The organism is Nocardia brevicatena NBRC 12119, assembly GCF_000308495.1.
Taxonomy (GTDB): Bacteria; Actinomycetota; Actinomycetes; order Mycobacteriales; family Mycobacteriaceae; genus Nocardia; species Nocardia brevicatena.
The window spans coordinates 1-57,671 of sequence record NZ_BAFU01000070.1 but is presented as its reverse complement, the minus strand read 5'-3'; the positions used below and the strand labels follow the sequence as shown (position 1 = coordinate 57,671).

Annotated in this window: 52 protein-coding genes and 2 pseudogenes (1 of these 54 running past the window's edge); 20 read left to right on the top strand and 34 right to left on the bottom strand. The window is 65.0% G+C overall.

The window, feature by feature from the left end:
• Positions 1–957, bottom strand: the 5' portion of a protein-coding gene (gene casG / locus ON20_RS19335) for a steroid-24-oyl-CoA synthetase (protein ID WP_040837417.1). Its footprint begins 675 nt before the window's first position; only the first 957 of its 1,632 coding nucleotides appear in the window; its start codon is at positions 955–957; its stop codon lies off the left edge, out of view.
• 170 nt (positions 958–1,127) lie between these two features.
• Here casG and ON20_RS19330 point away from each other — a divergent pair, with 170 nt between their 5' ends.
• The gene (locus tag ON20_RS19330) at positions 1,128–1,877 is read left to right on the top strand and encodes a DUF6319 family protein (RefSeq protein ID WP_040837416.1); all 750 of its coding nucleotides are present in this window, start codon (positions 1,128–1,130) and stop codon (positions 1,875–1,877) included.
• Between the two features lie 64 nt (positions 1,878–1,941).
• Here the strand turns inward: ON20_RS19330 and ON20_RS19325 are convergent, their stop codons facing one another.
• Entirely contained in the window at positions 1,942–3,399 is a 1,458-nt protein-coding gene (locus tag ON20_RS19325) for a GGDEF domain-containing protein (protein WP_245547327.1), read from the bottom strand.
• Positions 3,400–3,918: 519 nt separating this feature from the next.
• Between ON20_RS19325 and galK the strand changes: the two genes are divergently transcribed.
• Positions 3,919–5,082 carry a galactokinase gene (gene galK / locus ON20_RS19320; protein WP_245547326.1) on the top strand — a complete coding sequence of 388 codons (1,164 nt, stop codon included), beginning with the start codon at positions 3,919–3,921 and terminating at the stop codon, positions 5,080–5,082.
• A 180-nt stretch (positions 5,083–5,262) separates the two neighbouring features.
• On the opposite strand, the pseudogene ON20_RS41260 reads toward galK, so the two are convergent.
• The 7 genes and pseudogenes from ON20_RS41260 to ON20_RS19285 all read right to left on the bottom strand — a co-directional run.
• Positions 5,263–5,319: pseudogene (locus ON20_RS41260) on the bottom strand (hypothetical protein); the annotation flags it as partial.
• 199 nt (positions 5,320–5,518) lie between these two features.
• Positions 5,519–6,967 carry a PepSY-associated TM helix domain-containing protein gene (locus ON20_RS19310; protein ID WP_040837411.1) on the bottom strand — a complete coding sequence of 483 codons (1,449 nt, stop codon included), beginning with the start codon at positions 6,965–6,967 and terminating at the stop codon, positions 5,519–5,521.
• Between the two features lie 191 nt (positions 6,968–7,158).
• The gene (locus ON20_RS19305; protein WP_051162857.1) at positions 7,159–7,722 is read right to left on the bottom strand and encodes a hypothetical protein; all 564 of its coding nucleotides are present in this window, start codon (positions 7,720–7,722) and stop codon (positions 7,159–7,161) included.
• A gap of 61 nt (positions 7,723–7,783) precedes the next feature.
• Complete coding sequence (locus ON20_RS19300; RefSeq protein WP_040837409.1) at positions 7,784–9,430, bottom strand: acyl-CoA synthetase; 1,647 nt, start codon at positions 9,428–9,430, stop codon at positions 7,784–7,786.
• A gap of 189 nt (positions 9,431–9,619) precedes the next feature.
• A complete protein-coding gene (locus ON20_RS19295; RefSeq protein ID WP_245547341.1) occupies positions 9,620–11,248 on the bottom strand; it encodes an acyl-CoA synthetase in 1,629 nt (542 codons plus the stop codon).
• A gap of 182 nt (positions 11,249–11,430) precedes the next feature.
• A complete protein-coding gene (locus tag ON20_RS19290; protein WP_040837407.1) occupies positions 11,431–12,066 on the bottom strand; it encodes a hypothetical protein in 636 nt (211 codons plus the stop codon).
• 357 nt (positions 12,067–12,423) lie between these two features.
• Positions 12,424–12,942, bottom strand: a complete 519-nt coding sequence (locus ON20_RS19285; RefSeq protein ID WP_040837406.1) for a hypothetical protein — start codon at positions 12,940–12,942, stop codon at positions 12,424–12,426.
• A gap of 308 nt (positions 12,943–13,250) precedes the next feature.
• Between ON20_RS19285 and ON20_RS36545 the strand changes: the two genes are divergently transcribed.
• Complete coding sequence (locus tag ON20_RS36545; RefSeq protein WP_218002567.1) at positions 13,251–13,421, top strand: hypothetical protein; 171 nt, start codon at positions 13,251–13,253, stop codon at positions 13,419–13,421.
• A gap of 93 nt (positions 13,422–13,514) precedes the next feature.
• Here ON20_RS36545 and ON20_RS19280 read toward each other — a convergent pair whose 3' ends face one another.
• The 8 genes from ON20_RS19280 to ON20_RS19250 all read right to left on the bottom strand — a co-directional run bounded on the left by ON20_RS19280 (position 13,515) and on the right by ON20_RS19250 (position 21,161).
• Positions 13,515–14,744, bottom strand: coding sequence for an acyl-CoA dehydrogenase family protein (locus ON20_RS19280; RefSeq protein ID WP_040837404.1), 1,230 nt, complete (start codon positions 14,742–14,744; stop codon positions 13,515–13,517).
• Positions 14,745–14,777: 33 nt separating this feature from the next.
• Positions 14,778–16,187: an acyl-CoA dehydrogenase family protein gene (locus ON20_RS19275; protein ID WP_083865065.1), complete on the bottom strand. Its 1,410-nt coding sequence runs from the start codon at positions 16,185–16,187 to the stop codon at positions 14,778–14,780.
• A 261-nt stretch (positions 16,188–16,448) separates the two neighbouring features.
• Positions 16,449–17,354, bottom strand: coding sequence for a permease-like cell division protein FtsX (ftsX, locus tag ON20_RS19270; RefSeq protein ID WP_040837401.1), 906 nt, complete (start codon positions 17,352–17,354; stop codon positions 16,449–16,451).
• Positions 17,354–18,043 (bottom strand): cell division ATP-binding protein FtsE, encoded by a 690-nt coding sequence (ftsE, locus tag ON20_RS19265; protein WP_040837399.1) that lies wholly within the window; start codon positions 18,041–18,043, stop codon positions 17,354–17,356. The genes ftsX and ftsE overlap by 1 nt, the downstream gene beginning before the upstream one ends.
• Positions 18,044–18,103: 60 nt before the next feature.
• On the bottom strand, positions 18,104–18,253 hold the full coding sequence (locus tag ON20_RS36540) for an Rv3103c transmembrane domain-containing protein (RefSeq protein WP_157228908.1): 150 nt from the start codon (positions 18,251–18,253) through the stop codon (positions 18,104–18,106).
• Positions 18,240–19,115 (bottom strand): mechanosensitive ion channel family protein, encoded by an 876-nt coding sequence (locus ON20_RS19260; protein ID WP_051162852.1) that lies wholly within the window; start codon positions 19,113–19,115, stop codon positions 18,240–18,242. Before ON20_RS19260 ends, ON20_RS36540 begins: the two co-directional genes overlap by 14 nt.
• Positions 19,115–20,230 (bottom strand): peptide chain release factor 2, encoded by a 1,116-nt coding sequence (gene prfB / locus ON20_RS19255; protein ID WP_040837728.1) that lies wholly within the window; start codon positions 20,228–20,230, stop codon positions 19,115–19,117. Before prfB ends, ON20_RS19260 begins: the two co-directional genes overlap by 1 nt.
• An 82-nt stretch (positions 20,231–20,312) precedes the next feature.
• Positions 20,313–21,161 carry a helix-turn-helix domain-containing protein gene (locus ON20_RS19250; protein WP_040837398.1) on the bottom strand — a complete coding sequence of 283 codons (849 nt, stop codon included), beginning with the start codon at positions 21,159–21,161 and terminating at the stop codon, positions 20,313–20,315.
• Between the two features lie 130 nt (positions 21,162–21,291).
• Here ON20_RS19250 and ON20_RS19245 point away from each other — a divergent pair, with 130 nt between their 5' ends.
• Together ON20_RS19245 and hisN are read left to right on the top strand one after the other, a co-directional pair.
• A complete protein-coding gene (locus ON20_RS19245; RefSeq protein ID WP_218002571.1) occupies positions 21,292–21,894 on the top strand; it encodes an NADPH-dependent FMN reductase in 603 nt (200 codons plus the stop codon).
• Positions 21,895–21,920: 26 nt separating this feature from the next.
• A complete protein-coding gene (gene hisN, locus ON20_RS19240; protein WP_040837396.1) occupies positions 21,921–22,706 on the top strand; it encodes a histidinol-phosphatase in 786 nt (261 codons plus the stop codon).
• Positions 22,707–22,851: 145 nt separating this feature from the next.
• Here hisN and ON20_RS19235 read toward each other — a convergent pair whose 3' ends face one another.
• Complete coding sequence (locus ON20_RS19235; RefSeq protein ID WP_040837395.1) at positions 22,852–23,403, bottom strand: DinB family protein; 552 nt, start codon at positions 23,401–23,403, stop codon at positions 22,852–22,854.
• Positions 23,404–23,509: 106 nt separating this feature from the next.
• On the opposite strand from ON20_RS19235, the gene ON20_RS19230 reads away from it, so the two are divergent.
• The gene (locus ON20_RS19230; RefSeq protein WP_040837394.1) at positions 23,510–24,463 is read left to right on the top strand and encodes a helix-turn-helix transcriptional regulator; all 954 of its coding nucleotides are present in this window, start codon (positions 23,510–23,512) and stop codon (positions 24,461–24,463) included.
• Here the strand turns inward: ON20_RS19230 and ON20_RS19225 are convergent.
• Positions 24,450–25,046: a TetR/AcrR family transcriptional regulator gene (locus ON20_RS19225; RefSeq protein ID WP_040837393.1), complete on the bottom strand. Its 597-nt coding sequence runs from the start codon at positions 25,044–25,046 to the stop codon at positions 24,450–24,452. The two genes, ON20_RS19230 and ON20_RS19225, sit on opposite strands and share 14 nt — an antisense overlap.
• Positions 25,047–25,140: 94 nt before the next feature.
• On the opposite strand from ON20_RS19225, the gene ON20_RS19220 reads away from it, so the two are divergent.
• Both ON20_RS19220 and ON20_RS36535 read left to right on the top strand, forming a co-directional pair.
• Positions 25,141–25,872, top strand: coding sequence for an SDR family NAD(P)-dependent oxidoreductase (locus tag ON20_RS19220; RefSeq protein WP_245547340.1), 732 nt, complete (start codon positions 25,141–25,143; stop codon positions 25,870–25,872).
• 32 nt (positions 25,873–25,904) lie between these two features.
• Entirely contained in the window at positions 25,905–26,045 is a 141-nt protein-coding gene (locus tag ON20_RS36535; protein ID WP_157228907.1) for a hypothetical protein, read from the top strand.
• Between the two features lie 281 nt (positions 26,046–26,326).
• Here the strand turns inward: ON20_RS36535 and ON20_RS19215 are convergent, their stop codons facing one another.
• Together ON20_RS19215 and ON20_RS39950 are read right to left on the bottom strand one after the other, a co-directional pair.
• Positions 26,327–26,665, bottom strand: coding sequence for a hypothetical protein (locus ON20_RS19215; protein WP_040837390.1), 339 nt, complete (start codon positions 26,663–26,665; stop codon positions 26,327–26,329).
• A gap of 48 nt (positions 26,666–26,713) precedes the next feature.
• The gene (locus ON20_RS39950) at positions 26,714–26,842 is read right to left on the bottom strand and encodes a hypothetical protein (protein WP_281032892.1); all 129 of its coding nucleotides are present in this window, start codon (positions 26,840–26,842) and stop codon (positions 26,714–26,716) included.
• A 204-nt stretch (positions 26,843–27,046) separates the two neighbouring features.
• On the opposite strand from ON20_RS39950, the gene ON20_RS19210 reads away from it, so the two are divergent.
• From ON20_RS19210 to ON20_RS19200, 3 genes are all read left to right on the top strand, one after another.
• The gene (locus tag ON20_RS19210; RefSeq protein WP_040837388.1) at positions 27,047–28,207 is read left to right on the top strand and encodes a helix-turn-helix domain-containing protein; all 1,161 of its coding nucleotides are present in this window, start codon (positions 27,047–27,049) and stop codon (positions 28,205–28,207) included.
• A gap of 476 nt (positions 28,208–28,683) precedes the next feature.
• Positions 28,684–29,040, top strand: a complete 357-nt coding sequence (locus ON20_RS34640) for a helix-turn-helix domain-containing protein (RefSeq protein ID WP_086009024.1) — start codon at positions 28,684–28,686, stop codon at positions 29,038–29,040.
• Positions 29,041–29,599: 559 nt separating this feature from the next.
• Entirely contained in the window at positions 29,600–30,157 is a 558-nt protein-coding gene (locus tag ON20_RS19200) for a hypothetical protein (RefSeq protein ID WP_040837386.1), read from the top strand.
• A gap of 87 nt (positions 30,158–30,244) precedes the next feature.
• On the opposite strand, the gene ON20_RS19195 is transcribed toward ON20_RS19200, so the two are convergent.
• From ON20_RS19195 to ON20_RS19185, 3 genes are all read right to left on the bottom strand, one after another.
• Positions 30,245–30,478, bottom strand: coding sequence for a hypothetical protein (locus ON20_RS19195; RefSeq protein ID WP_040837384.1), 234 nt, complete (start codon positions 30,476–30,478; stop codon positions 30,245–30,247).
• A gap of 210 nt (positions 30,479–30,688) precedes the next feature.
• Positions 30,689–31,954 (bottom strand): helix-turn-helix domain-containing protein, encoded by a 1,266-nt coding sequence (locus ON20_RS19190; RefSeq protein WP_083865063.1) that lies wholly within the window; start codon positions 31,952–31,954, stop codon positions 30,689–30,691.
• A complete protein-coding gene (locus ON20_RS19185) occupies positions 31,947–32,771 on the bottom strand; it encodes a hypothetical protein (RefSeq protein WP_040837383.1) in 825 nt (274 codons plus the stop codon). Before ON20_RS19185 ends, ON20_RS19190 begins: the two co-directional genes overlap by 8 nt.
• Before the next feature lie 624 nt (positions 32,772–33,395).
• Between ON20_RS19185 and ON20_RS40635 the strand changes: the two are divergent.
• The 5 genes and pseudogenes from ON20_RS40635 to ON20_RS37420 all read left to right on the top strand — a co-directional run.
• Positions 33,396–33,626 (top strand): annotated as a pseudogene (locus ON20_RS40635) (helix-turn-helix domain-containing protein); the annotation flags it as partial.
• 363 nt (positions 33,627–33,989) lie between these two features.
• Positions 33,990–34,703, top strand: coding sequence for a hypothetical protein (locus ON20_RS39090; RefSeq protein WP_245547325.1), 714 nt, complete (start codon positions 33,990–33,992; stop codon positions 34,701–34,703).
• Between the two features lie 63 nt (positions 34,704–34,766).
• Entirely contained in the window at positions 34,767–36,005 is a 1,239-nt protein-coding gene (locus ON20_RS19175) for a restriction endonuclease-related protein (protein ID WP_040837722.1), read from the top strand.
• On the top strand, positions 36,002–39,349 hold the full coding sequence (locus ON20_RS19170) for a DEAD/DEAH box helicase family protein (RefSeq protein WP_218002566.1): 3,348 nt from the start codon (positions 36,002–36,004) through the stop codon (positions 39,347–39,349). Before ON20_RS19175 ends, ON20_RS19170 begins: the two co-directional genes overlap by 4 nt.
• Positions 39,346–42,147, top strand: coding sequence for an RNaseH domain-containing protein (locus tag ON20_RS37420; RefSeq protein ID WP_169332357.1), 2,802 nt, complete (start codon positions 39,346–39,348; stop codon positions 42,145–42,147). The genes ON20_RS19170 and ON20_RS37420 overlap by 4 nt, the downstream gene beginning before the upstream one ends.
• An 86-nt stretch (positions 42,148–42,233) precedes the next feature.
• Here the strand turns inward: ON20_RS37420 and ON20_RS19160 are convergent, their stop codons facing one another.
• The 5 genes from ON20_RS19160 to ON20_RS19140 form a co-directional block, all read right to left on the bottom strand.
• Positions 42,234–42,584, bottom strand: coding sequence for a M48 metallopeptidase family protein (locus ON20_RS19160; protein ID WP_218002565.1), 351 nt, complete (start codon positions 42,582–42,584; stop codon positions 42,234–42,236).
• Positions 42,584–45,526: a type I restriction endonuclease subunit R gene (locus ON20_RS19155; RefSeq protein WP_040837376.1), complete on the bottom strand. Its 2,943-nt coding sequence runs from the start codon at positions 45,524–45,526 to the stop codon at positions 42,584–42,586. The genes ON20_RS19160 and ON20_RS19155 overlap by 1 nt, the downstream gene beginning before the upstream one ends.
• Positions 45,523–46,806: a restriction endonuclease subunit S gene (locus ON20_RS19150; protein ID WP_040837374.1), complete on the bottom strand. Its 1,284-nt coding sequence runs from the start codon at positions 46,804–46,806 to the stop codon at positions 45,523–45,525. Before ON20_RS19150 ends, ON20_RS19155 begins: the two co-directional genes overlap by 4 nt.
• Positions 46,803–48,620 (bottom strand): N-6 DNA methylase, encoded by a 1,818-nt coding sequence (locus tag ON20_RS19145; protein ID WP_040837372.1) that lies wholly within the window; start codon positions 48,618–48,620, stop codon positions 46,803–46,805. Before ON20_RS19145 ends, ON20_RS19150 begins: the two co-directional genes overlap by 4 nt.
• A 638-nt stretch (positions 48,621–49,258) precedes the next feature.
• The gene (locus tag ON20_RS19140; RefSeq protein WP_040837370.1) at positions 49,259–50,047 is read right to left on the bottom strand and encodes a hypothetical protein; all 789 of its coding nucleotides are present in this window, start codon (positions 50,045–50,047) and stop codon (positions 49,259–49,261) included.
• A gap of 395 nt (positions 50,048–50,442) precedes the next feature.
• Between ON20_RS19140 and ON20_RS19135 the strand changes: the two genes are divergently transcribed.
• The 3 genes from ON20_RS19135 (at position 50,443) to ON20_RS19125 (ending at position 53,431) form a co-directional block, all read left to right on the top strand.
• Complete coding sequence (locus ON20_RS19135; protein ID WP_157228904.1) at positions 50,443–51,345, top strand: hypothetical protein; 903 nt, start codon at positions 50,443–50,445, stop codon at positions 51,343–51,345.
• A gap of 165 nt (positions 51,346–51,510) precedes the next feature.
• The gene (locus ON20_RS37650; RefSeq protein ID WP_051162845.1) at positions 51,511–52,488 is read left to right on the top strand and encodes a P-loop NTPase family protein; all 978 of its coding nucleotides are present in this window, start codon (positions 51,511–51,513) and stop codon (positions 52,486–52,488) included.
• A gap of 4 nt (positions 52,489–52,492) precedes the next feature.
• Positions 52,493–53,431, top strand: coding sequence for an aminoglycoside phosphotransferase family protein (locus ON20_RS19125; protein WP_040837367.1), 939 nt, complete (start codon positions 52,493–52,495; stop codon positions 53,429–53,431).
• 172 nt (positions 53,432–53,603) lie between these two features.
• Here the strand turns inward: ON20_RS19125 and ON20_RS40630 are convergent, their stop codons facing one another.
• The 5 genes from ON20_RS40630 to ON20_RS19095 form a co-directional block, all read right to left on the bottom strand.
• Positions 53,604–53,915: a DUF397 domain-containing protein gene (locus ON20_RS40630; RefSeq protein ID WP_083865091.1), complete on the bottom strand. Its 312-nt coding sequence runs from the start codon at positions 53,913–53,915 to the stop codon at positions 53,604–53,606.
• A 181-nt stretch (positions 53,916–54,096) separates the two neighbouring features.
• Complete coding sequence (locus tag ON20_RS33270) at positions 54,097–54,738, bottom strand: histidine phosphatase family protein (protein WP_051162839.1); 642 nt, start codon at positions 54,736–54,738, stop codon at positions 54,097–54,099.
• An 89-nt stretch (positions 54,739–54,827) separates the two neighbouring features.
• On the bottom strand, positions 54,828–55,283 hold the full coding sequence (locus ON20_RS36525; RefSeq protein WP_051162837.1) for a hypothetical protein: 456 nt from the start codon (positions 55,281–55,283) through the stop codon (positions 54,828–54,830).
• A complete protein-coding gene (locus ON20_RS19100; protein WP_157228903.1) occupies positions 55,280–55,843 on the bottom strand; it encodes a hypothetical protein in 564 nt (187 codons plus the stop codon). The genes ON20_RS36525 and ON20_RS19100 overlap by 4 nt, the downstream gene beginning before the upstream one ends.
• 5 nt (positions 55,844–55,848) lie before the next feature.
• Positions 55,849–56,721 carry a hypothetical protein gene (locus ON20_RS19095; RefSeq protein WP_040837361.1) on the bottom strand — a complete coding sequence of 291 codons (873 nt, stop codon included), beginning with the start codon at positions 56,719–56,721 and terminating at the stop codon, positions 55,849–55,851.
• 250 nt (positions 56,722–56,971) lie between these two features.
• On the opposite strand from ON20_RS19095, the gene ON20_RS19090 reads away from it, so the two are divergent.
• Positions 56,972–57,671 (top strand): helix-turn-helix domain-containing protein (locus tag ON20_RS19090; protein WP_040837359.1); only part of this gene is annotated, 700 nt, incomplete at its 3' end.

Below are 57,671 nucleotides of genomic sequence, written 5' to 3'. Positions count from 1 at the left end.
GAGTGACAGGGCGCGCAGCGCCGACAGGTCGTAGCGGGTGAGGTCCTGTTCGAGCAGGCGGACGGCCATGGTGGGCATGGCGCCCCAGTTGGTGATCCGCTCGCGTTCCATCAGTCGCAGGACCCGGTCCGCGTCGAACGACCCCTGATGGATCACGGCCGTATCGCCGGTGACCAGCCGGGCCACCACCAGATTGTGCAGGCTCGCGATGTGGAACAGCGGGGAGGTCAGCAGGAACCGTCGGGACGTGTCGGGCGTGCCGGTGCGGGCCGCGGATAGCGCATCGTTGTATCGGTGGTAGTCGGTGACCGCGATGAGGTTGCGGTGTGAATGGGTGACGCCCTTGGGGCGGCCGGTGGTGCCGCTGGTGTAGAGGATCACCGCCGGATCGTCCTCGTCCACCGGTGCCGTTTCCGGTGTGGCGCCCCGGAATTCGGCGAGGAGCGCGGGGATATCCCGCTCCATGGTGAGGACGGGCGGGTCGAGGCGGTCGGAAAGCGGTTGGGCCCGTTTCTCGTCGGCGATCACGACGGTGGGCCGGGTGTGTCCGATGCCGTACTCGACCTCGGGCGCGGCCCACCATGCGTTGTAGCCCACGGCGATGGCTCCGAGCCGCTGGGCCGCCCAGAAGGCCTGCACCCATTCCGGCGTGTTGGCGGCGAGGATGCCGACACGGTCACCCTTGCCCACGCCGAAACGCTCGCGCAGGGCCTGGGCCAGGGCGGCCGAGGCGGCGGCGTGTTCGGTGAACGAGATCCGTTGCCGGTCGGTGACCAGGTATTCGCGGTCGCCCCAGCGGGTCGATGCGTCGAGGACCTCCCCGAGTGTCCGGTACCGGTGTCGAAGCACCGGTAGGGCGACGCCCAGGACGTTCTCGGTCACCGTTTCGAACGGGCCGCCCGGGCCGGTGAGATCGGCCGGAGAGGGTGCGGCGGTTGTTCCACCGGTATCGCTCATCGCATCTGTCCTACCTGTGTTGCTCGGCCACCAGAATTGAATTAGAACACGTTACATTTTTCGCCGTATCGGGGGCACTTGTCGGCCCAGGTGCGAACTTGTCGGTGCGGTGCGGCATCATCTGTGCACGCAGATATTGGAGAACAGCGAGAATTGCTCGGAGTGCCACCATGCCGTCGCCACGTACCAAACCGAAACCCCTGTCCGATACCGAGATACAACATATCGCCGACGAGGTCTCGGCCGGTCGGCCGCCGATGGTGTGGTTCACCGCCGCCGCGGTGGGGGTGGACGAGGGTCGGTCGGGCAAGGTGGTGGCGCTGGGCGACCCGGCCGACGGTGATTATCTGCAGGTCCGGCCCACCGGCTCCAAGGATGTACTCTCCTTCTCGCCCACCGAGGTAACCCTGACCAAACCGTCGCGTGACCGTGCGGCGGGGCCCCAGAGCTCGTCCAGGAAGGAACCCGCAGTGACCCAAGCGCCGCCCGCGCCGCGCACCGATCCCCAGCCCGCGAAGCCCGCCACGCCCGCGAAGCCCGCCACGCCCGCGAAGCCCGCCACGGCGGCCCCCGCCACGGATACGAACGGTGCCGCGAAAACCACCGCTCCCACGGCCAGACCCGCGAAAACCGCCGGTGGTGCCCGGAAAACGAAGGCGCCGGAGGTGACGGTGACCCTCAGCGGCAGCGCCGACGGCACCTGGACCGTCGATGTGGCCGGCGGTAAGAAACGCACGGTGCGAGGGTTGCCGGTCTCCAGTGGGGCGGTGGCGCAGGCCGCCAAACTTCTGCACCCGGAGGTAGCCGAGGTGGTGGCCGGGGTGGTGGAGGCGGCACGCGATGCCCAGCAGGAGAAGGTGCAGCAGTTACAGGCCGAGTTGGAGCAGGCCAGGCGGTTGCTCGAGGAGCTGTCCGACTGAGCCACCCCGTCCGGCTGTGCTCCGGTTATCGCCGATTCTCGGTGGTGGCCCACGTTGCGCAGGGTCAGACCGCGGTTTCGCGGCGCCGCCCGGGGTGGCGGATCGACTTCGCGTCCGCGCCCCGCGCACCCCGGATATCGTCGTGGAACATATAGCCGAGACCGCGCTCCTTGGCCCGGTACATGGCCGTGTCCGCGTTCTGGATCAGGTCGTAGATGGTGGTGCCGGGACTTCGGAGCGTGCCGCATGCCAGCCCGATACTGGCGGTGATGGGGATATCACCCGCGCTGAGCCGGAACGGCGTCAGGAACGCACGTAGGAGCCGCTCGGCCAGTGCGGCCGCATCCTGCCGTTCCAGCGGAGCGAGTACCACGAACTCGTCACCGCCGTAGCGGGCGACGATATCGTCGTGCCGGACGGCCCGGCGGATTCGGGTTCCGGCATTGGCGATCAGCTCGTCGCCGACGGCGTGGCCGTAACTGTCGTTGATGGTCTTGAAACCGTCCAGGTCGATGAACAGCAGGCACAGTGCCCGGCCGTCCCAGTGCTCGCGGTTGCGGTGCGGCGTGCCGAGCAGGGCCGACCGGTTCAACAGGCCGGTCAGCATATCGTGGTCGGCCTGGTACTGCGCTCGCTGTTCACTGCGGGCGCTGCGTACGATGGCGCGCTCGCTACGCGCCAGCACCCCGATGAGCAGCAGCGCAAGCAGCGACGACACCACTACCCGGTCCAGTACCCCGAGCCGCGAACCGACCACCGGAACCAGCGACGCCACGATCAGCGCCACCGCGATGAGGCTGGCTCGCTGGCGGGAATGATGCGGGTGGATCGGGCGCGGTTCGCCGAGCATCGTCATGGTCGGATGCAGGGCGGCGGCTCCCATGGCCAGCAACGACACCAGCAGGGGAACCAGCGACAACTCCCGGTCGGCGAGGGGAGTCCCGGCTGCGGCCAGGCTGTGGCCGAGGTTGCCGAGCAACACTGTCAACAGTCCGATGTGCAGGAGTCGCTGCGCGGGCACGGTACGGATCGTGGTGGCGACCGAATGCGCGATCAGGGTCAGCAACAGGGCGTCGAGGAGCGGGCAGATCGCCGCGGTGACCGTCAAAAGCGAATCGCTGTGGGTGCGCAGGATCGGCGAGATGAGGAAGGTCCAGGACGCGAGGAGTGCACCCAGGCCGATGAGGCCGGAGTCGAGGAGGGTGTCCACATCGGCGCGCTCACGGTGCGGCCGGAGCCACAACAGGGCCGCCAGGCCGATACCGAGGTAGCCGACACAGATGAGGACATGATCGATCGGGGTGTCGTTCGAATCGCGTAATACGATGCCGGCCGTGAACAGGACGGCCGAGACCGAGAGCACGGACCAGGGCAGGGGATGTGCCGGTCGGTGTCGGCGTACCCCGATACCGATCATGACCAGGGTGCCCGTGAGCACGGCGGTCACCGTCAGCAGGATCGACAGCCGCGTCCCGAAGACCAGATGCAAGGCGAACGGACTCGTGCCCGCGACCAGAACCACTGCGTAACAACGTATTCGGCAGTGTAAGCAGCGTGCTGCCCACCGTCCTCCGCTGAGCTTGAACTCCATCAGCCCCCCTAACGCTCCATCCGGGTGAATCGAGCCGTGTATTAGGTCTGGGAATCCTCGACTGCTATATCGGCTCGGTCCACACCTGCGCTTCGTGTGGATGTCGCCTGGCGCACCACACAAATACCGCTGACGAGCGAGGGCCGAGCGTTGTGGTACGAGCAGATGTCCCGGCCGACTACAACTCCTTCGGCCACCGATCTGGACAACTATTTCGATCATGACACGAAACGCCGCGCTTGTCGCTGTCTTGGCATAACGAATGCCGAAATTCGGGGGGTGCGTTGTCCCGACACGGCATGACGGAGTGGCATGGAGCGGAATATCGGTGGGCCGATGGTCGGACGGATGTCGGGGCTTTTCCGCTGCATCGGCTGTGCGGCAAGGCTTTCCGGATCCGCGACCGAGTCGCGGGCTGTGCCCGTGCGGCATATCCCGTACGGTGATGCGGTGACCGTTGGCGACGAGCCGAACCCGCCCGTCCCGGCGACATGGTCGGCGCCGGGGCGGGTCAACCTCATCGGCGAACATACCGACTACAACGACGGTTTCGTACTTCCCATCGCCATACCGCTCACCACCACCTGCACGGCGCGGACCCGCTGCGACGGGATAGTGCGGGTAGCGTCCCGGCAGTATCCGGAGCGGTCGGCCGAGGTTCCCGTGCGCGACCTGGCCGGCGAATGGGAAACGGTACCGGGGTGGGCCCGTTATCCGCTGGGCGTGGTGGCGGAACTCCGGCGTCGCGGGCACCGGGCCGCCGGTCTGGACCTCGGGTTGGACAGTACCGTTCCGGTGGGCGCGGGACTGTCCTCGTCGGCGGCGCTGTGCTGTTCCGTCGCGGTGGCCGTTCGAGATCTGTGCGCACCGGATATCGGTGACCGGGAGTTGATCGATATCGCGCATACCGCCGAGAACGACTACGCGGGTGTACCCACCGGCGTCCTGGACCACGCGGCCTCGATCCTGTGCACGGCGGGTCACGCGCTGTATCTGGATGTTCGACGGTTTCGACAGGTCACGGCAGATACCGCCGAAGGTACCGGCTACGAGCAGATTCCGTTCGACCTGGACCGCTTCGGCCTACGGCTCCTGGTCGTCGACACCGGGCACGGGCACCGTCTGGCCGACGGTGGGTATGCGCGTCGCCGGGCCGAATGCGCCGCCGCGGCGGCGGCACTCGGGGTGGAATCGCTGCGTGATATCGGTTCCACCGAGGAATTGGCCCGTCTCGCCGATGTGGTACTGCGCCGGCGGGCGCATCATGTCGTCACCGAGAACGCTCGGGTGTGTGCCGTCGCCGACCTGCTGCGCGGCGGCGCCGACCCCAGAGAGATCGGGCCGCTGCTCACCGCCGGGCATGTGTCGCTGCGTGACGATTTCGCCGTCTCCGTACCGGTACTCGATGCCGTGGTCGATGCCGCCGTATCGGCGGGTGCGCACGGGGCGCGCATGGTCGGCGGCGGGTTCGGGGGCAGTGTGATCGCGCTCGTCGACGCCGCCGCGGCGGAGGAGACAGCGGAGGCGGTGCGGGACAGATTGTCCCGAGAGGGTTTTCCCGTGCCACGGATCTTCGGTGTGGTCGCGGCACAGGGCGCCGGACGGGCCGGATGATGCCGGTTCACGGGATGTTGCCGGGCGCGCCCGCGAGCTCTCGGCCGCGCCCGGGAACGGGGGATTGATGGTGGTGAAGTACCGCATCACCGCGCCGATCGCCATTGGAGCCGCGGCCACACCGGAGATCTGCGCGGCGATCGGGAATCCGAAATCGTCGAGCCGAAGGCTCAACGGAGTGCCCGCGACGACCGTTGCTTCTTCGGCGGTGATCCTCAGGGAGCCGTCCTCGACCAGCAGGGAACCCGAACCGGTGGTGATGATGCCCGGATCGCCGGCGGTCCTCGCCGTGAAGCAGATCGCCTCCGAGGGGGCAGCCGGGACGGAGTGTGCGGAGGCGGTGGTGATGCCCAGCGCGAGCCGGCGAAGCGCGGCCGCGCCGTAGCATGTCGACGAGGTTGTATGGTGAGGGGCCGATCAGGTACCGGCTACCGTGTCATGCGGTGGCGCGCAAGCGTTGGCTCAGGCCCACGATCAGGTCGATCACGAAGAATCCGAGCAGGCTGATCCCGAATACCGGCGCGAACCGGCCGATGAGCGCCGCCACCGCGAACACCGCGACGGTGGTACCCAGCGGCGCCCGGCGCAGGACACCGCGCCGGGGCGGGCGGCCCGCGGCGAACCAACCGGCGTCGCGGGTGGGCCGACGCCGCCACCACATCAGATAGCCGCGCATGATCACGGTGATCAATCCGACCGCGACGGCGAACAGCAGCAGCTGGTTGAGCACCCCGAACAGCAGGCCCATATGCAGTTGGATGCCCCAGTTGGCGAGTTTGGCCATCAGCGGCCAGTCGGAGTACGGCAGCCGGGCGGTGACAGCGCCGGTGCCGCCGTCCACGGCCACCGCGTCGACGGTGTAGGTGCCCGACATGCGGAGCTCCTTCACCGCGAAGGCGGTGTCGTCGTCGGTGGGCACGTCGATCTCGGCCGGCCGGTCGATCCCCGCCGCTCGCGCCGCCGCGATCACCCGGTCCAACTGCTCGACCCGGTCGGTCGGGTCGCCGCCGGAGGTATGGGCGCCGTGGCCGTGATGGGAACGGTCGTCGACCTCGGCGCTCGACGGCGTGGAACCGTGCAGCGCGGTGACGATCGTGGGGGTCGCCCAGTCGAACCGTTCCCGCAGCTCGTCGATGTTCTGCCCGGCATATGTCGACCAGGTGAGACCGGTCGCCGACAGGAACAGCAGCACCGGCAGAATCCACACCCCGACCGTGGCGTGCCAGTTGAGGGAGCCGCCGCGGGCGCCCTGGGAGCGGTCCGGGGCGAACAGCCATGCCGCCGAATTGCGTTGGCGGCGGCTGCGCACCCGGCGCACCCAGAGCAGCAGCCCGGCCAGGGCTATCACCCACAACCACGATGCCGCCAGTTCGGAATACAGCCGGCCCGGTTCGCCGAGATGCAGATGGCGGTGCAGTTGCGAGATCCACGCACGTGTGGGCAGGGCGCCCGAGCTGCCGTAGACCACGGCCTCGCCCACGGGGCGGGCGGTGACCGGTTCGACGAATACCGCGCGCCGCTCGGACTCCCCGAGCGTCGGATCCGAGAAGATCACGCGGGTCGTCTCACCCTCCGCAGGCGCGGGGGCCACCGCCACCAGCGTGAGGTCCGGACGGACGGCCACGCCTGCGGCGACCTGCTCGGACAGGGGCCGTTGCGGTCCGTGGGAATCCACCCGCAGCAACTCGCCGTCGGTGAATGTCTCGAGAGTGGGCGCGATCGCGTACAGCGCTCCCGATATGGCCGCGATCAGCAGGAACGGGCCCACGAATATACCCGCGTAGAAATGCAGCCGAAGAGCGAGCGCTCGCAGCGCCCCGGCCTGTCGCGGTCGGTCGGTCGTATCCGGAGCCGCGGGCTCCGCCGCGACATCGGTTGTGCTCATGTGTCCCTACATCCTGTGCTGAGCCCGGCGTGCGGCGGCAGCGGTCGAAGCGACGCGTATGCGGTGCCGCGACCCGTTCGCTATCGGCGGGGCCGCCGGGGAAGGTGATCCCGACCGTGGCGAGTAGACGGCAAGCGGGCACGACTGTGCCACGGCGAGGCTCGGCGCTCGCGTATCGGCCGGGTGTGAGATCAGTGGAGGACGAGATGTGGCGGGGCCCGGGTGCGCCCGGTATCGGCCGCGAAGATCCGCAGGACGACGCGGTCCCGGTGCTCGGTGCGCAGTGACGGCGGCCCGGGGATGACCGGTGCGGGGCAGCGGATCGGCAGCACCGGCGACAGGGCCGCGCTGCCGATCCGGTAGGCGAACTCGGCGCCGCGGATCACGACCGCGGCGGCGGTGGCGGCGAGGATATGTGCCGCGATCATGGTGGGGGTGAGCTGGAGGTCGCCGTGGTGCAGGTGACCGGAGTCCCAGCTCATCCCGAGATGGCCGAGGAGCTGTCCGGCCATGAGCGCGGCGACGAGTCCGGCCGAGCCGGTGCGCAGCGGGCCCGGCCCGGACACCAGCGCGCCGAGCACCGCGGAGGTGGCGGCGAGCAGCGTTATCGAGGTGCTGGTCGGCGCGGCCCCGGCGGATGCCCAACCGTGCGCGGCGAGGGAGACCGTCCCCGAGATCAGGCCGGCCACCGCGCCACGCACCTGCGCGGTACCGCGGTGATCCACCCCGGCGGTGGGGCCGAACCTGATACTCACCCGGCGATAATAGCCGAACGTATGTCCTGGGACCTGGCGGTAAGCCCTGGTAGGCCCGAGATCAGGCCGGGGGGTCCATTTCCATCAGCGATTTGCGCAGCAGTTTGCCGGTGGCGTTGCGGGGGAGTTCGTCGAGGAAGATCACCTCGCGGGGCACCTTGTAGCGGGCCAGGTTCTCCTTGACGTAGTCCTTGATCTCTTGGGGGTCGCGGGTGGATTCGGGCCCGGGGACCACGAACGCGCGCAGGCGTTTGCCGAAATCGCGGTCGTCGACCCCTACCACCGCCGCCTCCAGGACATCGGACCGATTGGCGATCAGGTGCTCGACCTCCTGCGGGAAGACGTTCTCGCCGCCGGAGACGATCATGTCGTCGTCGCGGCCGTCGATGAACAGCAGACCGTCGTCATCGAGATGCCCGACATCGCCGGTGGACATCATTCCGTCGATGCGTTCCTTGGTGCGTCCGTCGGTGTAGGCGGTGAACGCGTGCGCGTTCTCCACGAAGATCGTGCCGGTCACATTCGGCCGGGTGATCCGTTTGCGGTTCTCGTCGTAGAGCGCGATCCGGATACCGACCGGCGGTCGGCCTGCCGTGCTCGGCGCCTTGCGCAGATTCTCCGGTGTGGCCACCGTGATCACCGCGCATTCGGTGGACCCGTACAGGTTGTAGAGCACCTCTCCGAAATACTCACCGCTGCGCACCACCACATCCGGCGGAATCGCCGACCCCGCCGCGAAGACCACCCGCAGCGACGAAACATCGTATTTCGCCCGCACCTCGGCGGGCAGGTCCAGGAGGCGCTGCAGCATGGTGGGGACCACCACCAGCGAATCGGCTCGGTAGCGCTGGATATTGGCGAGGGTCTTCTCCGGATCGAAACGGCGTTGCTGGAAGACCACCCGGTTGCCGAGCCCCAGGCCCAGCGAGAACTGGGACAGGCCGGTGCCGTGGAAGATCGGGGCCGCCATCACCATGGTGCCGTCCCTGGGCATCGGCACCCGGTCGATGAACTGCGCCGACATGAACGGGCTCACCTTGTCACGCGGGGTGCCCTTGGGGGTTCCGGTGGTTCCGCTGGTGAGGATGACCGTGCCGCCCGGTTTCGCCGGGGCGGGCGGTGGCGTGGTGGGCCGGCCCATGGAGACCGAGGCCAGGGTCGGGATGGCCGGGTCCGCATTGTCCTTCTCGTCGACCCAGGTGAGGATGCGCGGGACGGAGCCGGGGATCGCGCTCATGAGGTCGCCGAACTCGCTGTCGTGCAGCACCACCTTGACCTTTTCCCGTTCACACACCTCGGCGAACTGGGGTTTGGCGAAGCCGGTGTTCATCAGGACCGCTCGCAGTCCGAGCTTCCCGGTCGCCAGCATGCTCAGCACCATGCCGCGATGGTCCCGGGCCAGGACGGCGACCACATCGCCCTGGCGCAGTCCCCGGGCCAGAAGCCCATGGGCGAACGCGTTGGACTGTTCGTCGAGCTGCCCGAAGGCGAGCTCACCCTGTTCGTCCACGATGGCGGGAGCGTAGGGCCGAGTATGCGCGGTATGCATGATGACCGCGGCGAACGGGCCGTATCTGCCGGCGTTGACGAGGGATTGGAGGGCATGGTCCGGGCGCAGCGGATTGAACAGGCCGCGTTTGCGCATCACGTTCGCGCCGAGAGCGAGATCGCTCGCCTTGCGGATCGGTGCGAGCAATGACCAAGACATCGGCGACAAACCTCCCGCGGTCGCCTTCCCCCGAGCCCGCGGGGACATGGACCGCACTCCTCGAGATCCTCCTGCTGTCGTCAACCGTAGCAATGTCGGCGTGATCGGCGGCGGAGTTCGCCCAAGCCTCCCGGAAAACCGGCACGATCCTGTGATAGGTCCCGGTTACCGGCGCGACCACACCCCGTGCTACGCCTCGTATTCGACGAGGACCCGGCGCAGCAGTTTGCCGGTGGCGTTGCGGGGAAGCTCGTCGAGGAAGACCACTTCGCGAGGCACCTTGTAGCGGGCCAGGTTCTCCTTGACGTAGGTCTTGATCGTTTCCTCGTCGGGCTTGTGGCCCGGTTCGGGAACGATGAACGCGCGCAGGCGTTTACCGAATTCCACATCGTCGACCCCGACCACGGCCACGTCGAAGATGTCCTCCCGCTCCAGCAGCAGGTTCTCCACCTCCTGCGGGAAGACGTTTTCGCCGCCGGAGACGATCATGTCGTCGTCGCGGCCGTCGACCATGAGCAGACCGTTGTCGTCGAAGTGCCCGACGTCGCCGCTGGACATGTAGCCGTTGATGATCTGCTTGTGCCGGCCGTCGGTGTAGCCCTCGAACGGCGCGCCGCTGCGGATGAAGATACGGCCGGTGGTGTTCTTGACGGTGATCCGCTTGTCGTTCTCGTCGTAGAGTCGCACCTCGCAGGTGAGTGGCGGTTTGCCCACGGTGCCCGGAGACTTGGCCAGCTCGGCGGGCCGGGCAACCGAGGCCACGGCGCACTCGGTGGACCCGTACAGGTTGTACAGCACCGGGCCGAACACCTCGGCGGCGCGCATGCACAGTTCGGGCGACATCGCCGAGCCGGCGAGCACGATGGCCTTCAGTGACGAGATGTCGTACTCGGCCCGCACCTCGTCGGGCAGCTCGACCATGCGGTGCAGCATGGTCGGCACGGCGACCAACATCTCGGCCTTGTGGTCGGCGATCATCTTCAGCGTCGCCTCGGCGTCGAACCGGCGGCGCATCACGGTCTTGTGGGCCAGCAGCGTGTGCACCAGCCAGGTGCCGAGACCGGTGCTGTGGAAGATGGGCGAGACGATCACGGCCGTAGGGCACTCGGCGAATGGAATCCGGTCGAGGAACTGCGCGGTCGCCAGCGGGCTCGTCTTGGTGCGCGGGGCGCCCTTCGGCAGGCCGGTGGTGCCGCTGGTCAAGATGATGAAGCCGCCCGGGGAGCTCGGCGCCGGCAGCGGTTCGACAGAGTTGGCGGAGACCAGGTCCTCCAGGGTCTGCGCGCCCTCCGGCAGTTCGGTGCCCTCGTCGACCCAGGTGAGGTAGCGCGGCAGCTCCGGCGGCAGCGCGTCGAGCAGACCGAGGAACTCGCTGTCGTGCAGGACGGCCTTGACTTTTTCCCGTGCGCACACCTCGGCGAACTGGGGTTTGGCGAATCCCGTGTTCATCAGGGCGATCTTGACGCCGATCTTGCCCGCGGCGGCCATGGCCAGGATCAGGCCACGGTGGTCGCGGGCCAGTAGGCCGATCACCATGCCCTCGGTGAGCCCGGACTTCTGCAGTCCGCGGGCGATGGCGTTGGACTGCTCGTCGAGCTCGTGATAGGTGATCTCGCCGCGCTCGTCGGCGATACCGATCGAGTCCGGTGCGATCCGGGCGGCGTGCCTGATCTGCGAGGCCTGAGGAATGTAGAGCTTGGCCTCCTTTATCGTCTGCAGGGCTTCCCAGGGGTTCTTCGGATCGGCGACCCCGCTGGAAACCAGCAGCCCGTACGCCTTCACGACTTCGAGCGTGTGCGCCAGGTTGACCACGAACACCTCCACAGAACTCTCGCGCGGTACACGACCCAGCGATTTTCGAACGGCATTTCGGAGCTCACCGTAGCAGTGTGAGTGCGCCCGGTCACAGATACTGGATGACCGACCGGTATCCCTATGATGTCCGTTCGATCAGCACTCGGGCGCGACCGGAAATCGGTCGCGCCCGAGCAGGCGGTCGTTCAGTTGTAGATCGCGCCCAGCGACGGGAATGTGATATCGCCCCGCACGTACTGGAACCCGTCGGGATACTGCGGGCTCGCCGAGACCGGCCACCGATGCCACAGGCTGCCGTAGATCGCGGCGACGACCATGCCCGGCCCGGGATCGATCCTGCGGGTGCGAATGGTGGTGTCCGCGATAACGTCGATGTGCTCGGTCAGGGGTTCGATACCGCTGCGGCCGTTGGACAGGTTCAGCCACACCACATTCAGCCGTGCGCCGTCCTGACTCGGCGCGATGGTTCCGGGGCCGCCGAAGAAGCCGAACCGGAACCCGTCGACGTTCAGCGCGACGCCGGAGCCGTACCTCCCGGGGCCGCCACCTCGGCCGACAGCGGATTCGGCCGGCACCTGGAACGGTTGCGCCGGCAGCGCAACCTCCTTCGCGGCCTGTTCGGTGCGCGGATCGTTCAATAGCAGTTCGACGGCCCTTTCGGCCTGGGGGTCGCCCGCTGCGGCTCCCAGGAGTTCCTGGGCCGCCGAGGCCCAGTCGACGTCGGCCGGTTCGGCGGTGGCGTGGCCGGTGCACAGCACGGTCGCGGCGGCCGCGGTGACGAACGAGGTGACGAGACGACGGGCGAAGCCCACTGTGCGCATAACCAGTCTCCTTGCAGGTTCTTGTCGGTACTGCTCAGTGACTCGGGTGCTGGTGGCGGCCACACTACCCGGTGCGCAACGCTGGATGGGCCGCTCGGTATCAGCGTGTCCGGGATCGGTGGGTCCGCTCGTGAAGAACCGGTGCGAGTCCGAGGCGACTCGCACCGGTTCGGATACGAGCGGGCCTATTCGAACTCGGCGCCGGTCTTGCCCACAATGCGCCGGGCCACGGTCAGCTGCTGGGCCTGCTGGGTGACCTCGTAGATATGGAGGACCCTCCGGCCGGAAAACTCCCTCTGCCCACGGGGCGGCGGCGTTCCCATGCCGGGTCGCTCGGTGTCCTCGCCCTCGAGCCGTTCACCCCGCGCCCGCAGCCCGGTGCCGATGCTGTTCGGCGAGCAGCTTCAAGTTCAGTAACTGCCGTCGAGCCATGATCAGATCGCCTACGGACAGCCCGAGGGCCACCCAGCGACCGGTTCGCATGACGACCTTGAGCAGCAGGCGCGTTGTGTCGTGATCCTGAGGCACGAGAACGTAGGACATGAAGGCGCCCATGATGGTGGCCGTCAGCTGTTTCCCAGGGTCGACCGAGACGATCCGGCCCAGCTCGCGCCCGCCGGCGGTGGTGAACCCCTCTCCCGCCCGGGGCTCGGGAAGGCCTTTCAGCTCGCGAGGTGAGCGGCGGCCGAAGTTATCGATCCAGTCGTAGGAGTATGGTGCAAGTCGCACTTGCGCGACCCACGGCCACAACACTTCGGCAGGAGCCTCGACACTCACACCCCGCCACGCTTGCAGCGTGGGCGAGGTAACGAACTCGTCGCATGGGTAGGAGCGCGAGATCTCGCCGTCGCTCACACCCCACCGGTCACCGATCATGCGTCCCTCCTCGGCCTGCGTCTCTGGTGGCGGGTGTTCGAAGCTCGGTACGAGCGCCGGCGGGTCGGACAACCGGTCCCCACCATTTCATTGCCATCATTGAACATTGAACAACGTATCCCTGCCACGGCCGGCCCACTCCTCACCGGCGGCCTGTCGGTGGAATTCGGAACCGGTCTCGGGCAGAAGCCGTCGGTGAAGCCGACGCCATCGGAGCTCTCGATACGGCTGCGGACGATAAGTCGATTCGGGAGAACCCGTGGACAACGCGAAGACGGTTTGTCGGTCGGCCGACGGAGCCCGAAAACGTGGTGTGGCCCGATGATCGGGCGGTGGCGGTGCGCCACCGGTCGGTCGGCCGGGATGAACGCTATTCGATCGCGGTTTCGGTCGGTATGGGTCTCGGTCTGCGGCAGGCCGTCGACGAAGCGACCCGTATCCGGATGGTCGAACCCGCCAACGGCCTACAGGCGGCCTGAGGGGTTCTGGTGCTCTGTCGGACCGTGAGCCGACGCGAGGAAACCGGCGCGAGTCGAGAGTCCGACTCGCGCCGGTTTCTGCCTTCTACCGGGCTATTTGAGCTCGGCGCTGGTCTTGCCCAGAATCCGCCGGGCCACGATGAGCTGCTGGATCTGCTGGGTGCCCTCGAAGATGTCGAGGATCTTGGAGTCGCGGCCCCATTTCTCCAGCAGCAGACGCTGCGAGTAGCCGAGGGTGCCGGCCAGTTCGACGGATTTCAGGGACACGTTGGTGCCGGTGCGGCCCGCCTTCGCCTTCGACATGGACGCCTCGAGCGAATTGGGCTTCTTGTTGTCGGCCATCCACGCCGCCCGCAGGGCCAGCAGATAGGCCGATTCGTAATCGGCCTCCATCCGCAGGAATTCGGCCGCGGCGGCGTGCTGGTTGTTGGGCGGGGTGTCGTAGGAGATCTCGATACCGGCTTCGGTGAGGATGGTGCGCAGTTCCTCGAGCGCGGCCCGGGTGACGCCGACGGCCATGGCGGCCACCATGGGACGGGTGTTGTCGAAGGTCTGCATGACCCCCGCGAAACCCTTCTCCACATTGACTTCCGGGCTGCCGAGGATATTGTCCTTCGGGATCCGGCAGTCCTGCAGCAGTAGCACCGCGGTATCGGAGGCCTTGATGCCGAGCTTGTGCTCGAGCCGCGCCACCGACAGGCCCGGGGCGTCCCGCGGCACCACGAACGATTTGATCGCGGCGCGGCCCTTGCTGCGGTCCACGCTCGCCCACACCACGATATGGGTGGAGCGCTGCCCGGCGGTCACGAAGATCTTCTCGCCGTTGAGCACCCATTCGTCGCCGTCGAGGACGGCGGTGGTGGTGACGGCGGCGGAGTCGGAGCCGAAGCTCGGCTCGGTGATGGCCATCGACGCCCATACCTTGCCGAAACGCTCGAGTTGTTCGTCGGTGGCGACGGCGGCGATGGCGGCGTTGCCGAGGCCCTGATAGGGGATCGACAGCATCAGGCCGACATCACCCCAGGAGGTTTCCAGGGCGTTGAGCAGTGCCGACATATTGCCGCCGTTGGCATTGGTGAGGATCTCGGTGGACTTGCCGTCGATGTCGGCACTATCGGAGCGACCGCCGGCGGCGCCGCCGATCTTCTGAGTGCCGGAATCGGCGAGGCCCTCCACCATGGCGGCCATGGTGTCCAGTTCGACCGGGTATTCGTGCTCGGCGAGGTCGTATTTGCGTGAGATGGGGCGGAAGATCTGTGCGGCCACCTGATGCGCCTGATTGGCGCTGGCCCTCAGCTTCTTGGGAAGTTCGAGATTGATCATGAAAGTCTCCTGGAAATGGACCCGCGCAGCCGATTACACCAACACCACACCTTCGGCGACGCCGATTCCGCGCAGATCGCGGTACCAGCGTTCGACCGGGTGCTCTTTGGTGTAGCCGTGGCCGCCGAGCAGTTGCACCCCGTCGAGGCCGAACTGCATGCCCTTGTCGGTGGCCAGTTTCTTGGCCAGTACCGCCTCGCGGGCGAAGGTCAGGCCCTGTTCGGCGCGGGCGGCACCGCGCCAGGTGACCAGTCGCAGGCCGTCGAGTTCGATGGCGATATCGGCGACCATGAAAGCGACCGCCTGCCGGTGGCCGATGGGCTCGCCGAAGGCTTCCCGCTCGTTGACGTAGGGGATCACATAGTCCAGTACGGCCTGGCCGGTGCCCACCGCCAGCGACGCCCAGCCGAGCCGGGCCAGTTGGACGGCGTCGCGATAGTCGGCGGCGTGCTGTTGGGCATCACCCTCCCCGAGAACGGCATCCGCGGAGACCGCGACATTGTCCAATACCAACCGGCCCAGGCCCGCGGCCCGCATACCCATGCTCGGGTCGGCTTCCACCGACAGACCCTTGGTATCGGATTCCACGATGAACAGCGCCGGGCGGCCGTCGAGTTCGGCGCCGACGACGAAGATCTCGGCGTCCGCCGCGGCCGGGACCAGGCTCTTCACCCCGGACAACCGGTAGCCGCCCGGGGAGCGCACCGCCTTGGTCTGCAAGGTGAACGGATCGAACAGGGCACGCGGTTCGGCGATCACCACCGATGCCTGGGGTACGTTCTCGCCGGTGAAGGCGGGCAGGTAGGTCTTCTGTTGGGCGTCGGTGCCCCACTGTGACAGCGCGACCGCTACGCCGCTGGGTGCCAGGAGCGGCAGCGCCAGGCCCATATCGCCGTGCGCGAGCGCCTCGGCCACCATCGCGTTGGTGACCGCGCCGCGTTCGGTGGCCGCGCCTTCGAGCTCCTCGGGGACGTTGATCAGGGTGATGCCGAGTTCGGCGGCCCGCCCGAGCAGGTCCTTCGGCGTGGTCGCGGCCTCGTCGGCGTCGTGGGCGGCCGGGCGCAGGATCTCGGTGGCGAATTCGCGCACCGTCTCGACGATCATCTGCTGTTCGTCGGTGGGGGTGAGATCGAAGTAGTCCTTGCTCTTCGACTCGTTGTCGGCGAGCCGTTTCGGCGCGCCGCCGCCGGCGACCCGGTTGAACACACGGGTGGCCGCACCGAGGGTGCGGAAACCGGTTTTGGTGCTCTCGTAGGCAACCCGTTCGATCGGTTTGCGCAGGTGGTACTTTTCCGCCAGCTCCGAGCCGGTGATGGTCGACATGACTCGCATCGCGGCGCCCATCCAGTCGCGTTTGGGCTGATGCAGGCCCACCCCGTTCTCCTGACCGCCGGCGGAATCGGGACGCCGCTTGGTGGCGCTGTCTCGAGTACTCATCATCACCTGTTTTCTCGGGTGGGGGTGAGGTCTGACCCCAGCAATCTTACTCCTGAGTAAGACTCTATCTTACTGACAAGTAAGAAGCCCGTCGATAGGTAGATTTCGGGCCTCGCCGCAGCGGCCGCGCCGGGCGCGATATCACTGCCGACGAGCCCCGTCGGCGCGGTGGCCCGAAACCGGGACCCCGGACAGCGGAACCGCCCGGTCGGTCTCCTCCGAGCCGGGCGGTTCCGCGGAACGGACGGGTCCAGGATCCGGCCCGCGTCACTCCCGCACGTAGAAACGCAAGGTCGCGTACGCGGTAATCCCCGCGAACACCACACCCACCGGTGCGACGACCATGGCGGTCGTGATGATGTCATCCCCGGTGATCTGGGGAAACACCTTGCTCGCGAACAGATCGCCGAGGGCGCGGTCGATCACCAGTGGACGCGCCGAAAACAGCCCGATCACCGCCAACAGCGCACCCGCCAACGCGGCCGCCACGGCCTCCAACAGGAACGGCAACTGGGTGTACCAACGGGTCGCGCCGACCAATCGCATGATGCCGACCTCGGTACGGCGGGTGAACGCGGCGATCTGCACCATGTTCGCGATGAGCAGCAGCGCCGCCAACGCCTGAAGCAGCGCCATACCGAACGCCGCGTTGCGCAGTCCGTCGAACAGGCTCACCAGCCGGTCGACGATGTCCTTGTCATTGCGCACCATGCCCACGCCGGGGCGGTCGACGAACCGTTCGTAGATCGTCGGATACAGCGCCGCATCGGCCATCTTCACCCGCAGCGAGGCGGGCAGCGGCGTCTCGCTCACGAATTCGGCCAGTTCCGGCTGGTCCTTGAAGGTTTTCTCCTTGGCCTCCCGAACGGCGTCGTCCCGACTGAGGAACTGCACCGACTCCACCCCGTCGACGGCCTTCAGATCCGCCATGAGCGTGCGGCACGGCTCCTGCGAACAGTCCGGATCGCCGGCCGAGACATCCTCGGTGAGATACAGCCGCACCTCCAACCGGTCCAGGAAGTACTGCTCGGTCTTGTCCGCGATCCGCACCGCGAGCAGGCCGCCGCCGAGCATGGTGAGCGAGACCGCGGTGGTCAGGATCATCGCGATCGTCATGGTCACATTGCGGCGCAGGCCCTCGGAGACCTCGCCGGCCAGGAAACTCGCCCGCATTACCAGCCCACCCCGTACACGCCGTGCGCGTCGTCGCGCACCAACCGGCCACGATCGAGTTCGATCACCCGGCGGCGCATGGCGTCGACGATGTGATTGTCGTGGGTGGCCATCAGCACGGTGGTGCCGATGCGGTTGATGCGCTCCAACAACATCATGATGTCGGCGCTGGTGTCCGGGTCCAGATTGCCGGTCGGCTCGTCGGCCAACAACACCAGCGGCCGGTTCACGAACGCCCGGGCGATCGCCACCCGCTGCTGCTCGCCTCCGGACAGCTCGCTCGGCAGGCGGTCGGCCTTACCGGCCAGTCCGACCATATCCAGTACTTCCGGCACCGTACGCTCGATGAACTGGCGCCGTTTGCCGATCACCTCCAGCGCGAACGCCACGTTCTGCGCCACGGTCCGCTGCTGCAGCAGGCGGAAATCCTGGAAAACGCAGCCGATCCGCTGCCGTAGTTTGGGCACCTTGCGTCCCGGCAGCCGATCCACCCGGAAATCCGCCACCCGGATCTCCCCGGTGGTCGGCTTCTCCTCCTTGAGCAGCAGCCGCAGAAAGGTCGATTTACCGGAGCCGGACGGTCCGATGACGAAAACGAACTCGCCCTTGTCCACCTCAACGGTGACGTTGTCCAGCGCGGGTCGCGTCGACGTCTTGTACGACTTGGTGACGTTCCGCATGGTGATCACGGGGAGCCAGTGTAACCACTTGATAACGATGACCGATAGGCGGTGTCCTGACCAGGAGGTTCAGTGATTCACCGGGACCGCCGCCGGTGTCGTCTTCACCAGGGAAGCCGTGCCCTCCGGGCTCGGGGCATCCGGTTTGACGAACACATACAGCACGAAGGTGGCGATCCATACGGCTCCCAGAACGGCCGTAGACCTACGGGGTCGCATGCAGTCCCTCCCGACGTAGTGCGGAGGCCACCCGCACTCGCAGCTCCCGCCGCACCTCGAACTGTTTACCCGGCAGCGTGCGGGCGACCATTCGGATATTCATCTGGTCCACGGTCAGATCCTCCAGACCCATCACGGTCGGCTCGTCCAACAGCAGCGGTTCGAGCCGAGGATCCCGGTAGGCCTGTTTGCCCACCTCGTGCAGGATCTCGTTGACCCGGTTGAGATCCGCGCTCGCCGTCACCGGGACATCGATCGCCGCCCGCGCCCAATCCTTCGACAGATTGGTGACTTTCACGATCTGCCCGTTGGGAACGGTGATAACCTCCCCATCCGAATTGCGCAAGGTGGTGATGCGCAAGGTCACATCCTCGACCGTGCCCTCGGCCGGGTCCGCGGAACCGGTGATCGTAATGCTCACCACATCGCCGAACCCGTACTGCCGCTCGGTGATCAGGAAAAACCCCGCCAGTAGATCCTGCACGATGCGCTGCGCGCCGAAACCGAGCGCGGCGCCCAGCACCGCGGCCGGGGCGACCAGACCGTTCATCGAGAAACCGAGCCGCTGCAGCACCTCCATCACCACCAGCACATAGGCGATGGTCAGGATCACCCAGGTGATCACCTGCGCCAGCGCGTGCCGGTGTTTGGCCGCTTCCGACCGCACCAGCGCGTCGCCACCCTGGAAGCCCTCGTCGATTCGGCGGGTGATCCGATCCCGGACGTAGGTGACAAACCTGCCGAACAGCATCGCCCCGAGCACGAGCAGCACGATCTCGAGCCCCGAAGAACGCATCCACGACGTGATATCGGACGAGAGCGACAGGGACAGTGCCAGGGGCTCGGTCCCCGAGTAACGCATCAGACCACCTGCTCCCGCATTCGCCATCGGATTCCGGACTCGATGAAGCCGTCGATATCGCCGTCGAGCACCGCCGAGGGGTTGTTCACCTCGTAGTTGGTGCGCAGGTCCTTCACCATCTGGTACGGGTGCAGCACATACGAGCGCATCTGGTTACCCCAGGACGCGCCCTCGGTGGTCTTGAGCGCGTCCATCTGGGCGCGCTCTTCCTGCCGTTTGCGCTCCAACAGCTTGGCCTGCAGTACCCGCATGGCCGCGACCTTGTTCTGCAGCTGCGATTTCTCGTTCTGACAGGTGACCACGATCCCGGTCGGGAGGTGGGTGATACGCACCGCGGAGTCGGTGGTGTTGACGCTCTGACCTCCCGGACCCGAGGACCGGTACACATCCACCCGGATATCGGTCTCCGGCACCTCGATATGGTCGGTGGTCTCCACCACCGGCAGCACCTCCACCTCGGCGAACGAGGTCTGGCGGCGGCCCTGGTTGTCGAACGGGCTGATCCGCACCAGCCGGTGCGTGCCCATCTCCACCGACAGCGTGCCGTAGGCGTACGGTGTCTTCACCGCGAAGGTCGCGCTCTTGATGCCCGCCTCCTCGGCATAGGAGGTGTCGTAGATCTCCACCGAGTATTTGTGCCGGTCCGCCCAGCGGATATACATGCGCATCAGCATCTCGGCCCAGTCGGCGGCGTCCACCCCGCCGGCACCGGAACGGATATTGACCAGCGCGTCGCGTTTGTCGTACTCGCCCGACAGCAGGGTGCGGACCTCCATGGCCTCCACATCGCGGTGCAGCGCCGCCCGCTCGGCGTCCGCCTCGGCCAAGGCGGCGGTCCTGGTCTCGCCCTCCTCGTCCTCGGCGAGTTCATAGAGCACCGGCAGATCCTCCAACCGCTGCCGCAACTCCTCGGCCCGACGCAGCTCGCCCTGGGCGTGCGACAGTTCACTGGTCACCCGCTGCGCATGCTCCTGGTCGTTCCACAGGTCGGGGTCGGCAGCCTGGTGCTCCAGTTCATCGATGCGGCGGCGCAGCTCCTCGATATCGAGCACCGACTCGACGGTCTTCAATGTCGCGTCGAGTTCGGCAAGGTCGGCGGTTACGTCAGGATGCACGGTGTTCATTGTGCCGCGTCAGGGGGCGTGGCACATTCCGGCCCTGGAGTCTCGTGTTCATCGGCCTCTGTGGTGGGTGCCTTCAGACCGCCCGCAGGCCTCCCGGTCGGCGGCCGGCGAGCTCGTCCAGGCCTGCGGCGGTGTTCTGGTCGGCGGGGAGGTAGACGATCAACCGCTGGTCGTCGTCGGCGGACAGGTCGAGGGTTTCGAAGGCGAGTCGCAGCGGACCGGCGTCCGGGTGGATCAGCCGGATGATTCCGGTGGCGGCGGGCAGATTCGGGACCGTGCTCACCCGATCGGTGAACGCCGCGCCCGCGGTGATGGTCAGTTGGTCGGCCAGTGCGGCGATACCGGGGTCGGCGCGGAACGGTCCCTGTTTGAGGGTGGCCACCATCTGGTCGGCCAGATGATCCCAGTCCGGAAAGGTTTCTCGGGCACGCGGATCGGTGAGCACATACTGCGCGAGGACGGGCCGATGGGCGGGCTCGAACAGACCGCTGTGCTCCATGACCGTTCGGTATGTGTCGGTGGCGGCGAGGATTTCGGTCATCCGGTTCACGAGCACCGCGGCCGTCCGCTCGAGCCGGTCCAACAGGGCCGACACGGTCGGGCGCACCTCCCGTCCCGGTTCGGCCGCGCCCATACAGTTGAATCCGCTGTCGGCCTTGGTGAGGCGGTACAGGTGGACGCGTTCGGCGGGAGTCAGGCACAGGGCATCGGCGAGCGCGGCCAGCACCTGCGGGGAGGGGTTACGGTCGCGTCCCTGTTCGAGTCGGGTGATGTATTCCACGCTCACCCCGGCCAGCGTCGCCAGCTCCGCGCGGCGCAGCCCGGGCGCGCGTCGCCGCGGGCCGGTGGGCAGTCCCACCCGCGCCGGTGACACCGCGTCGCGACGGCTGCGCAGGAACAGCCCCATTTCGTTTTCCGCCACGGTGCCACGGTAGCGACCCGGGACCGGTTCAGGGTGACCCTGGCACTACCACTCTCCGCGCGGCCTTCCTACCGGCTCCTCCGCACAGCAGATTCGAACCGGCGGTGGCCGTCGGGGCCGCCGGGAAGGAATCAGCGTTATGTCCACACCAGTGCAACTCGCGGTGATCGTCGGCAGTGTGCGCGAGGGTCGTTTCGGTCCGACGGTGGCGGCGTGGATCGCCGAGCAGGCCGCCCACGACGGGCGTTTCGAGATCGACGTGATCGATCTCGCCGAATTCGATATCCCCTCGGCGCTGCCCGCCGTGCCGCCGGCGCTCGACCCGAACCCGCCGCGTCCGGCGGGGATGACCGAGCTCACCCGCCGGCTGGAGCGGGCCGACGCGTTCATCATCGTCACCCCCGACTACAACCGCAGCTATCCGGCCGCGCTGAAAGCCGCCATCGACTGGCATTTCACCCAGTGGCAGAGCAAGGCGATCGCCTTCGTCGGGTACAGCGGCGGTAGCGGCGGCCTGCTCGCCATCGAACATCTGCGGCAGGTGTTCAACGAACTCGACGCGCATACCGTCCGCGAGTACGTCTCGTTCCCGCGGTACTACCTGCTGTTCGGTGAGGACGGGAAGCTGCGCGAGCCGAGCGAACCGACCGAAGCCGCCCGGCGGATGCTGGGGCGGCTGTACTGGTGGGCCGCCGCGCTGGCCACGGCACGCGCGGTTCCGGCGACGGTTTGAGTGGACGCCCGACTAGTGTTCGGGGTGTGGCTGCACATTCTTCCGATCTCGAACTCGCCCTACGACTCGCCGACGAGGCGGATGCGATCACGAAGGAGCGGTTCGGCGCGCTGGATCTGAAGGTCGACGCCAAACCGGATCTGACTCCGGTGTCGGACGCCGATCTGGCGGTGGAACAGGCGGTACGCCGGATGTTGAAACACGGCCGGCCCGACGACGCGGTACTGGGTGAGGAGTTCGGCGGCACCGCGGAGTTCACCGGCCGGCAGTGGGTGATCGACCCGATCGACGGAACGAAGAACTTCGTGCGCGGGGTCCCGGTGTGGGCCACGCTCATCGCCCTGCTCCAGGGCGGGGCGCCGGTGGTGGGTGTGGTCAGCGCGCCCGCGTTGGGGCGTCGCTGGTGGGCGGCCGAGGGCCAGGGCGCCTGGGTGCGGGCGCATCCGGGAGCGCCCAGGCCGATCACTGTCTCCGCGGTCACCGGGCTCGGATCGGCCAGCCTGGCCTTCTCCAGTCTGTCGGGATGGCGAGATCGCGGCCTCCGGGACAGGTTCGTCGACCTCACCGACGAGGTGTGGCGGGTGCGCGGTTACGGCGATTTCTTCAACTACTGCCTGGTGGCCGAGGGCGCGGTGGATATCGCCACCGAACCGGAGGTTTCCCTGTGGGACCTGGCGGCCCTGGACATCCTGGTCCGGGAGGCAGGCGGCGTCTTCACCTCCCTGACCGGCGAGCCGGGTCCGCACGGCGGCGATGCGGTGGCGACCAACGGTTCACTGCACGCACAGGTCCTGGACCGCCTTCGCCCCTGACCGAGCTGCCGGGAATCGGTGAGCGGTATCCGATTCGGACATCCGAATTCCGATCCGCACCCGACATATTCGACCACTGCCGCCTCGTGCGATGTCCCGGGTACTCGGGATACGTGCCCGGGGACATCGCGTCCCGGCGGGTGGTTCAGCCCATGCTCTTCGCCCCGTCGATGGCTTCGCGGATGATATCGGCGTGACCGGCGTGCTGTGCGGTCTCGGCGATAATGTGGAGCAGCACCTGGCGCGCCGACCAGCTCGTCTCCTCGAACCACGGTGCCTTCGGCAGCGGCCAGGCGGCGTCCAGGTCGGGGAGGGTGGCCACCATCTCGTTGGTGCGGTGGGCCACGCCCTCGTATTCGGCCAGTACACCGGCCAGGGTCTCACCCGGCAGCATCCGGAACTCGTCGGCCCGCGCGGCGAAGTCCTCCTCGGTGAGGTCGTCGAAGTCCTTCATGGCCGAGGTGCCGTCCACGATGAACTCCACCCAACCCCGTTCCACCTTGGTGACGTGCTTGATCAGCCCGCCCAGGCACAGCTCGCTCACCGTGCTCCGCTGCGCGGCCTGTTCGTCGGTGAGGTCGCGGGTGGTGAAGCGCAGGAAGAACCGCTGCTTGTCCAGCACTGCCAGCAGGGCCGCGCGCTCGCCGGAGAGGGTCTGCTCGTCGGTGTTCCGTTCGAGGGCTGGGGTCTGCGCCATGGTTTTCGCCTTCCGTCGTTCGGGTTCGGTGTTCTTTTCGGTTCGAGAATCACACTACGGGCCCTAGCGGTCACTTTTTGACCTGAATTGCCCCAGAATCGAAGGTATGGCGAATACCAGTACTCGGACGCTGCGGCTGCTGTCCCTGCTTCAGACCCATCAGTACTGGCCGGGCACCGAACTGGCGGGCCGGTTGGGCGTCTCGGTGCGCACCCTGCGCCGGGATATCGATCGGCTGCGGGAACTGGGTTATCCGGTCGAGGCCCAGCGCGGTGTCGACGGTGGCTACCAGCTCGCCGCGGGCGCGGCGCTACCACCGCTGATGGTCGACGACGACGAGGCGGTCGCATTGGTCGTCGGATTGCAGACCGCCGTGCAGGGGGCGGTGGAGGGGGTGGCCGAACCCTCCGTGCGGGCCCTGGCCAAAATAGTGCGGGTTATGCCGCCCCGCCTGCGGCGCCGCGTCGAGGCGATCCGCGCGATGACCGTCTCCGCGAGCTGGGGCGGCCCCACCATCGCGGGCGCCGACCCGGGCGTTCTCACCACGATCGCGTTGGCCTGCCGCGACAGCGAACGGCTCCGTTTCTCCCATACGGCCGCCGACGGCGAGCGCACCGAGCGGCATGTCGAGCCGCACCGGCTGGTCTCACTCGGTCGCCGCTGGTACCTGGTCGCCTACGACCTGGGACGGCATGATTGGCGCAATTTCCGGATCGACCGGCTCGCCGAACCGCGGCGGGACGGTTCGCGTTTCCGGCCTCGTGAGCTGTCCGCCGCCGACGCGGGCGAGTTCGTCCGCGCCCGCCTGGGCAACCTGCCCCACCCCTATCGGGTCGAGGTGCTGGTCCAGGCCCCGGCCGAGACGGTCCGCGAGCGGATCGGACGGTGGGGCACGGTCGAGGAGGTCGACGCCGACCGCTGCCGGCTGCGGATGACGACCGACTCCCTGGACTGGCCCACCTTCGCGCTGGGTGTGCTCGACGCCGATTTCCGGATTGTCGAACCCCCCGAACTGATCGAGCAGGTCCGCGGCTGGGCCGCTCGTTTCAGCCGGGCGTAGCGATACCGGCCCAGGCGTTCATGGCATTGTCGATGACCTTGTGCGCGTCGGCGCGCGAGCAGCCGTCCCGCGTCCGGATGGCCAATCCGTGCAGGACGGTCAGATAGAACGAGGCCAGGCCGTCGACATCCGCTCCGTCGGGCAGGTCGCCGTCGGCGATACCGCGCCGCAGCCGGGCGAGTACCGCGTCGTGGTCCTGTCGGCGTAGGTCGGCCGAGATTTTCCGAATGTGCTCGTTGTCCGGGTTGGCATTGGCCGCCGACAGGACCACCATGCAGCCGAGTGGTGTGGCGGGGTCGAGATTGGCGTCGACCCGTTCGCGCAGCAGCACTTCGACCGCTGTCCGGGCGGTGGACTGCCGCTCCCAGCCGGAGGGGGTCTCGCTGCTGTAGAGCCGCAGTGCCTCGCGGAACAGTTCCTCCTTCGAGCCGAAGGCGGTGTAGAGACTTCGGGCGCCGATTCCCATCGCCGCGGTCAGATCGCTGATCGCCACGCCTTCGTACCCGTGTTCCCAGAACAGGTACATGGCCGTTCGCAAGGCATTGTCCCGATCGAATCCACGCGGCCGTCCCGGCCCCGGCATAACACCTCCACGCTGCGCTGTTGACAGCCCAATGCTATCCAAGGTACCTATTTCTGCAACGATCACTGCATAAATAGTAGGAGATGAAGTGGGTATCGAAGGCAAGGTTGCACTGGTGACGGGCGGAAGTCGGGGAATCGGGGCCGCGATCGCCGAGCGGCTGGCCGCCGAAGGCGCGGATGTCGCACTGACCTACAACGCCTCCGCCGACCGCGCCGAACAGGTGGCCGCGGCAATCCGCGACACCGGCCGCCGCGGCCTGGCCATCCACGCACCCGCGGGCGACCCGCAGGCCGTACCGGCCGCGGTGGACCGGGTGGCCGCCGAGTTCGGGCGACTGGACATCCTGGTCAACAACGCGGGCATCTTCCCGTACGGCACCATCGACGAACTCACCATGGAGCAGTTCGACGAGACCATGGCCCTGCACATCCGCGCCGTTTTCGCCGCGGCCAAGGCGGCGAGCCGACACCTGAGCACCGGCGGCCGGATCATCAGTATCGGCAGCAACCTCGCCGAACGGGCGACAAGGCCGGGCCTGAGCCTGTACTCGATGAGCAAGGCCGCGCTCCTCGGCTTCACCAAGGGCCTCGCCCGCGACCTCGGCCCGCGCGGGATCACCGTCAATGTGGTCCAGCCCGGCTCCACCCACACCGATATGAACCCCGCCGACAGCCCGAGCGCCGACGCCCAACGCGCGGCCACGGCACTCGGCCGTTACGCGTCGCCGGCGGAGATCGCGGCCACCGTCGCGTATCTCGCCGGGGAGGGAGGGAACTTCATCACCGGGACAGCGATCACGGTCGACGGTGGCGCGAACGCATAACGGCCTTCGCGGAGTTGCCCTCGGTACCGCCTATGTCCGTGTGGGCGGGTATCGGCACGCTCGGTGCCGCCGTAGACGTGATCGCGCCAGGTGAGCGGGTGACGCCGGCCGAGGTCGCGTTTCTCGCGCTGATCCCGGTCGAGACCAGCGGCCTCCGACTCACCGAGACATGAGAAGAGCTCGTACTCGACTCGAGCACGGGTCCTTTCCGTGGAGCCAACGCTTCACAACCCGAACACCCTGACGGTCGATTGCCCACAGATTCGGATCAGACCGGGAGGCGTTCGGCAGTTGAAGCCATGGCGTGACCTGCTGGATTCCACCGAGTAGTCGGCGTGGCGCTCCGCTGGTGCGTCCGATTTCGGTGACCGCCGAAGAACTCCGACAGCGGAGCGAACAGTCATTTTGCCGGCACCGGCAAAATGATCGGCGGGGCACTCGAAAGTGAGTATCCCTACGCCCCGTCGACCTCGGCGGGCAGTTGCCCGGTCGACCATCGGGCATAGGTGTGCTGCGGACTCACGGTGATGACATCGGCGACCGTGACCAGAGACCGGGGCGCGATGCCGTCGAAGTGTTCGAGACCGGGCACGAATACCGCCTCGGCCCGGTTCCGCTGCACGGACACAACCAGCTCGCCGATCGGGTCCTCGGTGAACTCGCCGAACACGATCGTCTTGCACAGCTCGTACCCGAACCGCTGTGCCAGGGCGCGGATCTGGGCTTCGTCCCACTGCTGATGAACGCCGGACTTGTCCTTCCGCAGATAGCCGAGCGCCTTCGGTTTAGTCACGTGATGGTCCCCTGTCGTTGTTCCCCTGTTATTGGCCGGCGTGTACAACTACGCGCGTTCCCTCAGGCCCTCGGCGATGCGTTCCAGAAGTTCCGCGTCATGGCACGCATTGCCGTCTACGCGGGTGCCGATGAGTTCCCATATCCCCAAGGCGGTAACGATTGCTTGAGAGCGCATCGACGTCCGGACCGGCAACGGAGGCTGCTCGGCATAGCTCATGGTGTGTCCCCTCTTGTCGTCCCCTACTGCTGGAATGCACTCGGCGCCAGGGCAGTCGGTGAGTCGACCCGGCGCCGGGTGCTACCGAAAAGATTCGCGTCCGGCAAGAGTCCAGAAGGCCAGTGGAAGGACAGCGATGAGATATCGATCTACCCTCGGGGCATGAGCGACAACGTTGGACAGCGGATCGCAGCGGAACGCAAGATCGCCGGACTCAGCCAACGCGCGCTCGCCTCACGCGCGGCCTACAGCTTGAGCATGGTGAAAGCGGTAGAGCAAGGACGGGAACCGGCGTCCCCTGGGTTTATCTCCGCAGTGGCCCGCGCCCTTCGAATCGCCCCAGAGCAGTTGACCGGCGCACCTTATGACGACGGGAAACCGTTGTCGGACGCCGTGAACGAGCTGTCGGTGCTGCTGACCGAAGGCCGGTACGCGCGTGCAATGGAACCCGGCCCGCCGGCGCAGCTCGAAGCGGACCTGTCCGCAGCGCAAGACCTGTACCGCCGGGACCGCACCCGACAGACCATCGAGGTATTGCCCGGCATCATCCGTCGACTACACGGCGCCGTGCGGGAGTTCTCCGGGTACGAGAAGGCCCACGCCTACACCTTGCTCACGGCCGCGTATGTGCTCGCCGAGTGGTCGGCCCGGCGAACCGGTCACCTGCTGCTCACGCTGCCGGCTCTGGAACTGGCCGACACCTACGCACCGATGGCCGATGATCCCAACTGGGGCGCGTTCTCCATCCTCGCCCGCGCGCGGGTGCTCACCCACTACGGGGAATCGGAGGTCGCCGGCCAACTCATCGACTCGGCCATAGCGTCGGCCGACGAGAGCCGGGCCGGGCTGGTCCTGGGCGGCTACGCCCATCTTGCCGCCGCGGTGAACGACGCCCGGAAACTGAACTACTCGGCGGCGTCCGACCATATCGGAGCGGCCCGTGAGATCGCCTCACGTACCGGTGAGACGGACCTGTACCTGGTGGACTTCGGTCCGCTGAATACCGAGATCCACTCCCATGAGATCGAGTTGGAAGCCGGCGACCCGAACCGCTCGGCGATCGAGGGCGCCGAGCTCACCTACCCGGCCGGGGCATCGCGCACCCGTGTGGCCCACCACTGGCAGGACAACGCCCGTGCGTGGTTGATGTCGGGGAAGCCGGACAAGGCCCTGGTAGCGCTGAACAAGGCCCGTGCCGCGGCACCCCAGCAGACACGTTTGCACCCGTCGGTGCGGGAAACGGTGCACGGGATCGCGGCAGCGCAGCGACGGCAGAGTGAGGGCCTGGTCGGGTTCGCGTCCTGGCTTGGGGCGTCACTCTGATCCAAAGGCCACGAATCAGCAGTTAAGCGGGAAATATCGACCGGACTCGAGGGTCTGTACAAAAAACTTGACTGTGCCGCCGTCGAGTCAGGCCGGGGGTCGGATTTTTCTGGTGGAACGGCGACGGCCCGCACCGGCGAAGAGAGGAACGCAGGTGCGGGCCGTGTCGGACAACTACGGGCACCTGTTCGACGACGACTTCGACGGCGTGGCCGAGCGGATGGGCGCCGGATTCCGCACAGCGGCGGCCAACGCCGCGGCGGCCTCCCTTACCAGGACACCAGCACCGACCAACCCGACCGAACAAGGCCACATCCTCCAAAAACGACACGATCGCCGCAACCTCTCATACCGAGAGTGTTGCGTCGACCGCGTGAACCCAAGCGGGGGCAGTGAGCGCATGAAAAGGGCCTCTCACCTGCGGTGCAAGCGAGGGGCCCTTTGTGGGCCTAACGCTAACTAGTCCGAAACATCCGATGGCCGACGGCCCCGAACTGAGAATCAAACCGATAGGTTCGGAGCATCGTCTCGACGCCGATCAGATTCGGGAGCTGATCACAGGTTACGAAGCCGGGGCCACGGTGTACGAGCTGGGAGATCGGTTCGGGATCGACCGGAAAGCGGTCAGCAGGATCCTGCATTGCCATCAGGTACCGATGCGCCGCCGTGGCCTGACGCCGGAACAAGTGGACGAGGCAATCCATCTCTACGGCACGGGCTGGTCCCTCGCACGAGTCGGCCAGCACCTCGGCGTCAACGGCACGACCGTTCTGAATAAGTTCCGCGAACGCGGGATACCGACGAGGGACAGCCAGGGACGGCCCCCGGTGTAATCGGCCGTCACAGGTTCGCGCCCTGGGCAGGACACACAAAACATGGGCAACCGGAAAACGCCTGGTCATAGTGGGTGATTACCGAATCCAGGCGCCGCGACGTGCATGTAGTGGTCGTCCGTAGTTCCCATCTTCATTGATCACCGGGCAGGGCACATCTAAGTTCGGAATGCGGGTGACATGGGAATTGACTCTGGTCGGCTGTGTGGGGGTCAGGGGTTCGAGTCCTCTTCGCTCCACAGAAATAGCAGGTTGGGCCCGGTCTTAGACTGGGCCCAACCTGCTATTTGTGTCTGACCCCGCGTTCCCCTCGTTTGGTCCTGATCCTGTTTGCGGAAATCGCTGCGGTCGCGTTTGCAGCTGTGTCCACTGAGGCCGGACCGGCGGATTCGATAGCAATCGTCTTGACCAACCGCCCTGGATGCCGCGCGTGGCTGCGACCGCGGATTCGACCGCTGAGACACGGCCGCTCAGGTTCCGGCTACGGGACCTCTCCCCATTTTGTCGGTGTCGTCGTTGATCATGTTGCGGCAATTGTCGTAGACCTGCAGGGGAACTCATGATCGCCACACTGCTGTTGGACCAACTTCTCGCCGCCGCTGCTCGCGTGGGAGTCGAGCTCCGGCGTATTCCATCCGACGGCAATCTCTACATCTGGCACACGCCGGAGGGTGAAGTTGTCTACATCGGAAAAAGCGGGTCCAACCGCCGCGTAACCAACGAAGCCGAGTGGAGCAAGCTCCACCCGCGGGAATGGACCTACTCCGGGATCGTGATGCTTCTTCGGGCGAACAAGGCGCAGGTCCAGCCGCTGCACTACGAACCGGCCACGTTCGACGGGACAAAATGGAAGCTGATTCTGGATCAACAGGGGTGGGGAGGCACGGCGTTTGACAAGCTCGCCGTCACCCTCGGTTCAGGAGAAGCGCCGACTGTGGAGGAGATCGAGAAGCTGCTCGTCCGCATCGCGGTTCGCTACGGAACGCCTATCGGAAACTCGCAGTTCGCTTCTCAATGGGAGGCGCCCATCGGCTCAACCTCCGACAGCTTGGCCGCGCTGGCTGCTATCAGTGATCCAGACTTCTTCCCGCTGACAGGGCAGGATTCTGCTGTCTGAGGGACGTCGCCAACATGGACAGGCCCCGGCGAGCAACGGTCGCCGGGCCCCGTCCTTTGGGCTTCTAGACGGTGTTGCCGTGCACTATCAAGTCGGGCCGACGGCCACGATGCCGGCCCTGTACCGGGAATTCCGGTAAAGCTGCGCCCAGCCGCGGCGGCTCAGCGATGGCGCGGCGGAGCTGGGGCAGGAAAGGAGTTCGACGCTGTCGTCATCGTTGAAGGTCGCCACGACATGCCGCTCCTCGACCCCGATCCAGCGTCGAAGCAGCAGCAGGCCGACCGTCGACTGCTGCGAGTAGCCATCACCCGTGCCCGCCATCTCGTAATTCTCGTCCGGCCAGGCGGCGCATTAGCCTTGACGCCCCCAGCACCGCCGGGCGGTCCGCCACCATCCGCACCGGATTCCATAAATTAGTGACGGCGTCAATCGCCGTTCGGCGTGGCGCGAGGGGCTACTGCATGGATAGGTGACCCGTGACCTGATGCCGTTCAGCCGAACTAGCTTTCCCGGCGGCAGCGCAAGTTCGGTTCAGGCCATAGACCCAGCACGTTCACCTTGTACTTCATCCGATCCGAGTTGCATCGCTGGGACCAGTCGAAGCACTGGGCGCTGCTGCGGGATACCAAGCATTCGCCCCACCGTCTCCGTATTCCATGCGAGCTCCCGCGCGATCTCGGCGATAGTCAGGCCGAGATCGTTAGCCAGGGAGAACGCTCTAGCGAACAATGCCGGCTGTTCACCCGGGAAGTTGGCCAAGGGTTCTGGCATACCGAATCCAGGTGCGTCGGCGAGTTCGCGCAGGCGTATGTATGCACGGCTCGCTGAGGAATCCGACAGCAGTCCTAGTTCGCGGCAGCGGTAGACCAACGAGTGCACTGATACTCCCCATACTTCTCGCAAAGCAGAGAGCTTGTGCAAGTCAGCGCGGTTGGGTAGCTCAGCGGCGATCGAGTCGCGTGGGGTCAGGAATTCTGCAGCGAAGGTGTCGGCCTCCCGCTCTTGGGCCATGTCTCCGGGAGCTGTGTCGCCATGCAAGACCAGGTGGGCGAGCTCATGGGCGGCCGTGAACCGGTGCCGGTACACATCGTCAGTTCGATTGGGTGTCAACACGATTATCGGACGAGGCAGCTGCGAGGTGGAAAATGCGTCGACCAATCGGAGGTCTTCATCAGGCGGCGGGGTGACCACGACGATCCCGCGCGCTTCCAGCCTCCGTACGAGATGGGTGATTGGTCCAGTACCCAAGTCCCATGCCGTGCGCAATGCGCGGGCGGCTCCTGCGGGGTCGCGAGGCAAGGCAGTGCCTGGTTCGATTTCACCGCCCGCGAAGCCTGGCAAATCCACAGGCGGCAACTGAACTCGCTTTTCAAGGACGTATACCAACTCCCAAACCTGCTCGGTGAATGCCACTGCCTTTGCGCGCTGGTATGAGCGGGTAGCGCGCAAACTGCGGAAGTGTGCCGCCGAGGGATCGAGGCGGCCATGAGGGCGACCGGCGAGGAAAAAAGCCAGCGGTACATCGAGTACTTCGGCCAGACGTGGCAGCATGTCGGGCCGAGGACGGTTGGTGCCGATCTCGTACTGGCTGACAGCAGCGGGCGTTATCCCGAGTTCGTCGGCCAGCCACTTCTTGGTCCGACCAGCGAGATTGCGTGCCTGGGTCAGGCGAGCTGCATCGAACGCGTTGTGTACTGCTGCCGGAGTTGGTCGCACCCGGTCGCGTTCACGGCCGTTGTTCACGGTACGACCGGATGTGAGGAATGGTTGCTGAGGCTCATGCTCCTTCTCAGTCATCGTCTTGGGACGCTACATCGGGAGTCGTGGGTTCGATCTCGGACACCGGGAGCTCGTCTTTGCGAGACTTGGCAGTGACGTCGAGGTCAGGCTCGTCACCTTGCGCGAAGCCAGGTGCGCTGGTGGCGGTACCCGCCACCCGCAGGCCAGTCTTCAGCGTGCCGGTCGTGTATTGATCGGCAATGCCGAGGTCCAGCTGCTCGGGGAACCAGACCATGGTTCCGTCTTCCTCCAGGGAGATCGGTGTCCCCCACCATGCGGCCTGGATATTGTCGCTATCAGCGTTGGCGACGTACGCGATGTAAACCACCGTCAGGTTCAGGGCTCTCGCTTGCGCGGCCACCTCGCCGACTGTGGGGGAATCGATTTCGCCGTTGGCATCGGTCGTATTGTCGGCCAGGTCATCGAAAAGCGTACGCTCGGGCTGGACACCGCTTTCACGGGCGAGTCGACGCGGGATCAGGCTGCCCAGTTTAGCCTGGCTGATGGGCTTATTCATCGATGTGGCGTGTCGAAACGGGATCAGCACGCAGCTTTTGACGACCGCAAGTCGGTAGGAGGCACCTTTCGGTTTGATGACCTCGTAGCCAGGCAGGTCAGCGAGTTCGAACTCGTCCACGACCACCTGGTATCGGGTGTTCCACATGCTGCCGTAGGCATAGTTGTCGACGGATCCCTCGGCGCGAGCTGCGGCGTGTACCGCGCGGGCCTTTCGCTGACCGCGGATCAAACCTCTGACGACGTATCGAGCCACGTCGGCCACGTCATCACCGAACAGCTCGACTGACCACTCCGCCGGCTTACCCGTGCTGGCCATAGCTCCTCCAACCACCCTGCTTACTTTGTGATGATCAACTTACCATCTACGCTTAATTTTTCGTCATCTAATGCCCGAATGGGAGTGCTGGCCGGCTTTTGGTGTTCCATCGGCGGGGGGTCGAGTGCGTCTGGCTGGGTTGAGTCCCCTTTCGCCGGAGGTAAGACGATCGGCGCTGAGGTTGGCGGTGCACGATGAACGGAGCGGTGTCGAAGTAGTACTCCATGATCGGCATCGGCGGCGAAGACGCCCTTGAAAAAGGCCTGAGCTGGGTGCTGGCTGACAGCAACCCGTAGGATGCGGACCTGCGACCTGCGGTTTCTTGTCCCGCCGCACGAGCTGGCGAATTGAAACCAGCGTCTGACCTGGTCGAATAAGTTCCCGAGTGTGCCCTCGGCGGGACGCGTCGAAGATGGGAACCCAAGTGACGCACGAGGTTCGAGTGGCCGATTAGTGATCGCCGCCGCGCCCGGGGTCCTGTTCGTCGCCTGATTGCTGCGCGTCTTCGGCCTCGAATGGGTTAAAGCCGATTTCTGCTCTGAACGTAGCGGCGGCCTGAACTGGTCGTTCGTCCAGCTTAATGCTGAGCTTTCAGGAAATGCAGGTCCAGCCCGAGCTGTCATTGTGTGCAGCCTTGCAGTTGAACCATCGTTCGCCTTATATGGACAAGTGGCGCCGTCTCCTCGTCCAATTGATTCCGCGCGGTTGCGCGCGTGTCGGGATGGGATGGGTTTGAGCCGCTCGGCCCTGGCGCAACGGTGTGGGGTGTCGGAGCGGTTGATCTATCTGTACGAGACTGGTGCGCGTTCTCCGTCGCCCGCACGACTGGCGAAACTGGTCGCAGCTCTGGATTGTGAGATTGCTGTCTTGTCTGGCGGGCGGTCAGGGCATGAGAAGCTGGTTGATCTGCGATACTCTGCGGGCTTGACGCTGGCCGAGTTGGCTCGAGTGTTACTGCGGTCGGATGCCGGGCGCGATCTGCGGGTATCGGCATCGAAACTGTCGGAGTTGGAGCGGGGCCGGCCAGTGCGCGATCGCCGGTGGCGTGACGTGAATGAGACCGGGCGGCTGCTTGCGCCGCTTGCGCGGGCATTCGGTGTGCCTGTGCGAATGGTGGTCGACGCGTGGATGCGCTCGCGTCCAGGTGAACCCGCGCCTGAGGGTCCGCGCCCGGCAACGCGCCCACCGTCGCGGTCCGCAGTAACAATGTGGGAGTCGTTGAACGAGCGCCAGCAGCAGTTCCTCGCGGAAATCATGCGTGATGATCGGATGACCGAGACCGAGATGTGGATGCGCAGGTTGCAGCGCTTGCCCGTGCCGCCACCTCGGGAGTGGCGCAAACTGCCGCTGGCTCTCGATTCGCCGTCTGCCGGTATCGGCTACACCCGGTTGCAGGAACGGCTGCGGTCACGAGGTGTGCACGATTCGGGGGTCGGTTCGACGTTGTATGCGCTCGAGCGCCGGGGTCTGGTGGTGGTGTCGGAGGATGTTGTGCAGCATCCAGTGGCGGGTTCGGTTCGGCGGGTAATGGTGGAGATGACTCGTCTGGGCCGGGCTGCCGCTCGGGCCGGCGTCGGCGAACCCCGGGAGCCTGATCCCGCACCGCATCTGCTCTCGGAGTGGTTGTGGGGTGTTCTGGTACGGGTTGCTGTGGCTGAACCGGATGGTCTCGCCGAGGACCAGCTGGCCGGGCGCTCGGTGTTCTACCTCGGTGTCGGATATCGTGGAAAGTCGGGTAGCAGACCGAGTCGAGGGTTCGTGGATTCGGTGCCAGTCGTTGCTGCTGGTGGCACTCATGTGGCCGAATACCGGTGGCGGTTGACCGGTCTCGGCCGCAAGCATGTGGCCGCGTACGTGGACACCTATCGAAGCGTGTATCCAGCCGTCGATACGACAGGGTTGGAGTCGTTCGCTCGCGACCGCCAGATCTGATCGCCCGACCTCTGGTCGAATTCAGCGGGTTCTTGTCGGTGTCCGGGCGTAGTGTGCCCGCTCGTGACCAGAGTCCTGAGGGATCAGACGCAGACGGGAATCGACGACATCACGGTGCGCTCCTGCGTCATGCGCGCGGCACTACGCGCAGCGGAGGCTCAGACGGTGCCAGGTATCGGTCCAGCGGACCGATTGAAGGTGCTCAGGGAGTGTCACGGTGAAGTACTCGCTGTCCGAGGTCCGGGGAGTCCCTTGTCATTTGCGGACTTCCGGCGGGCTCTCGCTGAGGATCTGGCACGTCTGCTCCCCGAAGGGATGGCGTCCGGCGAGTTCGCGCAGCTGTCCAGTATCGACCAGGGGCAAATAGACTCGGCGGCATTCGATCTCGCTCTCGAAGAACAGATGGTCCTGAAGCACGTGCTGAAGAAGGCGCGTAGCTCCGGGCGACTCTCCAACAGGTCCGAGCTGCAGTCGGAGATCGAACAGGAGATGGTCTACACCTTTCTGCGCAAACCTGGGGAACAGCGCACCTACGAGGCAGGACGCCGCGCGTTGATCGAGCACCCGTACTACCCAGCCGAAGACCTGTGCGACCTGCCGATTCCGGTCTCGGTCGGGGAGTACTACCAACCTGTTCCGTATGGTTCGCTGTACCGCGGCTGGTGGTTCCCGTGTCCGATCTGCCGTTGGCCGATGCGAATCACCGCAGGCGCAGACCGCCACGTCCGTCGGGCGCAGTGCTGGCATCAGCCCCACACTGACATGGGCGCCATCTACCTGATCGACTCAACTCGCAAAGAGCGTGCACCTGAACTGATTCCCGATCACACGGTTGGACATCCGGAAGGGCCGGCATCAGTACTCCATCCCGATACGGGCACGATCCCGATAGCGCTTCCCGCTGAGGGGTATCGGGCCCTTGTCCGTGGAGTATGGCGGTACACCACGATCCCCGGGATCCCGGAGATCGCCCTGTACCACGCGCTGAAGTCACGCGGCTTGCTGGTCGAGCTGTGGCCAGGGCTGGATGCATACGACTTGCGCGTCGTAATCGGGCAGAATTCTTCGGAACGGGTATACGCGGTCGATATCAAGGATTTCACCAGCGCGAGGACCCTCGGTGAGTTGATCCATGCTCAAGAAGGTGATGCGGGAGGTGCCGACTGGCTGGTCGTTCCCGACCACCGCGCTGCTCAGCTGCCGTTGCTGTCGGGAGTTTGCGAGCAGTACGGGCTGCAGGTAGAGACGGCAACCGGATTCGCCGAGCGTGTCTGTGCGGAGGCTGGGGTGGTTTGGGAGTGAGCGAGCCATCGGTCCAGGAAACGGCGGTACTGGCGGCTCTGGCGTTGGCTGCCCACTATTTCCCGCAATCTGTCGCCGGGGAAGAACGGGTTGCGGGCCCGTTTGATCAAGCAGCATTTCTATTGTCGGGAAAGTTCCGGGCGTGGGACAGGTGGTCGGAACTGCCGCATGAGGAGAGACAGCGTATCGCGGGGGTGTACAAGATCGCTCCGGTTGCCTTGTCCGATCCGGCGAAGTTCGCGGTTGCGGCACAGGTGATCCTGGCACCATTGGTCGTAGACGAGGAAGACCAGCCGCTGGCCCTGTTCGAGCTCGTCGGAGACTCGCCGTACACCGCGACCGCAGCGATCCCACAGGTCGGCGGCGATCTGTTCGGATTCGTCGATCGTCGCCTTGCACGGTTTCGCAGACCCAGCGCCCGCCCGAAACCGATTCCGTTCGCGGGTCCCGGAATCTGGACTACCGATGAGGTCTTTGACAAAAAGGCCGGGCTCATCCACGGCCGGGTCACGATCCCGAAGTTTCCCCAGTTCACCGAGGCGTTCGACCACGACCGGCTTCCAGAGGTCGCGACCGCGCAGTATCTGTCCGAGGTGCCGATACCCACTGCAGAACTCCTCGATCTCGCGACCAAGATCGATTCTCGGCTCGACGAGCCGTACCTGTTCGCTGTGCTGGATGGCCTCTTCAAAGCGCTGCAAACCACCGACACTGTGTCTGCAGCCGAAATGCTTGCGCTGGTGTCGGGAAGCACGCAGATACTCAACGCTCCCACCGGAACAGGCAAGAGTGTCCTCGTGCGAGTCCTGGCTGCTTGGTTCGCCAAGAACAACCTTCGCGTTGCGGTCGTGCTGCCCGACATCACAGCCTGTCTGTCCACTACGGACAAGATCAAGAAAGATCTGGCCTGCCTGTACCGGATGCAGGAGGTAGATCACGAGCCGACATGTGCGCACCTGATGTCGTCCGGCGGGATGCTGGAACGTGCGGACACGCTCGCTTCGTTGATTACCGAGAACGCGGATGCACCGGGACAGTGGGGCGAGCGTGCTGACCGAGACCTCAACGCCCTGTCATACGGGTGTGCGCTGGAAACGCACCTCGATGCCACAGCGCCGTATCCGGCCGGACGAGAGCCCTGCCTGTCGCTGCGCACACAGGGCGTTGGCGCAGCGGCCTGTCCCTGGATCCCGACCTGTGGAAAGTTCACCCCTGTCTACCAGGCGTGTGAGGCAGATGTCGTAGTCATGAACCACTTCATGTTCATGCAAGGCAATCTCCGTATCGGAGTGAATCTCGATGGGCGGCCGGTTCGGCGAATGACCGCCGCTGAGTTTGCATTGCGTACCTGCCATACCGTTCTCATCGACGAGATCGATCAGTTCCAGTGCCGGGCCATCGACAAGTCCACCAGCGACATATCACTGCATTCGAGGCGGCATTGGTCAGCTGTCCCACAGGAGTTCGATGTCGATGCGAAGCGGATGCCGATCGCCGACGAGCACGACCTGCTTCCTTCGGTCAGCCAGGTTCGTCTGATGGCGGAATTCCTACTCCTGAGCATCTGCCAGAACGCCTTGAGCTTGCACGCGACCGAAGACGAACGAGCGCGGCACCGGGTGCCGGACCAGACCAGCACACGCTGGCACCTTGCCAGGGGGCGTGACCGTCGACTGATCCGCTTGCTTTTCCCGGACCTGGACTGCACCTCCGATTCCGAGGTACCTGAGGACCTCTTCCCCAAAATCGATGCCGTGATACCTGCCCGGTACGGCGACGCTGTTTCAGCACCTCCGGGCTCGGGGTTGCCTCTGCCGCCGGAGTGGCCACAAATCAGAGAAGCCCTCAGCGCCCTCGTCGCGCCGCGAGGGAGGCATCTGCTCGATGCGGTGAAGTTGGAACTGCACAAGCTGCTCGACGATAGGATCAAGGACCCGCACGACAGGGCAATGGCGGTCAACCTGCTCGTCACTCGCACGGCGATGGTCGAACTGGATGAAGCCTTGTCCGAACTCCAGCAGAAGGCGCAAGGCCACCGTGGATCGGGATTGCAGTCGGCGCACAGGATCGTCGAAAAGCTGCAGTCCTCGGCAATGATGACGGCATTCCCGCAGGGAATGCTGGGCCGGTCGATCACCGGCTACCGGGTCACGGGGCTCGACGACAAGGAACGCAATGCCGAGCTCGTTGCACAGACGATCGCCGGCGACCCACACACGTTCACCGCCGAACTCGGCGGCCTCGTTTCGCTGACGTTGGCGGGCCATGAGCGACCCGTGATGGGCTTGTCCGCTACCGCCTACTTCCCGCAAGCAGTCCGCGAACATCTGCACGCCTCGGTGAAATGGTGGATGACCGACGCACAGGCCAAGTCGATCCGGGCCAGGCGCCACCGCATCGACTACAGCGAGGATCATCCACTAGCCGGCGAGCCGATCCACATCTCCGGCATCCACGCGAGCCGGAAGAAAGACGCATTGATCGAGTTGGGCAGCCAGCTCTACGATCTCAAGATCCATCGCGAGCTGGAGACGGCGCGGAAGAAGGACCCCGACCGCGCCCACGTCTTGGTCGTGGCGAACTCCTACGAGCACTGTGGATGGATTGCCCAGGGCATCGCCCGCGCAGGACGGTACAGTGGCGGGCTGTGTGTGGCGGTACGCACCGAAGACCGCAACCGCACGGACCTCGACTTGCCCAAACCCAGCATCGCGGCACGCTTGACCAAAGAACAGTTCGAAGAGTTCCCTGCTCACGGCAATATCCTCGTTGTCCCGCTCTCGGTGGTCGCCCGCGGGCTGAACATCGTCACCGGTACCCGATCCGCAGTTCGATCGGTCTACCTGTGCGTCCGGCCGCTGGCCGACCTCAGTGAACCTGCCGAAATGTACGGCAGCATCAACGCCGCCGGCATGAACGCTCTGCCACCAGGCGGCAGCTCCGACCCCGCCGCCGCCCTGCGGCATGCGGCCGAAGTCGCCTCGGACCGTGTAACGCTGCTACTACGCAATCCACCCCAATTCACTTCCATGTACAAGACCTTGCAGGAAGAGATCGTCGCGGGGATCGTCATCGATCTGATCCAACTTGCCGGACGGGCACGACGAGGGGGCACCGAAGCAGTACTGCATTTGGTCGACTACGCGTTCGAGGCCGACGCCTGGAGCGCGGATCTCCCCACCATCTTGCGTCGCATTCACGCCAAATGGCCGCCGGATGTGCGCCAACGAATGAACGACCTCTACGGGGAAGCGCTCAACGCGTTCCTGTCTTACGCGGGGATAGACCCCGCCGCCCCTGTCATCCCCACCCTGCCACCCACTGATCCTGAAGAGGAATCGTGACTCGATTCGATCGTGCACCCGGCAAGTACCTCGACTCATTGGCGTTCCGGTGCACCCCAGAACTCGTCGGCGACGCAACCGTTCACGTCCGCCACCTCGACACCGAAACCGCGAAGCTGTGGAACGACTTCGACAACCAGTGCAAACAACGGTACGGAAACGACTCCGCACAAGCCCCTTACTCGATCGCCACCCTCGTTCTCAGCGTGATCAGCGGCGGATACGTCCACTTCGACCCTGACCGCCGGCACCCGTTCCTCGCATCACGACAGGCGCTCAATCCCAAGCTGCTGCGGCGCGCTTTCACCCTCACCCACGGGCTCGCACTCGGCGCAGACGCCGACAGTATCGACCTCACGCAGCCACCAGAGCTCGCCGATCGTATCGCCGACACCACCGAGGCAAGCCACCAGTTGGCCGATCATCTCGAACCGATCGCCGGCGAGCAGCCACGGGTTCCGAACTGGGTATACCGCACAGTCACATGGGACCTCGCCGAACGTCTCGCCGCCCAACGATGGGCGATATCTGACAACCGCAAGATCACATTGCGGCCCGACACTACGGGCGGGCTGGTTGCCCTCGACCAGCCATGGGCAAATGACCAAGGCGGTCGATTCGCGCTGTCGCGCACAGATCTGCAGCTGATTACCATGCCGCATCTCGTGAACCCTCTGCTCATCGCCACGTCACGAGTCACCCGGATATCGGACTCGCTGATCTTCTGTCGCACCGCTCTCGCCGACCGCGGTCCCGGCTCGCCCGTGCTGGAGGTATCGCTCAACGGACGCGGCGGCGCCCGCACCGTCAATCACCTCGCGCTGCAGGCGCTGAGCCGCCTCGAGATGGACCGCTCTATTCTCGACGCGATGGCAACGCGATCGATGCAGGAACAAGCTCTGCGTGCCAAGGCGAAAGAAGAGGACAAGCGTGTCCAGTTTCCGCGCCAGCACCCCGATCGGATCTGGCCGATCCTGCCGAAGAACAAGCAGTTCCCCATCGGCGTCGGTGTCGGCATGCACCACATGAGGATGCTGCGCGAACACTTCATCGAGGTCTTCGGTGATGCTGCACAGCAGCCCGAGATGGTCGAAGTCGGCAGTCCCATGCCGCATCGACCCAACGACGCAGAACGAATCTCCACCCATGAGTACCAGCGGCGAAAAGAAGAACGGGACAGGGGCGACTACGAGGGTCCCCTACGTCCGAAAGGCGCCCTCCTGCCCAACCCGGAAGATGTGCTCGCAGCTGTTGAAGCAGCAGGATTCAGCGGCTTGCGTATCGCGTGCCTGTGGTATCGGGATGAGGCACGGCTGCGGATGCTGAACATGCTGGTCAAGGCATTCGGCATCGACACCGCAGCGCTCGACCCTGCCAACGCCTCCGTGCTCGACCTCTATCGCGGCCATATCACTGCAACGTTCCATTATGCGCCGAACTTGCTAGAGCCCGGACCGGTGAACGGCCGAACAGCCGCTCTGGAAACCAGCGGAATTCCACTTGCCGCCGCAGACGGCGACACCCTGGTCGGCGCTTGGTGTGAAACTGAGTACCCATCGGCAGGACAGAACTCCGAAGGTTCCAACGCGATAGCCGTACTCGACGACATCGACGCGAAACACCAGACCCGCCGCCTGTTCGGAGAGCGTGATATCGCCAACCAGTATCTGCTCGGCGTCGACTCTGACGGCAACATCATCACCCCCAAGGCCGATGACCACCCCGCGATGCTGGCGCTTCTCGACCTCTACCGCAGTCTCGGCATCGTCGACCAGCGATTCGCCAACGCGCTTCCCGAGACCACAATCGACTATCCCATCGACCAGATTGCCCATGTCGGCTTCCACATCCGGCAGCAAAACCGGCGCCCTGGTGAATACGGCCAACCCAAAGTCATCATCACTGCTGCCGCCTTCGTCCCACCTACCGCGGCGGGCGGTGTATGGACGATGCTCGGCTGGTCCTCGACCCGACCCGAATGGCAGCCCTACCGACTCGCCCAGACCGCCTTCCACGCCACCGGCTACCCACAGCTCCACGGGGAGAAGAAAACATACCGGCAACGATGGGACGACGCCGCGACGCAGATCGAATGCGCACTCGGAGATCTCACAGAGGAACTTTCCGGCGCCCCGTACGTCGTCACTATCGACGAACAAGCCAGTCGTCGCATGTGGGATGGCCTCCATAACGCACATCAAGGCACGAACCCAGAATATGGGGATACCCGCTACCGCCATCCCGGAGCATCATTGCCGCATGACGAACGCCCCGACGCCGTCATTCGGATAAACATTGACAGGGAAAGGGTCGTCCCGGCAACCGGCACCACCCAAGTGTTCAAGGAGCCAGGTAAGGAACCGAAGACGTCCCGCACCACTAGGAAGCTGTACCAGGTCACCACCGATTTCGGCACACCAGTGTGGGTGCTGTGCAACGTGCCACTAGCGTTCGACGGTCAGAGCGGAGGTCGGTTCGGTGAGCATTACACGCGATGGGATGCAGCGCGGTCGGTGTACTCCGACAATCCGAAAGAACGCCGCAAGAGTGAGATGCCACAAAACTGGTATTCCATGACCACCACCGAGATCTACCCGATGTTCGCGGCACCTCGCGTCGATGCACAGGCGCTGGCCATCACTACGGCCAACCTGTGCCACCAAACCATGGCCTGGACCGACCGATCCCGATACCCCGCGCCGCTGCACGCTGCGAAGAAGATGGACGAGGACCACCCCCAATACCGCCGCTCCGCAGCGCCCGGTGATTCGGAAGACGTAGAGCCTGGCGACGATTGAGGCAACATAGGTAGACGCTGGGGCCTGCTGCGGAGACAGGTCAGGGTGTCACCTATCCATGCAGCAGACCCTTGGGCTCTATAATATCACTGATAGGGCCTCCCCCGTGGTTGCTCACGGTCAGCTCGTTCCGTGGAGTGCTGACTCTGTCGTTCAAGCTCGCGCCAGTTAGGCACCAGAGCGGACATCATGGCCTGGAAACGCTTGCCGTGAGTCCGATACCGGAGATGCAGGAGTTCGTGCACGATCACGTAGTCTTGGAACGTCTCATCGGTGTCCGCCAGTTCATCGGCGAACGTCACCACGCCATCGCTCGTGCAGGAGCCCCACTTCTTAGGCATCTCGACAATGTCGACGCGCTGCGGGTTTACCTTGAGTCGGAGCGCCCACGCCATGGCGCGCCGTTTGAGCTGTTGGTCCGGATAGAGCGAGGACATCAGTCTCCTGCCGTCTGCTCAAGCACCTGCATCATCTGTTCGACTGCCCGCTTGCCCTCGTCGACCCCTAGCTTGATCACCGGCTTGTAAAGGTTGAGGCGAAGGCGGCGCTGCTCATCCGGGTTCTCGACCCAGTTCGGGAACTTGGCGAGGACGGTCTCCGCTTCTTTCGCGACAGCGAGGGTGTCCAGGCCAGCCGCTGCAAACGACTCATCCTGCTTCAGCTGCCAGTGAACCGCGAAGCCGACATCGCTCAAGCCGGAGTTCTGTGCGGCCTTCCGGGCCTCATCCTTCTCGACGACCAACGCCGCGATCTCATCCATTGCGGCCATGCCGGTGATTTTCCGCTCCTCCAGATTCTTGATCACCTGGTCCGCGCGCTCTTTGAGGGCCCGGAGCACCACGGCCTTGGCGGGGTCCTCGTCCATCTCCTTCCGGAGGCCACGTAGTAGGTTGTAGACCTTGCCCTCGTCTGGCCCGTCCTCACCTCTGAGCTGCTCCAGCGCGTCGACATCGAATGTGACGACTTTGGCGATGCGGCCCAGGCCCTCCTGCTCCGCACTGGTCTCGATGAGCCGGCGGGTCTTGTACTCCAAGTCCCCAAGGAAGGAACCGGTTTCGGAGTAGGCGTTGCGCACTGCAGCGTACAACTGACTAAGGTGCTTGTACGTGTGAAGGTGATCGCGCAGCTCCGCCGACGGTGAAAGGATCTCCCAAAGCGCCTCGATGTCCTTGTAGTCCTCGAAGAATGTCTTGCGGGTCTCGGGGTTGATGAAGCGGCTATAGACGACCTTCTCGAGCTGCTGGTCGGGGCTGTCCTTAGGGTCGACCTTGAGGTAGTTTTCGGTGGCTTCCCCGATGCGGCGGTGCAGGTCTTCCATCATGGTGTCGAGATCCTCGATCGCACCGTCGATGTCGGCCGAATCAAAACGCAAGGCCTTCTGGAGCTCCCGGAGCACGCCGACGAAATCGAGTACCAGACCGACCCGCTTCTGGACGCCCTGGGTGTCGACGTACGGGCGGTTGACCCGAGCGATCGCCTGGAGGAGCACATGGTCGCGCATCGGCTTGTCGAGGTACATGGCGTACAAGACCGGAGCGTCGTAGCCGGTGAGCAACTTGTCCGTAACGATCAGGATCCTTGGCTGCTCGGTGGGCTTCTTGAAAAACTTGCGTACCTCTTGCTCGCGGGTATCGCTGAGCTGCAATTCGGCTACTTTAGGCCGGTCGACGGCATCCGAGGCATTGCTGCTATAGACCACTTCCGACCACTCCGGCGGCAGATGTCGGTCAAGTGCCATCTTGTACTTGGCGCAGGTCTCACGGTCGACCGCCACAAGGAACGCCTTGTAGTGCAGCGGGTCGATATTCTCCCGGAAGTGGTTCGCCACGAACTCCGCGACTTGCTCGATCCGATCATCGGCGCTGAGGAAGGCCCGGATGCCGACGGCCCGGTCGAGCACCCGGTTGAGTTCCTCGACGTCGGTGACGTCCTCGCCCTCAGCAAGCGCGAAGAATTCCTCGTCCAACTGCTCGGTGGGGATCGTCATATTGGACGGCGCCATCATGTAGCGGATGGGCAACGTGGTGCCATCCTCGATGGACTCTCGGATGGAGTATTTGTCCAGGTAGCCGGTCTCGTCCTGGCCGCCGAAGATCTGGAAGGAACCGGAGCCACCTTTGGCATTCCCCACGGGTGTTCCGGTGAAGCCGATGATCGTGGCGTTCGGTAGTGCGGCCATGAGATAAGTACCCAGGTCTTTGGCGACTGAGCGGTGCGCCTCGTCGATGAAGACGAAAATGTTGTCGCGCGGCGAGCTGTCCTTCTTGATCTCCTCGAACTTGTGGATCATTGAGATGATCAGGCCGCGGAAGTCTGCACCAAGCAGCTCTTGGAGCTCGGCCTTGGTGTTGACCCGGCGCACGGCAATGTCGTTCGCCTGCATCTCTCCGAGCAGGCGGTCGACCCACTCCCGAAGCTGGCCCTCCAACTCGATGCGGTCGACGACGAGGATGACGGTGCCGTTATCGAAGCGGTCCTTGCCCTCCAAAATCAGGCGGGCAGCGGTGAGAAGGGTGAAGGTCTTGCCGGAGCCTTGGGTGTGCCAGATGAGACCACGGGTTTTCTCGGGGTCGGCGCAACGGGCGACGATCTTGTCGATCGCGCGGCGCTGATGCTCGCGGAGTACCGACTTCCGGGTCTCGCCATCCTCGACGTAGAAGAGGATCCAGTGCTGGAGTGTGCGCAGGAAGTCGGTCGGCTCGAAGAATGCCTGGACGGCGATCCGGTACTCCTCGTCCGGTGTTTGCTTCCACTTCGAGATAAATCGTCGATTGGCATTCCACGTAACGCCGTACCAGTAGTCAAGCACGTGCGTGACGTTGAAGAGCTGCGGAGCCGCCAACAGCTCCGGAGTCTCCAGCTCATAGCGACGGAGCTGCTTGACGGCGCGATCAAGCGCTCCTCCGTCCTTCGGGTTCTTGTGTTCGACGATAGCGACCGGCAGCCCGTTGATCACAAACATCAGGTCAGCCCGGTTGCCCTTGCGTGCCAGTGGCTCGATCTTCCACTCCCACGTCACGACGAAGGAGTTGCTACCCGGGTGGACAAACTCAACAACCTGGACCGGACGGTGCCGCTTCTCCACCTCGTCGTACCACTGCCGCTCTCCCCGAATCCAGCCGAGCACGTCGCGGTTTCCCTCGATCGTCGCCGGCAGCGCCTCGATAGTATCGACGATGGCGCGCGACTGGTCGTCGCTCAGCCAGGGGTTGAACTCGACCAGCTTCGCTTCCAACTCGTCGCGAAAAATCATGTTGGCGCGTCCCTGGCGCTTGGCCTCGGCCTCGGTGGGCGTCATGACCGTCCAACCGACCTCCGTGACATGCTTTACCATGGGAAATTGGACCGTGTAGCTTTCGCCAATCTTCAGCGTGGTCATGCGGCGCTCCCCCCTGCTGACGCGCGAGTCGGAACGGCCAGTTCGTCGATGAGGACTGCTCCGGTCATGAGGTCGTACAGCATTCGCTGGTAGAGCTCGTTCAGTCGCACGAGCTTAGTCCGATGGAGGTCCAGTTTCTGGTCGATGGTACGCAGAACGGCCGCGATCTCCTGTTGCTCCCTAAGTTGAGGCAAAGGCACAAGCAGCGAATCAATGATTCCAGTGTTCAGATTGAACTTGCCATCCGCGGCGGGCGTTGCACGAGAGCCGATCTGGTCTATTCCGACTGGCGAACCCATGAAGTAGGCGACGAAGTCGGGATCTACGCCATCCAGCAGTCGGGCGCGGATCAGGTACGAGGCATACAGCGCCTTGTCGGGATTGCCTCGGTAGACGGCACAGAGACCGAGGCGTTCGATGACGCCGTTGGTGCGGATGAAGATGAGGTCGCCGTCCTCCAGTCCGTAGCGCGCCGCTTCCTTGTCCGTGAGATCGCAGTACTTCAGGTCCGCAGCGTCGATCCGGGCTGACAAGATGTTCGGGATGCGGAGGACCGGGTACGTCGCCGGCGTCGCGGAGCAGCGCTGCGAGGTCCCGTAGCGCAAAGACTCACGCAGCTGAGAGAACTCGATGACGCTCCAGCTTTCAGGAATATCTCCGAGCTGGGAGAGCTTGGTCGATTCACCGTTGAGGCCCTTGGAGTAGACGGACAACATAGTGCTCGTCCGAAGTGAGTCAGCAGCAGCGAGGCTGTCCTCCTGAATCTTTAACGCCTCCCGGATAAGCGCGAGCGCGTCAACGATGGCCGACTGCTCCGAAAGAGGCGGATGAGGTACCTCCAACGCCGCCAGGCGCCTAGAACTGAGGTTCGGTATCGTGGTCTTGTTGCCCGCGCCCTCGAAGATCCCCAGCTGGGTGAAGGCAGCCTGGAGAAAGTAAACGTAGAACCGCGGGTCGACGTCATGAACTTTCGGGCGTAGACGGTGCAGGTGGTTCTGGAAGGACATCGGGGCGATCGAGCCATCCCAAATTGCGGCCCGGCCGATCTCGCCACCCTCGCACACGAGGAGGTCTCCAGCCTCCAAGAGCTTGTCCGGCAGTTCGTTCGGCCGGATAGACATCTCGTCAACAGCGCTAAAGTCCAGTCGATCCCAGAAGACGTTAGAGGTGCGGAGGAACGGCACCTTGTTCTGGCCAGCGCGAGCTGCGGCCGACATGGTTTTTCCTGCGCCGATCTCGAAAAGCTCCCCTAGGGGGCGCTGGGTCCAGGTATCGTTCACAGCTTCTCCAGCATCTTCATGAGCGTGAGGTCGATTTGTTTCGCCCGCTCGTCGAGGCTCAGGAGGTCCGCGACGATCTCCTTGATCGTCCGGTGCTCCTGGTCGCTAATCCGCGTGACCCAACGGGCGGGACTCAGGTTGTAGTCCGCTCCTTTAATGTCGTCTAGTTCGACGACCGCCACCTCGCCGTCGATCGGTTCGCCCGTGTTGAAGAGTGTGGCCAGCTCCTTGATGGCCGCCTGACCGAGGTAGTTCTTCGGCCTGCCCTTGATGAACCGTTGGCTGGCGTTCACCAGCACGACCTTGTTCTTCCGGTTGGCAGGCTTCCGCTTGTTTAGAACGACAATTACGCCTGCAGCCGTCGTGTTGTAGAAGAGGTTGTCGGGCAGCAGGATCACACCGTCGATCATGTCGTGGTCGACGAACCACTGCCGGATGTTGCGCTCCTTGTCGTCCTTCGCTGCGCCCGAGCCACGCGTGACCGCGCCGGTGTCTAGAACGACTGCGGCCCGGCCGCCCTCGTTCATGGTGGCGAGGGTGTGCTGGAGCCAGGCCCAGTCGCCCCGACCGGAAGTCGCACCGCCCGACTTCATGAACCGGTCGAACGGGTCGTCGGTAAACAGCCCAGGGTCGAAGGGCTGATTCCACATGGGGTTGGCAACGATGACGTCGAATCGGACTAAGGAACCGCTGGCATCACGGAACTTCGGATTGATCATGGTATCGCCGCGCTGCAGGTCGACGTCCATGTCGTGAATGATCGTGTTCATCCGAGCGACGGCGTAGCTCTCGGCCTGAAGCTCCTGGCCGTACATCTTGAGCGGCACCTTGCTGGTGGGGTCGAGTTCGCGCGCGACCAGCTGCAGCTTAATCAGGAGCCCACCCGAACCACAGGCGTAGTCGTGGCACGTCTCCCCAGGCTTGGGCCTCAAGATGTGGGCCATTAGAAATCCGACCTCAGTAGGCGTGAAGAACTCACCCGCGCTCTGGCCCGAACCCTCAGCGAACTTACGGAGGAGGTACTCATAGGCCCGCCCAAGGAAGTCGGGCTGTACGTCGGCGAGGCCCAGGCGATAACGCGGGTCGGAAAAAGTCTCGACGACACCGCGAAGCTTGGCCGGGTTGATGTCACGCTCGCCGTTGCGCTCGGCAGCGAAGTCGACCACATCGATGACTCCTGAGAGGTCGGGGTTGTGCCGTACGACCGCACGCACCGCCTTGGTGAGGTGTTCCCCGATGTCCCGTGGCTGGGTCGAACGACCGCGCTCGTCGACCGGCCAGTCATACGACGTACGGCCCGAAATTATGCTCCAGCGAGCCACGGCTGGCAGGTAGAAGCGCAACAGACTGTGGTCCGATTCGGCGATTGCAAGGGCGATCTCCTGGTCACCGAATTCCTCAGCAAGCCGACCGATCTCATCGTCGAAAACATCGGAGAGTCGCTTCATGAAGAGCAGCGGTAAGAGGTAGTCCTTGAACTTAGGCGCGTCCTTCTCACCCCGGATCGATGAGGCGGCGTCCCAGAGCATCTGTTCCATGGGCTTGGTGCTCTGTGCGGCCGGCGCACGGCCACGGCCTCGACGGCGACTTGGTGCCGGACCAGAGGTTACTTCGGTGTCGCCGGCGTCGATCCCGGCCTCGGCAGCCACGTCTAGGATCAGCGCCATGGCCGCCTTCTGGGGCTTGTTGCCGCCCCCTTCCCACCGATTGACTGTCGCGAAGGAGACTCCGAGCTTCTCAGCCAGCTCAGCCTGGGTGAGGTTGAGGTTGCCCCGGATGGTGCGCAGCGTTGCAGGCACGTCCACAGATGTCATGTTTGATATCTTTGCGATATGACATAGCAAAATCAAGCGGCATCCCGAAAGTTGGCTTGCAACTCTCGGATGACCGCGGCCAGTTCAGACTGATCAGTACTGCGCCAGACGTAGACCGTCTGGTCAGTGGTGCTCACGTCTGCAGCGACCTACTCGATCGGACGCGCGGCGGCGACCGATCGAGGATCTTGTGACGGAACTTCTCGGGATAATGCTTCGGCACGAACAAGTCTCCTTCGAGACCTCGTGACCACCCAACGCCAACTGCGCCGCAGGTGACCTGCAGAAATTGCTCTGGTCGACTGACGATCTTGCCGGAGCTTGGCCATGCATGAGGGGAACTGGGTCTTCACCAGGCCCCGATTTGCTTGCTTGGGGGCTTGCTGCTGTCAGGGATGGCACCGTCCCTGGGGTGCCAACGGAGTTCGATCCGAGACTGCCAGGAAGCAGCAGCGGCACCGCCATGCATCAGGGGTAATGCAGGCTGGCGGTGCCGCTGCTCGTCGCAGCCGTGAGCTGCGGAGTGGACCGGCCAAGGGGGTTCAACCGGCCTGTGGCCAGGCTAGCACCGGCTCCCTGTCACGAGTAGCCGCAGCTTTCGCAGCTGAATTAGCTGCCGCAGTTGAGACTTTGATCAGTCACTGACGTAGCGGTCCGTGCGTCCACGTCAGAAGCTCGTCATAGTCGACCGCACTGGACACCTGCATTGATCGTCCGTGGGGTGTGGCGGACAGGCCCGCATCCGGATGTATTGTGATTCGCTCAGTGCGAAAGGTAATAAAGGGTAGTCCGAGCGCGGCACTGAGCGGCAGGAGATCACGCAGCCAGATTTGGGGTTTGCGGGCTAACCATGCCCGTAGGTGTATCGCCAGCAGATCCGCCCACCCTGGTGCGGTCGGGCGGTCGAGCGCCTGAAGAAGCGGGGACTCGAAGGTGATCTGGAGGGCGTCGGAGTCGGTGTGGTCGCCGAGCACCAGACGCGGAGCGTGCAATGCACGCAGGGCGAGCCCAGTAGACGTGGGATCGGTACGGAAAGTATCCGAGACGGGCCTCTTACCGTGGTAGCCCTTGAGCGACCCGCCCAGTTGGGGGACCGCCACCCGGTCGGCGATCTCGGGCAGGCGGGAGACGACGGCAGCAAGGTTGGACATCGGTCCCAACCCCACCCACTGGATCCGGCGGGCGGCATCGCAGAGTTCGACAACGGCGGCGATCACGCGATCGAGACCACGGATCCGTTCGAAGAAATCGTCATCCTGCGCCGGGGTCGGGTGGTCGTTGTCGATGAGGAACCGGTCCTCGCCGCCCAGATCGAACCCGGAGATCGCTGCAACGCCGTTGCGGTCGAGCAGATTCAGGGCGTGGCGGACCAACTGTGCGCGACGGCCCCGGGTTTCGTCTGCGGTGACGACGACCAGATTCGGCACTACACGCCGCGATCACCAACGCCACGAGAGCTCCGGGCCGCCATCCGATACCGGTATCCAGGATCACCAGCTCATCGACTGCCGTGCGGCACAGTGGCCTCTTGGCGAAGCACGGATACCCTCCCGAGGAGGAGCGCGAGGCGATCGACCAGGTCCTCAAGCAGCTGGACACATTCGCAGACGAATAGGCACCTGACGCGGAGGAATGAGTTTGCGGCGGACGGCCGCCGATTGCCGGGAGCGGGATAAGAAGGGTTTTCGTGGCCGCGAGCGGAGGTGGCGGTGCTCGCGACGTGTCCGGTGGAGTACGTTCTGGCGTGGAGGCTGAGACCCCAGGCGCTGGAGGGCCTGTATCGTTGCTGAACCACAATGGGCGAGGCGAGTAAGGGGAACCGTTGTCCGATAGGTTGTTTCGCGCATTGCAGACGGTGCAACAAAAGTATCTCCACGATCGGAACCTCAACGACGCGGCGTCGTTGAGAGACCGGGTGCAAGAGCTGGAACGGGAACAGGAACGTATCGCAGGGGCGGAGTGGGATCGGCTGGTTGAGGATAGGCGCCCGGGAACGCTACACGGTGTCGAGGCAGTCCAGAATATGCTGGCATTGTATGCGGCAGCGGAGGACCAGGTGATCGAGCGTGAGATCGTCGCTCGGCTCCCAGTGCGGGCAGTGCACGAACATCGGCACAAATGGGCATATCTGGTCTCCGAGATCACTCCGCCGATTGACCCCGAGCTGATATACACCGGTGCCGGGAGCGCTCAGACGTGGCTGGAGCGGGCTGCAGCAGCTGGATTGGAAACCGAACGGGTCGATGACCCATGGGATTATCACGGTCTCGATCTGATCGAGGAGCTCGCCCTCCCTCCTGACGTCTCGTGGACAGACGCGGATAAGAAGGCTGCGATGGAGAGCTGGATCAACGCCTTTGGCCTTGAACCGGGGCATTGGATTGAACTCGATTGGCCACCTTCGGCGAACCTCTGGTCACCGGGGTACCTATACCGGACCGAGTTCGAACCATGTGAAGCCCACTCTGAAGCCTACGATGACGTCAATGGTGACGAATCATACTTCGAGGACTGCGCGGATTGTAGCCAAGTTGAAGTGATCGTCGAAGAGATGGCGCAGTGGAAGTGGTCGACATCAGTAAACCTGATGAAGTTGTACTTCAGCTCGGAAGGTGAGGAAATCGACCGGCGGGTCGATCGAGACGGCAGTTTCGAGATCTGCACCATGGAGCAGGATCCCCGGGACATCGTCATCGGACCGCCCGGTCGCGGTAGCCGCTGGTAAGCCGCGCGGCGACGCTCTCGACAGGACTAAATCCAAACGGACATACGCGCCAGCCGAGACATTCGCGATTGGGTCGCGGCCGTGGGGCTCCGCTTGGCGCCCTCCAGGGTCGGGCAGACGGCGAATTCACGGTGGGGATGCTCAGCATTGGATAGGGTGTTTCGGGTGTTCAGCGTGGAGATGAGCCGCCGCATCGAGGTGAGGCAGGGACTGTCTTCACCGGTGCGGCAGGCTCAGGGGCTGGCGCCGATCACAGTGGCTTCGGTCACGATGCGGGTGGGTTTCTCGTTCGTGGACGACCAGCTCGACGCTCATGGCCGGTTTGTCGATACCGATCCGCTCGACGAGGTTCTCGACGAGTACGCGAGCCGCTTGTCGGCCACCATTTGGACTGAGTTGTTCGAGCACAGAACGACTTTCGAGCGCGTTGCTCAGACCTTGTACCGGGAGTTGATACAGCGGATCCCGCAACTGGTCTACGTGACCTTGGTCAACGACACGGCAGGCGTGACCACCACTTACCAGGGTAGGGCGGACTCTGGGGGTGAGGGCGTGCTGGTGGTGATCCGCGGGAATTCTGCGTCGGGGAAGTCCTCGACTGCCGCGGCGGTTCAGCGGCGTTTCGACCATAGCCGCTGTGCAGTGGTCTCGCAGGACACCGTGCGGCGCAACATGCTCCGCGAGTTCGACGAGCCCGGGGGGTTCAATATCGATCTCATCGAGCAGATCGCCAGGTCATGTCTGACTCGGGGGATGGTGGTGATCGTGGAGGGCATCCTCGATGCCAACCGTTACGGGCCCATGCTGGAACGGCTCGTCACTTCGGCGCGCCGGGCCCTGTTGTACAGTTTCGATCTCACCTTCGCTGAAACCCTGATCCGGCACGCCGGGCGGCCTCAAGCCGCGACGATTCCACCGGAGCAGATGGCCGGCTGGTACCACGGATGGCAGCCGCTGCCATTCGCCGACGAGACCCGCATCGACGCCACCTGGACCCTTGATGCCATAGTCGACCGGATCTACCACGACATCGAACACGAACTGGCCGACGGCGGCAAACCCGAAGGATCTGCCGTCGGCTCCGACCCGCCAGCCCCAGAGACGAAATTCGATGGTGAGGCCGGTCTGCACGCTGCACGATGATCCAATGACCGAGATCGAAGCCCCGGTGTCCCGGATCCGGTGGAGCGGTGTACCGGTGGCGGTGCGCGCCGAGATCGAGGAACGGTTGGGTGCACGAGTGCGTTCGGCATCGACCCAGCCGGGAGGGTTCAGCCGCGGAATGGCTTCCCGGCTGGTCTTGGTCGACGGTCGCACCGTGTTCGCCAAGGCCATCCCTACCCAGGAAAGGTTCGCCCACCGATACCGCGTCGAGGCCGAAACCGCGGCGCAACTGCCACCGCAGATCGCAGCCCCGGCACTGCGGTTCACCCTGGAGACCGACGGGTGGCTCGTCCTGGTATTCGACGACATCGCAGGCAGACATCCCCGCTTCGATCAGCCGGCGGAACTAACGGCGGTTCTCGCTGTGATCGAGGACCTGACACGGACGCTGACCCCGAACCCACTGGCAGGGGCCCCGACCCTGGCCACCGAGTACCGCCCGAAACTATCGAGCTGGCGGGCGTGCGCCGAGGACGGCCCGCCCGGCGACATGGACGGTTGGGCGCGCCGGAATCTGGATCGGCTGGCGATCCTCGAGTCGCGATGGGAGGCTGCCGCGGTGGGCGAGACGCTGTTGCATACCGATCTCCGCGCGGACAATATGCTGCTGCGCCCGGACGGCACGGTCATGGTGGTCGACTGGTCCTGGCCGTGTGTGGGCGCAGCCTGGGTGGATCTGGTGTTCCTGGCCCCCGCATTGACCCAACACGGGGTCGACGCCGAACCGATCTTGGCGTCGCACCCCCTCACCCGCGACATCGATCCCGCCGCGATCACCGCCGTGGTGTGCGCGCTGGCCGGATATTGGACCCGGGAGAGCCACCGGTCCCCCGGGGCGCAGTCGCCAGCTCTGCGTCGACATCGAATCGAAGCCGGCCGCGCGGCGATCGCGTGGTTACGGAGACGAGTGGGCTGGAGGTAGCCACTGCGCGTCCCAGCGGTCGGCCCCCGGGAGGCTGCCGCTCGCGTGTGGATTGGTGGCGCATGCCTGTCCGGAGGGGAGTGGCGGTGGGGCGCTTGACGCGGTTCGCCGCGGGGTGTGACGATCGCGTCAGGCCACAGTGGAATACACGCGCGGCCGGTTCGCGGGGCCGTTATCGGCGGTGGCTGCCAGTTTTGGTACAGTGCCGACCGCGTTGCTGCTGCCGTGGCTCGCGACGAGTCTGGATCGGCTGGTGTTGTGGGAAACCCAGTTCTCGACCGCTGAAGCTGGAGGTGCGCCAGCCGTGGGAGGGCGCCACCTCGACGCAGTTCTCGCCGTTGCCGCTGAAGGTGGATTTCCGCCATTCGAGGCGGTTACCGGTGATCACCGTGACTCCTACTCTGCAAGTTCCCTGATTCGGCGGTTGATCGCATCGGCGGTGTCGGCCGTGGACAACGCTACAGCGAAGCCGGTCCGCTGCCATTTTATACAGGGCGACTTGGTCCTGTTCCTGCACGTAGAGGGCCCTGTCTGTGTCCGCACCACCGATAGCGACATGCGGGACAGTTGCGTGTGCCCGCAGTAGCCACCCGGCAGGGTGGCGTGTGCGTCAGGCCCTATGCCGGGGTGCAACACCATCGCGATCCCTTGCAAGTCGCCGATGCTCACCACTGGACTTCGAAGAACCGGTGAGCGATATCGTTGTGGCGAGATCGTGCCCACAGCCAGCGTTGATGCGCGGAGTGCCCCACCGAACAGCGCTCCCATTCGGTGATCGAGGCAAAATCTGCCGCGAGCAGACAGAAACCATCGCCGGGGGCGGCCGAGTGGAACCATTGCTCGGCGGCCTGGACCGACACCCTATGGGCGACGAGCACCACGGTCTGGCCGTAGTGCTCGTCGGCGAGAGCATCCAGAGTCGCGCCGACGCGGTACACCCAGCCTGACCACGTTTCGGCTCTCCCAGAGATCGGGTTATCTAGTGCTGGCTCCGCCGGGTCAACGAGGCTGGCCAGCATATCCTCCCTCGCCCAGCCCTGGGTCGGTCCGAACGCTGGGCATGGCAGCGAATCGACCACTGGTGCGTCGACAGCCTCGCCGATCGGTTCGGCGGTCTGTGTCGCCCGCAGCGCCGGCGAGCTGTAGACCGCCGCCACCTTGTGCTGCTCCACGGCCAGTGCCATAGCAACTGCTGCGGCCTGCCGGTGCCCGCGCGGAGTGAGCCCGTCACAATCCTCGGCTCCGGTCACCACACCGCGCACATTGCAGTGCGCTTCGCCATGGCGGACCATCAGCAGCCGCACCACTGGTGGCCGCTCGCATTCTGTGACTCCGGCCGTCCGAATCCGCGCGGTCGCAGAATCTGCCTGTGACCGGACTCTGCGTGGGCGTGTAGTCACGGGATAACCCCTGGGGATTTCGTCATCGCCTCGGCCTGCTTCAACGCGATCTCGACTACGACCGCGCTCTCCAACCTGTGGGGGCCAGTCGGCTCGATCCGCCAACATCGACCCGGATATCCCGGGGTCGGCAGGGCGATTTCGGCCCCGTAGCCGGATTGCTTGGCGTGGTAGGGGAACAGCGGATCGAACAGCGGCGAGGCTGTGGGGCGCTGCGTGAGAAACCGCCACGAAGAGGATTTGTCATCAACGACAACCGGTGTGGAAAGACCCCTCCGTGCCAGCTCATCTGCTACGGCTTCGCCCAATCTAGCGGGCAGGCGGATGCAACCGACGTCGCCGGTGTGCACCACGATGCGTCCGTGGTCGCTGACTTCGGCGTTGATCCCGTATTCGGTGCGGTAGAGCCCGACGCAGGTGGCGAGGTCTGTGGGTAGCGCGGAGGTGCTCATATGTTCTTTACTCCGGAAAGGGTGCCAGCAGTTGATTCGCGGGAAGTTGTCGATTGGGTAGGGGTGGTTACGCCGGGCCACCCGAGGCTGGGCCAGGATTTCGGGAGGATGATCAGGCCGTTGAGTACGAGGCGGGTCAGTCCTGCGTAGCCCTGCCGCATTTCGGCCAGGTGGTCCCAGGCGCGGTGACGCTCGACCTCGTCGAGGTCGTGGTGCAGGGTCCAGTGCGCGCATGCCCACGCTTCGGCGACACGGGCTACGACGCCGCCGATGGAGTCGGTGCCGGGGGTGACACCGCCCAGCGGCCGGGGCAGTAGCCCGTGGATCCAGGCGTCGATGGCGTTGATCCGCTGCCCGATCTGGGTGTGCAGGGTCCGGGTCTCGTGTGGTGGCGCGTCGATCCATCTCTGGTAGAGGGCGGCCAGCTCTTTGGCGTGGACTGCCATCGGTGAACGGGTTTCGGTATGCCCCTGGACCGCTGCCATAAGCTCTTCCGGCGGCAGGAATGGTGCACAGTCGTCGCTGCTGCTGATCAGGGCTGTCGTTGTGTGAGGGCCCATCGCGATCACCGCCGAGGCTGTGTGGGCTGAACCATGGTGGGCTGCAGCGTGTCGGGTAGGGCGAGCAGGCAGCGGGTGAGGGTGCCGCCGGTGTCGCTGCGCCACCGCTGCGGGGTGGCGCCCGTCTGAATGCAGATCCGCTGGAGGCCGTCACCGATTGGGGCCTGCGAGTGATCTCGGGTCTCGACCACGTCGATGACGACCGTGGTGTTTTCCGGTGGGCACAGCACGGCGATGTGCAGCTGATCGGGGTTGCCGGGAGTGCGTGCGGAGGCATACATTGCCTCGGCGACCATCTCCGTGAGCAGTGCGTCGACCATGGGGGTGATGTCGGCGAGCCCGGCGCGTTGCAGGCGCTGCCGGACTCGTAGGGACACGATGTCCTGTGCCAGTGCGGCGGCGGGTACGTCGACTGCGACGATGACACCGCGACCGCCTGCGGGACGAGTATCGAGGTGCACCACGTGCACGTGCGGCGCCAACCGTGAAATCAGCCGTTGTATCAAAGTTTTGGGGACTCCGAGGCCGTCGAGGTGTTCCGGGGAGGGCATGAGCAGGTATCCGGCGTCGGGGTGGGTCAAGGCATCCAGCAGTGCCCACAGCGCGGAGGTCGGCGGCGGAGCTGTCAAGAGTGTGTGTAGATCGGTGCCGGACTCTGAGGCGAAGCGCTCCAGGTCCGCGGCGATGGTGCCGCCGTGGGCGTGGTCGAATGCCGTCACCAGTGCCCACAGTTCGCCGACCGGAGACGGTTCCTGGGCGTATACCCGCCCCCAGATCGAGCCGCCCAAGGCGTGGGCGGACTCCTCCAGTTCCTCGATGATGGTGCGCGGCGAGGAGCCGATCAGTCCGGGTTGCACGTACGCATACATCGCGGACATTACGGCGCCTCCCATTGTGTTGCGAGGTTCATGTGGCATCACCCCTGCCTGGGCCACGGAACCGTTCCGCGGCGGATTTGCCGATCGGCTGGGGCCGGGTGGCCGGTGACGACCGACACAGGGAAGGTTATGCAGCAATAATTGCAGCGTCAAGGTTCAAAAATATTGCAGCAAGTCGCGTAGCATCGGTGACAGGAGAAGAAGCGGCATCGGACGACGGTCCACGACGTCGATAAGGGAGGATTGGGATATGGCACGGACATCGCCCACGGTTGCGAAGTGGGAGCTCAAGCTCCGGCTCGGCCGGCTGCGCCGCGAGTCCCAGCTCGACGACGCCGAGGTGATCAAAGCTGTCGGGATCTCTCAGCCTTACTGGTCGCAGGTGGTCAACGGCTCCCGTATCCTCACTGAGGACAAACTGCGGTCGCTGGCCAGGACCTATGGCTGTGATTCCGATGAGCAGGACGAGCTGGTCGCGATCCGGGAGATCGCAACCAAGGGCCGTGGCTGGTGGACGAAATACCCGGCGCTGATCACACCGGAGATGCAGCGGCTCTACGGCCTCGAACACGGCGCGCACGCCATCCGCTGCTACAACTGCCTACTCATCCCCGGGCTACTGCAATCAGAGGGATACGCGCGCACCATCATCGGCGCCTCCACCATGATCCGCCCGTTCGAGGTCGACCAGCATGTTTCGATCCGGATGCAACGCCAGACCCGGCTCACCGGCGACGACCCGCTCCGCGTCACCGCAATCTTCAGCCAGGCCGCTCTTATGCAAGAAACCGGCGGCCCTGACGTACTCCAGGAGCAACTCCGCCACCTGGTATCGCTGATCGAGGACCACCCGGACACCATCGAGATCCGGATCATCCCGTTCACCGCCTCCGAAGGCACCGCCCTCGGAGGATCCACCTTCCACCTGCTCGATTTCGACAGCCCACAGC

What these genes read in the sequence shown, in the direction of transcription:
- ON20_RS19330 (WP_040837416.1), top strand. Translation starts at nt 1,128, where the DNA reads ATGCCGTCGCCACGTACCAAACCGAAACCCCTGTCCGATACCGAGATA.
- ON20_RS19310 (WP_040837411.1), bottom strand. Translation starts at nt 6,967, where the DNA reads ATGAGCACAACCGATGTCGCGGCGGAGCCCGCGGCTCCGGATACGACC.
- ON20_RS19300 (WP_040837409.1), bottom strand. Translation starts at nt 9,430, where the DNA reads ATGTCTTGGTCATTGCTCGCACCGATCCGCAAGGCGAGCGATCTCGCT.
- ON20_RS19290 (WP_040837407.1), bottom strand. Translation starts at nt 12,066, where the DNA reads ATGCGCACAGTGGGCTTCGCCCGTCGTCTCGTCACCTCGTTCGTCACC.
- ON20_RS19285 (WP_040837406.1), bottom strand. Translation starts at nt 12,942, where the DNA reads ATGATCGGTGACCGGTGGGGTGTGAGCGACGGCGAGATCTCGCGCTCC.
- ON20_RS19280 (WP_040837404.1), bottom strand. Translation starts at nt 14,744, where the DNA reads ATGATCAATCTCGAACTTCCCAAGAAGCTGAGGGCCAGCGCCAATCAG.
- ftsX (WP_040837401.1), bottom strand. Translation starts at nt 17,354, where the DNA reads ATGCGGGCGAGTTTCCTGGCCGGCGAGGTCTCCGAGGGCCTGCGCCGC.
- ON20_RS36540 (WP_157228908.1), bottom strand. Translation starts at nt 18,253, where the DNA reads ATGCGACCCCGTAGGTCTACGGCCGTTCTGGGAGCCGTATGGATCGCC.
- ON20_RS19260 (WP_051162852.1), bottom strand. Translation starts at nt 19,115, where the DNA reads ATGCGTTACTCGGGGACCGAGCCCCTGGCACTGTCCCTGTCGCTCTCG.
- ON20_RS19235 (WP_040837395.1), bottom strand. Translation starts at nt 23,403, where the DNA reads ATGGCGCAGACCCCAGCCCTCGAACGGAACACCGACGAGCAGACCCTC.
- ON20_RS19230 (WP_040837394.1), top strand. Translation starts at nt 23,510, where the DNA reads ATGGCGAATACCAGTACTCGGACGCTGCGGCTGCTGTCCCTGCTTCAG.
- ON20_RS19225 (WP_040837393.1), bottom strand. Translation starts at nt 25,046, where the DNA reads ATGCCGGGGCCGGGACGGCCGCGTGGATTCGATCGGGACAATGCCTTG.
- ON20_RS36535 (WP_157228907.1), top strand. Translation starts at nt 25,905, where the DNA reads ATGTCCGTGTGGGCGGGTATCGGCACGCTCGGTGCCGCCGTAGACGTG.
- ON20_RS39950 (WP_281032892.1), bottom strand. Translation starts at nt 26,842, where the DNA reads ATGCGCTCTCAAGCAATCGTTACCGCCTTGGGGATATGGGAACTCATC.
- ON20_RS19210 (WP_040837388.1), top strand. Translation starts at nt 27,047, where the DNA reads ATGAGCGACAACGTTGGACAGCGGATCGCAGCGGAACGCAAGATCGCC.
- ON20_RS34640 (WP_086009024.1), top strand. Translation starts at nt 28,684, where the DNA reads ATGGCCGACGGCCCCGAACTGAGAATCAAACCGATAGGTTCGGAGCAT.
- ON20_RS19200 (WP_040837386.1), top strand. Translation starts at nt 29,600, where the DNA reads ATGATCGCCACACTGCTGTTGGACCAACTTCTCGCCGCCGCTGCTCGC.
- ON20_RS19195 (WP_040837384.1), bottom strand. Translation starts at nt 30,478, where the DNA reads ATGGCGGGCACGGGTGATGGCTACTCGCAGCAGTCGACGGTCGGCCTG.
- ON20_RS19190 (WP_083865063.1), bottom strand. Translation starts at nt 31,954, where the DNA reads ATGACTGAGAAGGAGCATGAGCCTCAGCAACCATTCCTCACATCCGGT.
- ON20_RS19185 (WP_040837383.1), bottom strand. Translation starts at nt 32,771, where the DNA reads ATGGCCAGCACGGGTAAGCCGGCGGAGTGGTCAGTCGAGCTGTTCGGT.
- ON20_RS19160 (WP_218002565.1), bottom strand. Translation starts at nt 42,584, where the DNA reads ATGTCCTCGCTCTATCCGGACCAACAGCTCAAACGGCGCGCCATGGCG.
- ON20_RS19155 (WP_040837376.1), bottom strand. Translation starts at nt 45,526, where the DNA reads ATGACCACGCTGAAGATTGGCGAAAGCTACACGGTCCAATTTCCCATG.
- ON20_RS19145 (WP_040837372.1), bottom strand. Translation starts at nt 48,620, where the DNA reads ATGACATCTGTGGACGTGCCTGCAACGCTGCGCACCATCCGGGGCAAC.
- ON20_RS19125 (WP_040837367.1), top strand. Translation starts at nt 52,493, where the DNA reads ATGACCGAGATCGAAGCCCCGGTGTCCCGGATCCGGTGGAGCGGTGTA.
- ON20_RS40630 (WP_083865091.1), bottom strand. Translation starts at nt 53,915, where the DNA reads ATGGCAGCGGACCGGCTTCGCTGTAGCGTTGTCCACGGCCGACACCGC.
- ON20_RS36525 (WP_051162837.1), bottom strand. Translation starts at nt 55,283, where the DNA reads ATGAGCACCTCCGCGCTACCCACAGACCTCGCCACCTGCGTCGGGCTC.
- ON20_RS19100 (WP_157228903.1), bottom strand. Translation starts at nt 55,843, where the DNA reads ATGGGCCCTCACACAACGACAGCCCTGATCAGCAGCAGCGACGACTGT.
- ON20_RS19095 (WP_040837361.1), bottom strand. Translation starts at nt 56,721, where the DNA reads ATGTCCGCGATGTATGCGTACGTGCAACCCGGACTGATCGGCTCCTCG.